This window comes from Paraburkholderia sp. UYCP14C (genome assembly GCF_004197395.1).
GTDB lineage: Bacteria > Pseudomonadota > Gammaproteobacteria > Burkholderiales > Burkholderiaceae > Paraburkholderia.
Map to the genome: position 1 here is coordinate 1 of NZ_SELS01000001.1, position 57,671 is coordinate 57,671.

The 57,671-nt window shown below is 65.6% G+C and carries 49 protein-coding genes (1 of these 49 running past the window's edge); 19 read left to right on the forward strand and 30 right to left on the reverse strand.

Features of this window, described 5'->3' with window-relative positions:
- The 4 genes from EVC45_RS00005 to acnA all read left to right on the forward strand — a co-directional run.
- A partial coding sequence (locus EVC45_RS00005) for a citrate/2-methylcitrate synthase (RefSeq protein ID WP_306770723.1) occupies positions 1–630 on the forward strand: 630 nt, incomplete at its 5' end.
- 102 nt (positions 631–732) lie between these two features.
- Entirely contained in the window at positions 733–1,239 is a 507-nt protein-coding gene (locus EVC45_RS00010; protein WP_129955996.1) for a hypothetical protein, read from the forward strand.
- A gap of 23 nt (positions 1,240–1,262) precedes the next feature.
- Entirely contained in the window at positions 1,263–2,714 is a 1,452-nt protein-coding gene (locus EVC45_RS00015; protein ID WP_129955997.1) for a bifunctional 2-methylcitrate dehydratase/aconitate hydratase, read from the forward strand.
- Positions 2,715–2,756: 42 nt separating this feature from the next.
- Positions 2,757–5,471, forward strand: coding sequence for an aconitate hydratase AcnA (gene acnA / locus EVC45_RS00020; RefSeq protein WP_129955998.1), 2,715 nt, complete (start codon positions 2,757–2,759; stop codon positions 5,469–5,471).
- Positions 5,472–5,613: 142 nt separating this feature from the next.
- On the opposite strand, the gene EVC45_RS00025 is transcribed toward acnA, so the two are convergent.
- Together EVC45_RS00025 and EVC45_RS00030 are read right to left on the reverse strand one after the other, a co-directional pair.
- Positions 5,614–9,408: a DUF748 domain-containing protein gene (locus EVC45_RS00025; RefSeq protein WP_129955999.1), complete on the reverse strand. Its 3,795-nt coding sequence runs from the start codon at positions 9,406–9,408 to the stop codon at positions 5,614–5,616.
- A gap of 213 nt (positions 9,409–9,621) precedes the next feature.
- Positions 9,622–11,040, reverse strand: coding sequence for a DUF1254 domain-containing protein (locus EVC45_RS00030; RefSeq protein ID WP_168991370.1), 1,419 nt, complete (start codon positions 11,038–11,040; stop codon positions 9,622–9,624).
- 342 nt (positions 11,041–11,382) lie between these two features.
- Between EVC45_RS00030 and EVC45_RS00035 the strand changes: the two genes are divergently transcribed.
- The 3 genes from EVC45_RS00035 (at position 11,383) to EVC45_RS00045 (ending at position 16,911) form a co-directional block, all read left to right on the forward strand.
- Complete coding sequence (locus tag EVC45_RS00035) at positions 11,383–12,030, forward strand: FMN-binding negative transcriptional regulator (protein WP_129956001.1); 648 nt, start codon at positions 11,383–11,385, stop codon at positions 12,028–12,030.
- A 91-nt stretch (positions 12,031–12,121) separates the two neighbouring features.
- A complete protein-coding gene (locus tag EVC45_RS00040) occupies positions 12,122–14,746 on the forward strand; it encodes a heavy metal translocating P-type ATPase (protein WP_129956002.1) in 2,625 nt (874 codons plus the stop codon).
- Between the two features lie 191 nt (positions 14,747–14,937).
- The gene (locus tag EVC45_RS00045) at positions 14,938–16,911 is read left to right on the forward strand and encodes a methyl-accepting chemotaxis protein (protein WP_129956003.1); all 1,974 of its coding nucleotides are present in this window, start codon (positions 14,938–14,940) and stop codon (positions 16,909–16,911) included.
- A gap of 44 nt (positions 16,912–16,955) precedes the next feature.
- Here EVC45_RS00045 and EVC45_RS00050 read toward each other — a convergent pair whose 3' ends face one another.
- Complete coding sequence (locus EVC45_RS00050) at positions 16,956–17,609, reverse strand: glutathione S-transferase family protein (protein ID WP_129956004.1); 654 nt, start codon at positions 17,607–17,609, stop codon at positions 16,956–16,958.
- 238 nt (positions 17,610–17,847) lie between these two features.
- On the opposite strand from EVC45_RS00050, the gene EVC45_RS00055 reads away from it, so the two are divergent.
- A complete protein-coding gene (locus EVC45_RS00055) occupies positions 17,848–19,293 on the forward strand; it encodes a polyhydroxyalkanoate depolymerase (protein WP_129956005.1) in 1,446 nt (481 codons plus the stop codon).
- Between the two features lie 90 nt (positions 19,294–19,383).
- Here EVC45_RS00055 and EVC45_RS00060 read toward each other — a convergent pair whose 3' ends face one another.
- From EVC45_RS00060 to EVC45_RS00080, 6 genes are all read right to left on the reverse strand, one after another.
- Positions 19,384–19,818 (reverse strand): cupin domain-containing protein, encoded by a 435-nt coding sequence (locus tag EVC45_RS00060; RefSeq protein WP_129956006.1) that lies wholly within the window; start codon positions 19,816–19,818, stop codon positions 19,384–19,386.
- 119 nt (positions 19,819–19,937) lie between these two features.
- On the reverse strand, positions 19,938–20,549 hold the full coding sequence (locus EVC45_RS00065; protein ID WP_129956007.1) for a flavin reductase family protein: 612 nt from the start codon (positions 20,547–20,549) through the stop codon (positions 19,938–19,940).
- A gap of 121 nt (positions 20,550–20,670) precedes the next feature.
- A complete protein-coding gene (locus tag EVC45_RS00070) occupies positions 20,671–21,597 on the reverse strand; it encodes a 3-hydroxyacyl-CoA dehydrogenase family protein (protein WP_373682969.1) in 927 nt (308 codons plus the stop codon).
- A gap of 162 nt (positions 21,598–21,759) precedes the next feature.
- Positions 21,760–22,071 (reverse strand): hypothetical protein, encoded by a 312-nt coding sequence (locus EVC45_RS00075; protein ID WP_129956008.1) that lies wholly within the window; start codon positions 22,069–22,071, stop codon positions 21,760–21,762.
- A gap of 492 nt (positions 22,072–22,563) precedes the next feature.
- Entirely contained in the window at positions 22,564–22,722 is a 159-nt protein-coding gene (locus EVC45_RS45430) for a hypothetical protein (RefSeq protein WP_168991371.1), read from the reverse strand.
- A 162-nt stretch (positions 22,723–22,884) separates the two neighbouring features.
- On the reverse strand, positions 22,885–24,270 hold the full coding sequence (locus EVC45_RS00080; RefSeq protein WP_129956009.1) for a hypothetical protein: 1,386 nt from the start codon (positions 24,268–24,270) through the stop codon (positions 22,885–22,887).
- Between the two features lie 441 nt (positions 24,271–24,711).
- Here EVC45_RS00080 and EVC45_RS00085 point away from each other — a divergent pair, with 441 nt between their 5' ends.
- Positions 24,712–25,839 (forward strand): AGE family epimerase/isomerase, encoded by a 1,128-nt coding sequence (locus tag EVC45_RS00085; protein WP_129956010.1) that lies wholly within the window; start codon positions 24,712–24,714, stop codon positions 25,837–25,839.
- A 309-nt stretch (positions 25,840–26,148) separates the two neighbouring features.
- The gene (locus tag EVC45_RS00090) at positions 26,149–26,352 is read left to right on the forward strand and encodes a cold-shock protein (RefSeq protein ID WP_085488605.1); all 204 of its coding nucleotides are present in this window, start codon (positions 26,149–26,151) and stop codon (positions 26,350–26,352) included.
- Positions 26,353–26,484: 132 nt separating this feature from the next.
- On the opposite strand, the gene EVC45_RS00095 is transcribed toward EVC45_RS00090, so the two are convergent.
- Positions 26,485–28,107, reverse strand: a complete 1,623-nt coding sequence (locus tag EVC45_RS00095) for a methyl-accepting chemotaxis protein (protein WP_129956011.1) — start codon at positions 28,105–28,107, stop codon at positions 26,485–26,487.
- A gap of 106 nt (positions 28,108–28,213) precedes the next feature.
- A complete protein-coding gene (locus EVC45_RS45435; protein WP_168991372.1) occupies positions 28,214–28,354 on the reverse strand; it encodes a hypothetical protein in 141 nt (46 codons plus the stop codon).
- Positions 28,355–28,390: 36 nt separating this feature from the next.
- On the opposite strand from EVC45_RS45435, the gene EVC45_RS00100 reads away from it, so the two are divergent.
- On the forward strand, positions 28,391–28,825 hold the full coding sequence (locus EVC45_RS00100) for a PaaI family thioesterase (RefSeq protein ID WP_129956012.1): 435 nt from the start codon (positions 28,391–28,393) through the stop codon (positions 28,823–28,825).
- A gap of 90 nt (positions 28,826–28,915) precedes the next feature.
- Here EVC45_RS00100 and EVC45_RS00105 read toward each other — a convergent pair whose 3' ends face one another.
- From EVC45_RS00105 to EVC45_RS00120, 4 genes are read right to left on the reverse strand one after another with little or no spacing between them, the layout of a single operon-like run.
- Positions 28,916–29,764 (reverse strand): ureidoglycolate lyase, encoded by an 849-nt coding sequence (locus EVC45_RS00105; RefSeq protein ID WP_129956013.1) that lies wholly within the window; start codon positions 29,762–29,764, stop codon positions 28,916–28,918.
- Positions 29,765–29,816: 52 nt separating this feature from the next.
- Complete coding sequence (locus EVC45_RS00110; RefSeq protein WP_129956014.1) at positions 29,817–30,560, reverse strand: SDR family oxidoreductase; 744 nt, start codon at positions 30,558–30,560, stop codon at positions 29,817–29,819.
- A 33-nt stretch (positions 30,561–30,593) separates the two neighbouring features.
- A complete protein-coding gene (locus EVC45_RS00115) occupies positions 30,594–31,424 on the reverse strand; it encodes an amidohydrolase (RefSeq protein WP_129956015.1) in 831 nt (276 codons plus the stop codon).
- Between the two features lie 7 nt (positions 31,425–31,431).
- Positions 31,432–32,472, reverse strand: coding sequence for an aldo/keto reductase (locus EVC45_RS00120; protein WP_129956016.1), 1,041 nt, complete (start codon positions 32,470–32,472; stop codon positions 31,432–31,434).
- On the opposite strand from EVC45_RS00120, the gene EVC45_RS00125 reads away from it, so the two are divergent.
- The 3 genes from EVC45_RS00125 to EVC45_RS00135 all read left to right on the forward strand — a co-directional run bounded on the left by EVC45_RS00125 (position 32,471) and on the right by EVC45_RS00135 (position 34,294).
- Positions 32,471–32,662 (forward strand): hypothetical protein, encoded by a 192-nt coding sequence (locus EVC45_RS00125; protein ID WP_129956017.1) that lies wholly within the window; start codon positions 32,471–32,473, stop codon positions 32,660–32,662. The genes EVC45_RS00120 and EVC45_RS00125 overlap by 2 nt on opposite strands.
- 159 nt (positions 32,663–32,821) lie before the next feature.
- The gene (locus tag EVC45_RS00130; protein ID WP_129956316.1) at positions 32,822–33,607 is read left to right on the forward strand and encodes an IclR family transcriptional regulator; all 786 of its coding nucleotides are present in this window, start codon (positions 32,822–32,824) and stop codon (positions 33,605–33,607) included.
- Between the two features lie 141 nt (positions 33,608–33,748).
- On the forward strand, positions 33,749–34,294 hold the full coding sequence (locus EVC45_RS00135; RefSeq protein ID WP_129956018.1) for a hypothetical protein: 546 nt from the start codon (positions 33,749–33,751) through the stop codon (positions 34,292–34,294).
- A 42-nt stretch (positions 34,295–34,336) separates the two neighbouring features.
- On the opposite strand, the gene EVC45_RS00140 is transcribed toward EVC45_RS00135, so the two are convergent.
- Positions 34,337–36,862, reverse strand: coding sequence for a GNAT family N-acetyltransferase (locus EVC45_RS00140; RefSeq protein WP_129956019.1), 2,526 nt, complete (start codon positions 36,860–36,862; stop codon positions 34,337–34,339).
- A 229-nt stretch (positions 36,863–37,091) separates the two neighbouring features.
- On the opposite strand from EVC45_RS00140, the gene EVC45_RS00145 reads away from it, so the two are divergent.
- Positions 37,092–37,961 carry a LysR family transcriptional regulator gene (locus tag EVC45_RS00145; RefSeq protein ID WP_129956020.1) on the forward strand — a complete coding sequence of 290 codons (870 nt, stop codon included), beginning with the start codon at positions 37,092–37,094 and terminating at the stop codon, positions 37,959–37,961.
- 84 nt (positions 37,962–38,045) lie between these two features.
- Here EVC45_RS00145 and EVC45_RS00150 read toward each other — a convergent pair whose 3' ends face one another.
- The 11 genes from EVC45_RS00150 to EVC45_RS00200 all read right to left on the reverse strand — a co-directional run bounded on the left by EVC45_RS00150 (position 38,046) and on the right by EVC45_RS00200 (position 49,509).
- On the reverse strand, positions 38,046–39,647 hold the full coding sequence (locus EVC45_RS00150; RefSeq protein ID WP_129956021.1) for a peptide chain release factor 3: 1,602 nt from the start codon (positions 39,645–39,647) through the stop codon (positions 38,046–38,048).
- A gap of 351 nt (positions 39,648–39,998) precedes the next feature.
- Positions 39,999–41,378, reverse strand: coding sequence for an MFS transporter (locus EVC45_RS00155; RefSeq protein ID WP_129956022.1), 1,380 nt, complete (start codon positions 41,376–41,378; stop codon positions 39,999–40,001).
- Between the two features lie 139 nt (positions 41,379–41,517).
- Positions 41,518–42,963, reverse strand: coding sequence for an NAD-dependent succinate-semialdehyde dehydrogenase (locus EVC45_RS00160; protein ID WP_129956023.1), 1,446 nt, complete (start codon positions 42,961–42,963; stop codon positions 41,518–41,520).
- Positions 42,960–43,997 (reverse strand): aldo/keto reductase, encoded by a 1,038-nt coding sequence (locus EVC45_RS00165; RefSeq protein WP_129956024.1) that lies wholly within the window; start codon positions 43,995–43,997, stop codon positions 42,960–42,962. The genes EVC45_RS00160 and EVC45_RS00165 overlap by 4 nt, the downstream gene beginning before the upstream one ends.
- Positions 43,998–44,022: 25 nt before the next feature.
- Positions 44,023–44,547 carry a formaldehyde-activating enzyme gene (gene fae, locus EVC45_RS00170; RefSeq protein ID WP_129956025.1) on the reverse strand — a complete coding sequence of 175 codons (525 nt, stop codon included), beginning with the start codon at positions 44,545–44,547 and terminating at the stop codon, positions 44,023–44,025.
- Positions 44,548–45,146: 599 nt separating this feature from the next.
- Entirely contained in the window at positions 45,147–45,446 is a 300-nt protein-coding gene (locus EVC45_RS00175; protein WP_129956026.1) for an H-NS family nucleoid-associated regulatory protein, read from the reverse strand.
- A gap of 124 nt (positions 45,447–45,570) precedes the next feature.
- Positions 45,571–46,770: a serine hydrolase gene (locus EVC45_RS00180; protein ID WP_129956027.1), complete on the reverse strand. Its 1,200-nt coding sequence runs from the start codon at positions 46,768–46,770 to the stop codon at positions 45,571–45,573.
- Between the two features lie 158 nt (positions 46,771–46,928).
- The gene (locus EVC45_RS00185; protein ID WP_129956028.1) at positions 46,929–47,132 is read right to left on the reverse strand and encodes a hypothetical protein; all 204 of its coding nucleotides are present in this window, start codon (positions 47,130–47,132) and stop codon (positions 46,929–46,931) included.
- 15 nt (positions 47,133–47,147) lie between these two features.
- A complete protein-coding gene (locus EVC45_RS00190) occupies positions 47,148–47,330 on the reverse strand; it encodes a hypothetical protein (RefSeq protein ID WP_129956029.1) in 183 nt (60 codons plus the stop codon).
- A gap of 345 nt (positions 47,331–47,675) precedes the next feature.
- Complete coding sequence (locus EVC45_RS00195; protein WP_129956030.1) at positions 47,676–47,942, reverse strand: hypothetical protein; 267 nt, start codon at positions 47,940–47,942, stop codon at positions 47,676–47,678.
- A 103-nt stretch (positions 47,943–48,045) separates the two neighbouring features.
- Positions 48,046–49,509, reverse strand: a complete 1,464-nt coding sequence (locus EVC45_RS00200; protein ID WP_129956031.1) for a sigma-54-dependent Fis family transcriptional regulator — start codon at positions 49,507–49,509, stop codon at positions 48,046–48,048.
- A 326-nt stretch (positions 49,510–49,835) separates the two neighbouring features.
- Between EVC45_RS00200 and EVC45_RS00205 the strand changes: the two genes are divergently transcribed.
- From EVC45_RS00205 to EVC45_RS00220, 4 genes are all read left to right on the forward strand, one after another.
- Positions 49,836–51,236, forward strand: a complete 1,401-nt coding sequence (locus tag EVC45_RS00205; protein ID WP_129956032.1) for a GntP family permease — start codon at positions 49,836–49,838, stop codon at positions 51,234–51,236.
- Positions 51,237–51,878: 642 nt separating this feature from the next.
- Positions 51,879–52,130, forward strand: coding sequence for a hypothetical protein (locus tag EVC45_RS00210; RefSeq protein WP_008921056.1), 252 nt, complete (start codon positions 51,879–51,881; stop codon positions 52,128–52,130).
- A 408-nt stretch (positions 52,131–52,538) separates the two neighbouring features.
- A complete protein-coding gene (locus tag EVC45_RS00215; protein WP_129956033.1) occupies positions 52,539–53,531 on the forward strand; it encodes a DedA family protein/thiosulfate sulfurtransferase GlpE in 993 nt (330 codons plus the stop codon).
- 120 nt (positions 53,532–53,651) lie between these two features.
- Entirely contained in the window at positions 53,652–55,397 is a 1,746-nt protein-coding gene (locus EVC45_RS00220; protein ID WP_129956034.1) for an FAD-dependent oxidoreductase, read from the forward strand.
- A gap of 44 nt (positions 55,398–55,441) precedes the next feature.
- Here EVC45_RS00220 and EVC45_RS00225 read toward each other — a convergent pair whose 3' ends face one another.
- The 3 genes from EVC45_RS00225 to EVC45_RS00235 form a co-directional block, all read right to left on the reverse strand.
- On the reverse strand, positions 55,442–56,041 hold the full coding sequence (locus tag EVC45_RS00225; RefSeq protein WP_129956035.1) for a LysE family translocator: 600 nt from the start codon (positions 56,039–56,041) through the stop codon (positions 55,442–55,444).
- Between the two features lie 67 nt (positions 56,042–56,108).
- Positions 56,109–56,366 (reverse strand): hypothetical protein, encoded by a 258-nt coding sequence (locus tag EVC45_RS00230; RefSeq protein ID WP_018424067.1) that lies wholly within the window; start codon positions 56,364–56,366, stop codon positions 56,109–56,111.
- Between the two features lie 96 nt (positions 56,367–56,462).
- On the reverse strand, positions 56,463–57,671 hold the 3' portion of the coding sequence (locus EVC45_RS00235; RefSeq protein WP_129956036.1) for a hypothetical protein. It continues 972 nt past the right edge of the window; only the last 1,209 of its 2,181 coding nucleotides appear in the window; the start codon falls outside the window, past its right edge; it ends in the stop codon at positions 56,463–56,465.

Consider the following 57,671-nt stretch of genomic DNA (forward strand, 5'->3'; position numbering starts at 1 on the left):
GAGCCGTCGAAGGCGTGGGTCGACGCGATGCACGTGTCGCTGAACCTGTACGCGGAGCACGAGTTCAACGCGTCGACGTTCGCGGGCCGCGTGATCGCGGGCACGGGCTCGGACATCTACTCGGCAATCACCGGCGCGATCGGCGCGCTGCGCGGCCCGAAGCACGGCGGCGCCAACGAAGTCGCGTTCGAAATCCAGTCGCGCTACGAAACACCTGACGAAGCGGAAGCCGACATCCGCCGCCGCGTCGAGAACAAGGAAGTCGTGATCGGCTTCGGCCACCCGGTGTACACGATCTCGGACCCGCGCAACAAGGTCATCAAGGAAGTCGCGAAGAACCTGTCGAACAAGGCGGGCAACATGAAGCTGTTCTCGATCGCCGAGCGGCTCGAATCGGTGATGTGGGACGCGAAGAAGATGTTCGCGAACCTCGACTGGTTCAGCGCGGTGTCGTACCACATGATGGGCGTGCCGACCGCGATGTTCACACCGCTGTTCGTGATCTCGCGCACGGCAGGATGGAGCGCGCACATCATCGAGCAGCGCGTCGACAACAAGATCATTCGTCCGAGTGCGAACTACACCGGACCCGAGAATTTAAAGTACGTGCCGCTAAATAGGAGAAAATAGCGGTCGCTGTGCGCTCCACAGCGCGTGCAGTTCAACCAGCGCGGCCGCCGGACCGGTCGTCCGCGCACTGTTTAACGGATTTTAGATAGAAAGGTTTTCTCCATGAAAAAGCTGATGATCGCCGCCATGATTGGCGCCCTGTCCACGACGATGCTGACCGTCGCGACTGACGCCGCTGCTGCGGACACGGCCACTACTACAACGACGAAGAAGGCCGTCGCCAAGCGCCCGGAGCCGCGCCGCCTGATCAAGCGCAAGGCAAATCCGGCGAAGGAAGCGAAGGTCGATCCGATCCCGGACGGCGCTGAAAAGTGGTCGTGCAAGGACGGCCTTGCTTTCGAAATGAAAGGCGACATGAAGCGTGACCAGGTCGTCACGGTTCACTGGGCGAACAAGAACTACAACCTGCCGCGCGAGACGACCACCACGGGCGCCGACCGCTTCCACGATGCAGCCACCGGTATGGACCTCGTCGTGATCCCGACCAAGGCCATGCTGTTCCAGGACAAGGACAGCTCGCGTCTGGCCGACGAGTGCAAGACGGTCGCCATGGAACAGGGCTCGCCGGCTGCAACGCAATCGAACGCGATCAACAAGACCGGCAACTGATTTTCGCCGCCAGGGAAGCTCCCGTGTCCGCCCCGATCTCCAACGTACGACCCGCCCCGGACGCCGTCCTGGTCGATATCGTCGACTACGTGCTGGATTACCGGATCGACAGCGCGCTCGCGCTGGAAACGGCGCGTCATTGCCTGATCGACACGCTCGGTTGCGGACTCGAGGCGCTTACCTACCCTGCCTGCACCAAGCTGATGGGACCGATCGTGGCAGGCACGATCGTCCCCAACGGCGCGAAGGTGCCGGGCACGTCGTTCCAGCTGGACCCGGTTCAGGCCGCCTTCAACATCGGCGCGATGATCCGCTGGCTCGATTTCAACGATACGTGGCTCGCTGCCGAATGGGGCCATCCGTCCGACAACCTCGGCGGCATTCTCGCGACGGCCGACTGGCTCTCGCGCACCGCCATCGCGGCCGGCAAAGCGCCGCTGACGATGAAAGACGTCCTGATCGCGATGATCAAGGCGCACGAAATTCAAGGCTGCATCGCGCTCGAGAACTCGTTCAACAAGGTCGGGCTCGATCATGTGCTGCTCGTCAAGCTCGCGTCGACCGCGGTGGTCGGCCAGCTGATCGGCCTCACGCGCGACGAGCTGATCAACGCGGTATCGCAGGCGCTCGTCGATGGGCAGGCGCTGCGCACGTACCGCCATGCGCCGAACACCGGTTCGCGCAAATCGTGGGCCGCCGGCGACGCGACCTCGCGCGCCGTGCGCCTCGCGCTGATATCGAAAACCGGCGAGATGGGCTATCCGTCGGTGCTCAGCGCGAAAACGTGGGGCTTCTACGACGTGCTGTTCAACGGCAACGCGTTCAGGTTCCAGCGTCCGTACGGCTCGTACGTGATGGAAAACGTGCTGTTCAAGATCTCGTTTCCGGCCGAGTTCCACGCGCAAACCGCCGCGGAAGCCGCGCTCGCGCTGCATGCGCAGCTCGCAGCTCAAGGCCGGCGCGTCGAAGACATTCGCCGCATCACGATTCGCACGCACGGAGCGGCGATTCGCATCATCGATAAAAAGGGCCCGCTGAACAATCCGGCCGATCGCGATCATTGCATCCAGTACATGATCGCGGTGCCGCTGATATTCGGCCGACTGACCGCTGCCGACTACGAAGATTCAGTGGCGCAGGACGCGCGTATCGATGCGTTGCGCGCGACAATGGAATGCGTCGAAGACCCGCAGTTCACGAAGGATTATCACGACCCGGACAAGCGTTCGATCGCCAATGCGCTGACGATCGAATTCAACGACGGGTCGAAGTTCGGTGAAGTCGTAGTCGAATACCCGCTCGGTCATAAGCGCCGTCGTGAAGACGGAATTCCGTTGCTGGTCGAGAAGTTCAAGACCAACCTCGCGCGGCGCTTTCCGGTCAGGCAACAACTGGCGATTCTCGACGTATCCCTCGACCAGGCCAAGCTCGAAGCGACGCCGGTCAATGAATACGTCGATCTCTACGTCATCTAGGTTGAGTACTGTAGTTCCGCGATCCAATCCAAGGAAAACACCATGGCCCACAACCTCCACAAAACGCTCAAGGAATTCGACAGCGGTTCCGGCAAAGGCAAGTTCTACTCGCTGCCGCAACTCGGCAAGGCTCTGAACCTCAAGATCGACCGCCTGCCGGTCTCGATCCGTATCGTGCTGGAATCGGTGCTGCGCAACTACGACGGCAAGAAGATCGCCGAAGAACACGTCACGCAACTGGCGAACTGGAAGCCGACCGCGGCTCGCGTCGACGAAATCCCGTTCGTCGTGTCGCGCGTCGTGCTGCAGGACTTCACCGGCGTGCCGCTGCTCGCCGACATCGCCGCCATGCGCGGCGTCGCGAAGGCCGTCGGCAAGAACCCGAAATCGATCGAGCCGCTGGTGCCGGTCGATCTCGTCGTCGACCACTCGGTGCAGATCGACCACTTCCGCGAGAAGAACGCGCTCGACCTGAACATGAAGCTGGAATTCCAGCGCAACAACGAGCGCTACCAGTTCATGAAGTGGGGCATGCAGGCGTTCGATACGTTCAAGGTCGTGCCGCCGGGCGTCGGCATCGTTCACCAGGTGAACCTCGAGTACCTCGCGCGCGGCGTGCACAAGAAGGCCGACGGCGCGGACACCGTGTACTACCCGGACTCGCTGGTCGGCACGGACAGCCACACGACGATGATCAACGGCATCGGCGTGGTCGGCTGGGGCGTGGGCGGTATCGAAGCGGAAGCAGGCATGCTCGGCCAACCGGTGTACTTCCTGACGCCGGACGTGGTCGGTGTGCATCTGAAGGGCAAGCTGATCGAAGGCGTGACCGCCACCGACCTCGTGCTGACGATCACCGAACTGCTGCGCAAGGAGAAGGTCGTCGGCAAGTTCGTCGAGTTCTTCGGCGAAGGCACGCGCTCGCTGTCGGTGCCGGACCGCGCGACGATCGGCAACATGGCGCCGGAGTACGGCGCGACGATGGGCTTCTTCCCGGTCGACGAAAAGACCATCGACTTCTTCCACGGCACGGGCCGCACGGACGCGGAAATCTCGGCGTTCGAAAACTACTTCAAGGCGCAGGAGCTGTTCGGCATTCCGGCCGACGGCGACATCGACTACACGAAGGTCGTCACGCTGGATCTCGCCACGGTCGCGCCGTCGCTGGCTGGCCCGAAGCGTCCGCAGGACCGCATCGAGATCGGCCACGTGAAGTCGACCTTCACCGACCTGTTCTCGAAGCCGGTCGCTGAAAACGGCTTCGCCAAGAAGGCCGCCGATCTCGACGCGCAATACACGACGAGCAACGGCGTCGACGTGAAGAACGGCGACGTGCTGATCGCCGCGATCACGTCGTGCACGAACACGTCGAACCCGAGCGTGCTGCTGGCCGCCGGTCTGCTTGCGAAGAAGGCCGTCGAAGCTGGCCTGACGGTCGCGCCGCACATCAAGACCTCGCTGGCTCCGGGATCGCGGATCGTCACCGAGTACCTGACCAAGACCGACCTGCTCAAGTACCTCGACAAGCTCGGCTTCACGCTGGCCGCTTACGGCTGCACGACCTGTATCGGCAACGCGGGCGATCTGACGCCGGAACTGAACGACGCGATCACGAAGAACGACATCGTCGCGGCGGCGGTGCTGTCGGGCAACCGCAACTTCGAAGCGCGTATCCACCCGAACATCCGCGCGAACTTCCTCGCGTCGCCGCCGCTCGTGGTCGCGTACGCGATCGCCGGCAACATCACGCGCGACCTGATGACCGAGCCGGTCGGCAAGGGCACGGGCGGCAAGGACATCTACCTCGGCGACATCTGGCCGACCAGCGAAGAAGTCAACGCGCTGCTGAAGTACGCGATGGATGCCGACGCGTTCCGCAAGAACTACTCACAGCTCACGAAGAAGGGCGACCTGTGGAGCAAGATCGAGGGCGAAGAAGGTCAGGTCTACGACTGGCCGAAGTCGACCTATATCGCCGAGCCGCCGTTCTTCGGCAAGGACTTCTCGATGACGCCGGCGTCCAGCATCGCGCCGGTCAAGGGCGCGCGCGCACTGGGCATCTTCGGTGACTCGGTCACGACCGACCACATCAGCCCGGCAGGCTCGATCAAGGAAGACTCGCCGGCAGGCCGCTGGCTGAAGGAAAACGGCGTGCAGAAGGCCGACTTCAACAGCTACGGCTCGCGCCGCGGCAACCACGACGTGATGATGCGCGGCACCTTCGCGAACGTCCGGATCAAGAACCTGATGATCCCGGCGAAGGCGGACGGCACGCGCGTTGAAGGCGGCCTGACGATTCACCAGCCGAGCGGCGAACAGCTGTCGATCTACGACGCGGCGATGAAGTACATCGGCGCCGACACGCCGACCGTCGTGTTCGCGGGTGAAGAGTACGGCACGGGCTCGTCGCGCGACTGGGCGGCCAAGGGTACGCAACTGCTGGGCGTGAAGGCTGTGGTCGCACGCAGCTTCGAGCGGATCCACCGTTCGAACCTCGTCGGCATGGGTGTTTTGCCGCTGCAGTTCAAGGGCTCGGATAGCGTGCAGTCGCTCGGCATCACCGGCGAAGAAACGTACGACATCGAAGGCCTCGGCGACGACTTCAAGCCGCAACAGGAAGTCACGCTCGTGATCCACGGCAAGGACGGCGACAAGCGCGTTCCGGTGCTGCTGCGTATCGACACGCCGATCGAAGTCGACTACTACAAGCACGGCGGGATTCTGCCGTTCGTGCTGCGCTCGCTGCTGGCTGCTTAAGTTCAGCGGCGACGCAAACAGCCTCGCTGTTTTGCAGGGGCTGCGTCCTGTGGAGGGCGCAGCCGACTTTGAAGCCCGACCTCAGGTCGGGCTTTTTTTTGGGCTCACTGGACGTCACGGCTGGCGCGCCGCGTTTTCGCCATTACTTCAAGCCGAAATCGACCCGCGTCGTCGCGCCCTTGTCCTTGATGTCGTCGGCATTCATCTTCGGCGCGACGATGAACACGCGGCTGCTGTCGATCTTGCCTTCCAGGTACTGTTGCACGCTCTGCGCGCGCTGCTGCGCGAGCTGCCGCAGGCTTGCGTCGTCGATCGGCGCATTGGCCGCGAGCGCGCCCTTCATGTCGTCGTCGGGCAGCGTCTTCGTCATGCCGATGAAGTTGCGCGGCTTCTTGAAGTCGGAGGACTTGTAGGCCTTGGTCAGATACTTGTCGTAGTCCTGCGGATCGACCGTGACAGTCGACGGATCGACGCTCTCGCCATTCCCCACCATGTCCTTGATCTTCTGCCGCTTGACCATCCGATCGACGTACAGCGTGCGCAGCGCCGGCTCGTCCACCTTCGGATCGACGCGGCCGATCAGGTCGATGCGGATCGACGGCTTGTCGGTGAGCGCCTTCACGATGGTGTCGAGTTTTTCCTTGTCGGCGTCGGTGAGCGTGGCCGAGCCGGCCGCGAATTCGACGTAACCGAGGTCCTCGCCATTGCCGCCGAACGCGTGCGCGATCAGCGTGAACGGCGCGGTCACCGCCTTCTCGAGCAGATTGAGCACCGCATGCCAGATCAGCCCGCCGATGCTGAACTCGGGGTTCGACAGCGAGCCCGACACCGGCAGGTTCACGTCGATCTCGCCACGCGAGTTCTTCAGCAGCGAGATCGCGAAACGCACGGGCAGCTTGGTCGCGGTGTCGTTGTCGATGTGGTCGCCGAACGTCAGCTGATCGATGAACAGGTGGTTGTTGGCGTTCAGCTGATCGTTCGCGAGCTGGTAATGCAGATCGACATTGAGCTTGCCCTTCGTGATCGGATAGCCCGCGTATTTCGCCGAATACGGCGTCAGGTTAGTCAGCTCGATATCGTGCGCGGTCGCGGTCAGATCGAGCGCCGGTTTCGCGATCAGCGGATTGACGGTGCCGCGGATCGTCAGCGGACCGTTGGCCGCGAGCCTCGCGGCGACGTCGACCGGTGCGGAGGTGGTCGACTCCGTACCGAACGCGCCGATCGTGCCCTGAATGTCGACGAGGTTCGCCGTGTAGTTCGGCTTGATGAAGTTGTCGGTGTAGGTCACGCGACCCTGTTGCAACACCAGTTGCCCGAAGTGCAGCTTGACCGGGCTTTGCGGCGGCGTCGCGGCCGTTGCGGGGGCGGCGGGTGTCGCCGCCGCCTTGCCCGGCGCGGCGGCCGATGCCTTGTCCGGCGCGGCGACCGGTGCCGACGCCGCGACCGCTTCCGACACCGCCTCGGGCGTCAGCGGAATCGGGTGCGAACCGCTCTTGTCGCGCGTCAGCGACTGCGATGTACCGCCCTCGTGCGCGACCACATCCTTCAGGTTCAGCTTGCCTTGCGCGTCGAGCAGCACGCGCCCATAGAACTTCGAGAACGTCACGCGGCCCGCATCGACCACGGTGCCGTGCTCGTCGTAGTCGGCCTTCAGGTTCGACAGGGCGAGCGAGCCCCAGCCCGCGAACGGGTCGGACGTCGCCTTATCGAGCATGCGCACGTCGACGAGCGCCATGTCGCCGTGATAGTTCGCCTTCAGCGACTTCGCCTGGGAAACCGCGAGATTGCCGTTCGCGTTCAGCAGTGCGCTCGCGAGCGATGCATTCAGCTTGCTGCTGAAGTACGGCTCGAACGCAGCCGCATCGAGCCGGTTCGCGTCGATCTTGATGTCCAGCTTCAGCGGCGTCGCGGTCACGTCGCCTTTCACGGCAAGCGTGCCCTTTTTGTTCAGCGTTGCTTGCAGGTCGACCGGCAGCGCACGGCTCAGGTCGTCGCTGATCTGCTGCACCTTCAGCTGCACCGGCGTAAAGCTCAGTTTGACCGGTTGCGGCGTGGTGTTGTCGGTGAAATTGGCGGTTGCGTCTTTGAGCGTCAATTCGCCGATCTTGTAGCGCCACGCGGGCCCCTCGGCCTGCGCCTTTTTCGCCGCGTGAATCGCCGTGCGCTCGGTCGCCTGTTGATGCGCCCCCGCGAGCGCATTCAGATTGATGCTGCCGTCCTTCAGGCGCTGCGCGTCGACCGCGAGGCCGGTTGCGTCGACGCTCGTCACGTCGGCCGTGCGCGCCGCGACGTCGACCTGCTTGACCACCACGTTGCCCTGCGCGAGCGAGATCACCGGCGTCTTGTCGCCGCGCGCGGCGAGCTTCACCGCCTGCATGTCCAGCTTCGTGTCCGCGACCGTCAGCGCCATCGGCGACTTCGACCAGTTCGCGTCGATATTCGTCGTCGCGGACAACGCGCCGTCGAGCACCTGCGCGGACGTCGCGGTGTCCAGATACGGCTGCAACGGCGGCAGTTTCAGCGACTTCAGATCGAGCTTCGCGCTCGCGGTCTTTGCCGCGAGGCCGACGGTGCCGTCGGCGGCGAGCGAACCGCCGCTGTCCTTCAGGTTCGTGTTCAGCGTGTAGTGCGCGGGCGCCGACGCGAGCGTCGAGAAATCGGTCAGCGTGACCGCGAGGTTTTGCAGTCCGGCTTCGACCGGACGTGACGCGGCTTCGTCGTGGACGTTCACCGTGCCGTCGTTGAGCGTGAAACGTTTGATCGCAACGTCGAACGGCGGGGCCGCTTTTTCGGCGGCGGCGGTTTTGGCATTCGCGTTCGCGGCTTCCGGGGTTTCCGGGGTTCCCTTTGCCGCCGTTTTTTCCGGCGCCGACGCGAACATACGCTCGACGCTCAATACACCGTCCTTGTCGCGCGCGAGACTCGCGCTCGGCGCGTCGATGCGGATGTCGTCGAAGTGATAAACGTTCTTCAACGGCTCGAGCGATGCCGCCGCCACGTGCACTGCGCGCGCCGCGAAAAACGGCGCCTTGCCCTGATCCTGTACGTCGACGTCGTTCAGGTCGACGGTGCCGGCCACGCGCAGCGACGGCGTGTCGTTCGACACTTCGAAGTTCAGCTTCAGGTCGGTGGACAGCTTGCCCGACTGCACGATCACCGGCAGCTTCGACGGCGCGTAAGACACCAGCTTCGGCACGTCGAGATCGTCGAAGCGCAGCGACACCTCCGACTCGCGCGACGCCGCGAAGGGCTTGGTCTTGCCGTCGATCGCAAGCTGACTGTCACCGTCGATGCGCGCGCGCAGCAGCGGCTCGACGAAGATATCGGTCTTCGATGGCAGCGTCGCGATGAACGGAATGCCGAGCTTCCATTGATCGATCACGTGGCTCGTGCCGAGCAGGCGGTCGTCGAATCTGATCTGGCCGTTTTCGACGCGGATGTTGGAAACAGAGAACTGCGTCGGCTTGCTGTTCGGTTTGGCCGGCTGATTCGCGAACTTCTCGATCAGGTCGCTGAAATTGAAGTGCTGCGCATCGAGGCGAACGATATGAAAGCGCGGCGAATCGACCTGCACTTCGTCGACGATCGGCGCGCCGCGAAACAGCGAGCTCCATGACGGCTTCACGATGAGCCGCGAAATATCGATGAAGTCGCCCGCGCCGCCGCGCTCGCCGATATGCACGTTGTCGGCCTCGAAACGCAGCGTGTACGGGTTGAGCGCGATGCGGCCGATCGACGCCGGCCGGTCGAGCTGCTTGCTCAGTTGCTGGCTCGCGATGTGGCGAATCAGAGGCGGCGCCGCGAAAAAGCCGAGCAGGCCGAACACGACGACGAAGATCAGCAGGCCTATGAGAATCCGTCGCGTGCGGTGCGACTGCGCGACTCCGCGCACGGTCTGTATGGACGAGGCTAACGATGCTTTATTGAGGCTTGCCATGCTCGGTCTGGATGAATGCGGCGGCAAGCCCGCCGCGAAAAACAGTGATCCCGCAAGCGGCAGTATAAATCTTCAATCAATCGTTAGACAGGAATGTCAGCCCCCCCTTTACGATTCGTGCTGCTGACCGATTCGCTTTCCAGCGATGCAAATTCTAGCGAGCGTTAGATAACGAAACCGGACGGCGCGCGGTTTGCCCGCGCGCCGTTCACGTCATTGGCGCACGACCGGCGGCGGCTGCCAGCTGCCGTCGGTGGCTTGCGGCTTCGGCGCATACATGCGAAGCACCAGTTGCATGTCCGCGCGCGGTGCGGGCAGCCAGTTGCCGGTCCGGCTGCGCGTCGACGACACGATCACGTCGAGCGAACCATCGCGATTGCGGCGCGCGCCATTGCGATCGCCGACCGCGAGCCGCGACGGTGCGCTCTCGCTCAGCGCGCCATCCTTCGTGTATGCGGTGATCGTCCAGAAGCCGCGCACCGGCGGCAACTGGTTCGCCGCGAAGTGAATCACGTAGCGATTCGCGCCGTTCAGCGTGTTGCCGTCGCTGTCCTGCGTGACGAATGCGCGTACTTCGTCTTCCTTGGTACCGATGCCCAACTGCGTGCTCGCCGCATACGCGCGCAGCCCATAGTCGGGACCGTAGTTGCCGACGGCGTCGCCGAACCAGCTCCAGCCGTTCGCGCTGAGCAGATTCGACGGCGGCGCCGCGACGCGATCGCGACCATCGGCGAGACCGGCCGCCAGCGCATCGGATGACTTCGGCAGCTTCACGGGATCGCCCGGCGTGACGCCGAGGTCGGCGAGAAATTTGAGTGCATGCGGATCGGCCGGTGTCGGCGGACTGTCGGGCAACGCGTCGGCCAGACGGTTGAAGAAGCCGCTCGCGTCGAGCGCGGCGACCTGCTGCGCCGGCGTGCCGCTCGGCGCTGCGACGCCGCTTGCGTAACCGCGCGGCGGCACCGCCTGTTCCGCGTCGCCGACGAACACGCTCAGCGGCTCCAGGCGGATCGCGTGCTGCAGCTTGCGCACCGCGTTCAGATCGCGCGCGCCGTTCGACTGGATGCGCACGCTGACCCATGCGTTGCGGGTCGGCACTTCGACGCGCTTCGCGCCCTTCGGCAGCTCGCCCTTCCAGCCCGGTGCGACGAATGCGATCGTCTGCGCGCGCAGGCCCTTCGCGGCGCCCGTGCCCGCGCCGAACTGCGGCCCCGTCGACCACGCGACGTTGGTCCACATGTCGAGCACGCGCGCATCGACGTAACGGCCGTGCGAATCGGGTAGCGCCAGGATCACCGGCTCGGCGGCAAGGTCGAGCCAGCCGGTCGAGTCGAGCGTGTCGAGGCTCGGCTGCGGCGGGTTGGCCGCGCCGATCGGCGGCAGCGCCTGCGCGTGACGCAGCGTGTTGAAAGGCGCCTGGCCCGGCTCGGTGCCGACCGCCGCGTCGCGCGCGGCGCTCATCAGCACGAGCGGATAGCCGAACACGTACGAGTCGGCGACTTCGTCCTTGATCCAGCCGGTGCTTTGTTGCGTCGCTATGGGGGTCGACGCACAGCTGGCCAGCAGTGCGAGACCCGCGAGCGATGCGCAGGTTCGTTGAAGCAAAAACAACTCGCGGAGATTTTTTATCATTCGTTCAGAGTGCGGAGCTTGCGGTCCTATGGGAGATGCCGGTGTGCAGCGCCAGGTGCATGCGCGGTTCTCCCGAAACACTGCGCAGCCAGTCCGCGGATTGCGATTCCGACAACATCGCGTTGTATCGTATCCTTGCTAGCCAGGCAAGCACAAAGCAGGGAATTGCGCCTGTCGGCGCGCAGGCGGCTCACCGATGGAACAATCGGCTCGTCGCCCCATTATGTCCCCGCGCCAACGGCTCGCGCGAGCGCACCATGCTTTTTCGATTCAAGGATTCGTCGATTCACCTGCTTTCCGATTCCCCCCACTCTTTCGTCGTCCTGCATTCGGAGCGTTTCAATGTACATGCCCGCCCATTTCGAAGAGAACCGTCCAGAGGTTCTTCACCGCCTGATCGCCGAGCATTCGTTCGGCGCGCTGATTACGCACGGTCCCAACGGGCTCGATGCGAATCATCTGCCGTTCGAGGCGCAAGCGGACGCGGCGGATTCGTCACGTCTGGTGTTGCGCGCGCACGTCGCGCGGGCGAACCCGGTCTGGCAGGAAGTCTCGACCCGTCCTGAAGCGCTGGTGATCTTCCAGGGGCCGACCGCCTATATTTCGCCAAGCTGGTACCCGAGCAAACACGAAATGCACAAGCAGGTGCCGACCTACAACTATATGGTCGTGCATGCACATGGCAGGATTGTGGTGCATGACGATGAATCGTTCGTGCGCGGCCTCGTCGCGCGACTCACGCGCAAGATGGAAGCCGGCGAGCCGGTGCCGTGGAAGATGGGCGACGCGCCGGCCGACTACATCGCGCAGATGCTCGGCGCGATCGTCGGCATCGAGATCGAGGTGACGCGGCTCATCGGCAAATGGAAGCTCGGCCAGAACAAGGGGGCCGAAGACCGGCGCGGCGCGGCGCAAACGCTGCTCGCGCGCGACGGCGATCAACAGAAGGCGGTGGGTCAGGCGATGCTGGATGCGCCGCCGGCGTTTTGACGGCGGCCGCATGATCCGGCCTTGACCTTCCCATCATTGGAAGGTCGATACTGGATTGATGACGCGGCCCAATGCCGCTACGAGCCTTGCCATGACCGACCTTGCCAACCCGCAGCGCCCCGCCGACGCTGCTGCCTCCTCGCCACTTACGCGCGTCGTCGAACTCGACATTGGCGGGATGACGTGCGCGTCGTGCGCGAGCCGCGTCGAAAAGGCGCTGACCAAACTGCCGGGGGTGGCGCGCGCGTCGGTGAATCTGGCGACCGAGCGCGCCCGCGTGGAAAGCGACGCGACGCTCGGCCCGCAGCAACTGGCCGATGCCGTGCGCAAAGCCGGCTACGAAGCAACGCCGGTTGCAACTGCCGAGATTGCCGCGCAAACCGCGGCACCCGCCGCCACGCCGCCAACCACCGAACTGGAGATCGGCGGCATGACCTGCGCGGGCTGCGCGTTGCGCGTCGAAAAAGCGCTCGCAAAGGTGCCCGGCGTCGAGCGCGCGTCGGTCAATCTGGCGACCGAAACCGCCACCGTATACCCGCAAAGCTCCGCATCCGCCGATCCCGGCGCGCTGATCGCCGCCGTCAGGAAAGCCGGCTATGAAGCGACGCTGAGCGCGCCGCCCGCTCCAGCCGCTCCAGCCGAAGCGACGGCAGCCAACGCCGCGACCGCCGACGTCGACGACACCGTCGCCACGCCGCCCGCCCCCGCCGTCGACCGCAAGCAGATTCAAACCCGCCGCGACCTCGCGAGCGTCGTCGCATCCGCGCTGTTGACGCTGCCGCTCGTCGCACCGATGTTCGGCGAATGGTTCGGCCTCCACGCGATGCTGCCGGCGTGGCCGCAGTTCGTGCTCGCGTCGATCGTGCAGTTCGTGTTCGGCGCGCGCTTCTATCGCGCCGCCTGGCGCGCGGTGCGCGCTGGCGCGGGCAACATGGACCTGTTGGTCGCGCTAGGCACCTCGGCCGCGTACGGCATCAGCGTCTACGAACTCGCGACGCATCCGGGCGACACGATGCATCTGTACTTCGAGGCATCGGCGGTCGTGATCACGTTGGTGCGCTTCGGCAAATGGCTCGAAGCGCGCGCGAAGCGCCAGACCACCGACGCGATCCGCGCGCTCAACGCGCTGCGCCCCGAGCGCGCGCGGATCCGCGACAGCGCTGGCGAACGCGAGGTGCCGCTCGCGCAGGTGCGCGTCGGCACCGTCGTGGTCGTGCGGCCGGGCGAGCGCGTGCCGGTCGACGGCGCGGTGCTCGAAGGCCGCACGCATATCGACGAAGCGCTGATCACGGGCGAAAGCCTGCCGGTGCCGAAGCAAACCGGCGACGCCGTCACGGCCGGCTCGATCAACGGCGAAGGCGCGCTCGTGGTGACGACCACCGCGATCGGCGCCGAAACGACGCTCGCGCGCATCATCCGGCTCGTCGAAAGCGCGCAAGCCGAGAAGGCGCCGATCCAGCGCCTCGTCGACCGCGTCAGCGAAGTCTTCGTGCCGGCCATTCTCGCGCTCGCCGCGCTGACGCTGATCGGCTGGCTCATCGCCGGCGCGGGCGCGGAAACCGCGATCCTGAACGCGGTCGCGGTGCTGGTGATCGCCTGCCCGTGCGCGCTCGGACTCGCGACGCCCGCCGCGATCATGGCCGGCACCGGCGTCGCCGCGCGCCACGGGGTGCTGATCAAGGATGCCGAAGCGCTGGAAATCGCGCATCGCGTGTCGATCGTCGCGTTCGACAAAACCGGCACGCTGACGCTCGGCCAGCCCTCGGTCACGGCGTTCGAGCCGGTCGGCGGCGTGAGCCGCGACGAAGCGCTCGCGCTCGCGGCGGCGGTGCAACGGCATAGCGAACATCCGCTGGCGCGGGCGGTGGTGCGCGCGCACGAGGCTCAGCTCGGGCAAATGCGCGGCGCCGACAAGGGCGGCCCACACGCCAGCGCCGCTCGCGCAGTCGCCGGCCGGGGCGTCGAAGCCGACGTCGACGGCCGCACCCTCGCCCTCGGCAGCACACGTTGGCTGCGCGAGCTCGGCATTGCCCTGCCGCCCGCGCTCGCCGACAGCGCCAACCAACTCGAATCGGCGGGCAACACGGTGTCGTGGCTGATGTCGCGTGCGCCGCATGCCCCCGAAGCGCTCGCGCTGATCGGCTTCGGCGACACGGTGAAGCCGACCGCGCGCGCGGCCGTCGCGCGGCTCGCGCGGATGGGCATCCGCAGCGTGCTCGTGACCGGCGACAACCACGGCAGCGCGGCGAGCGTCGCGCGGGCGCTCGGCATCGACGAATTCCACGCCGAAGTGCTGCCCGACGACAAGGCCCGCGTAATCCGCGACCTGAAGATGCGCCACGCCGGCATCGTCGCGATGGCGGGCGACGGCATCAACGACGCGCCGGCGCTCGCCGCCGCCGACATCGGCATCGCGATGGCGACCGGCACCGACGTCGCCATGCACGCCGCCGGCATCACGCTGATGCGCGGCGACCCGGCGCTCGTCGCCGATGCGATCGACATCTCGCGCAGAACCTGGCGCAAGATCCAGCAGAACCTGTTCTGGGCCTTCGTGTACAACCTGATCGGCATTCCGCTGGCCGCGTTCGGCCTGCTCAATCCCATGCTCGCGGGCGCGGCGATGGCGTTTTCGAGCGTCAGTGTGGTCACCAATGCACTGCTGCTGAGGACGTGGCGAAGCGCGCCCGGAAGAACCGTTGATCCGGAGCGCTGAGCCGCGCAACAATACTTTCCCGCATTTCGCGTCGTCCTTCCGTTGGGGGCCCATTGTGGCCCCCTTCGGTTTATTACGAACTGCTTTCTCTCATCCTAAAGCCCCTCGCCTCCCGCGCCGTAAACCAGTAAATCGATGCCGTTCGCGGCCACGCCCGACGCGCATCGCCCGTCCCCTTTTCACGCCTGCCCATGAACTCTCTCTTCTCGCGCCGCGCCAGCGTCGGCGCACGGCTTGCCGTGCTCTCGTGCGTGCTGGTCGCGGTGATTTTCAGCACCTTCGCGTGGGCGCTCGCCCGTGTCGCCGGCGACCAGGTGCGCGACCAGGTGCTCGCGCGCATCGCCGAAAAAGACCGCTCGATCGCCGCGATGATCGCGTTGTTCGACAAGGCGCTGTCGGCCGAGGTCGATCGGTCGATGGCGCTATTCGCGAGCTTCCTGCCCACCGACTTCTCGCTCGACGACACGCAGAAAGTCGACATCGGCGGCACCGCCACACCGACTTTCAAAGCCGGCGACAAGGTGCTGAACCTCGACTTCACGATTCCCGACCAGTTCCTCGAACGCAGCGGCGCGGTCGCGACCGTTTTTGCGCGCAGCGGCGACGATTTCGTGCGCGTGACCACGTCGCTGAAGAAGCAGGACGGCACCCGCGCGGTCGGCACGCTGCTCGACCGCAAGGGGCCGGCGTATGCGCCATTGCTCGCGAACCGCTCGTACACCGGCCTCGCCGCGCTGTTCGGCAAGCGCATGATCACGCAGTACCGGCCGATCGCCGACGCGAGCGGTCGCGTGATCGGTGCGCTGTTCGTCGGCGTCGACGTGGACAAGGAGATCCAGTCGGTCCAGGACGGCATCCGCTCGCTGAAGATCGGCGCGAGCGGCTACTACTTCGTGCTCGACGCGTCGAGCGGCGCGGAGCGCGGCAAGCTGCTCGTGCATCCGGCCGCCGCGGGCCAGAAAGCCGACGACGCGGACGCGCCGTATCAGCGCATGCTCGACATGAAGCAGGGTGAGTTCGACTACCGCTCGGCCGACGCGACGCTCAACGAGGGCGACGCGCGCGACAAGTTCGTGTCGTTCGTGACGGTGCCGGAGTGGCAGTGGCTCGTCGGCGGCGTCGCGCCGCGCGACGAAGTGATGGCCGACGTCGTGCGCACTCGCAACGAATTCCTGCTGCTCGGCTTAGCGCTGGTCGGTCTGTTCGCGATCGTGTTCCTCGTCGCGGTGCGGCGACTCGTCAGCCGTCCGCTCGACGAAGCCGCGCGCGCGTCCGAGCGTCTCGCCGCGGGCGATCTGAGCGTGCGCGTCGCGCGGCACGGACGCGCGCGCGCCGACGAGATCGGCCGCCTGATGCAGGCGATCGACGGCATCGGCGAAGGCCTCGCGCGCATCGTCGCGCAGGTACGCAACGCGTCGGCCGACATGTCGGCGGGCACCGAGAAAATCGCCGCCGGCAGCGGCAACATCGCGCTGCGCATCGCGACCCAGGCGAGCAGCCTCGAGGAAACCGCCGCGAGCATGGAGCAGATCACGTCGACCGTGCAGCAGAACGCCGATCACGCGACCGAGGCCAACACACTCGTCACGCACGCCGCCGACGCCGCGCTCGAAGGCGGCCGCGCGGTCGAGCGCGTGGTGTCGACGATGGGCGAGATCGGCCGCTCGTCGCAGAAGATCGCCGAGATCACGACGGTGATCGAGGGCATCGCCTTCCAGACCAACATCCTGGCGTTGAACGCAGCCGTCGAAGCGGCGCGCGCGGGCGAGCACGGCAAGGGCTTCGCGGTCGTCGCGTCGGAAGTGCGCGCGCTCGCGCAGCGCAGCGCGGCGGCGGTGAAGGAGATCGAGGGGGTGATCGCGGCGTCGAGCGCGAACGTCGACAGCGGCTTTCGCATCGCCGAAGAGGCGAGCGCGACAATGCAGGGCATCGTCACTCAGGTCGGTCAGGTCCGCGCGATCATGAGCGAGATCAACGTCGCGTCGCGCGAGCAGTCGGGCGGCATCGAGCAGGTCAACCTGGCGGTCACGCAGATCGGCGAGGCGACGCAGCAGAATGCGACGATCGTCGGCGCTGCGGAGGCCGCGGCGGCCGAGTTGCGCGAGCAGGCTGCGCGGCTCGCGCAACTGGTCAGCGTGTTCAAGCTCGAAGGCGAGCGCGGCTAACGGATCTGCTCGATGTGGACGGCGACGGACGACGCCCGCCGCGCTCAGAACTCGACGTCCAGTTCGTCGATTTCCTCCACCTCCTGACGCGCGAGCGCGATCCACTCGCGCATTTCGGGCAGCGCCATGATGCGCTGTCCGTATTCGACGATATCCGGATCGAGTTGCACGTCATAGGTCACGAAACGCGTGACCACCGGCGCGTACATCGCGTCCGCCGCGGTCCGCTCGCCGAACAGGAACGGGCCGCCATATTCGTTCAGACATTCACGCCAGATCGTCACGATCCGCTCGATATCCGATTGCGCGCGCGCCCACACCTTGAAGCCCGGGAAATGCGCCTTCAGGTTCATCGGCAACGCCGAGCGCAACGACGCGAACCCCGAATGCATCTCGCCGCAGATGGAGCGGCAATGCGCGCGGGCGCGGATCTCGTGCGGCAACAGCGCGGCCTGCGGCTTCAGCTCGTTCAGATATTCGGCGATCGCCAGCGTGTCCCAGACCTTCACGTCGTCGTGCACGAGGCACGGCACCAGAATGGACGGCGACAGTAACAGTAGTTCGGCGCGCGTGGCGGGGTCGTCGATCGGCACCACGATCTCTTCGAACGGCAAGCCGCTGAACTTCGTCAGCAGCCAGCCGCGCAGCGACCACGAAGAATAATTCCTGCTGCTAATCGTAAGCGTAGTATTCCCCATACGGGTCTCCTCCAGATCGGGCATCACGGCGCGCCTGGCCGGCCCATGCACGCCACCGTGCGTGCGCGCACCAAAGCGCGGCAAGACCGGCCCATTTCGCCTTCGCATGCAAGGGATATGCCGATGCGCCAGCACATGCGGCGACGTGAGGCGACATGCGGGGCAACGGGTGCAAGCGCCTGGCGCATCACTTGCTTTTATTCGGGCTCCTTTGTTTGTGGTGCATTCGTGTGAAAGTATGAATCTGTTCGCCTATCCCGCCTATCAGGCCTGTGCCGACATGTTGCTACCAATGCGGCACGGCGCGGCGCTGGCGAACCACTCGCTCGATACGTGGTCCGCGTTCGCGCAGACATCGCACGGACGCTCGCTGCGCGCAGCCTGCGAACTGCTGGTGCTCGGCGGGCTTACGCCGAAGCGGCCGCCGTTCGGCATCGACAGCGTCGTCGCGGAAGGCGAGCCGGTCGCGGTGGTCGAGGAAGTCGTCGCGCGCACGCCGTTCTGCTCGCTGCTGCACTTTCGTAAGGACGCCGTGCTGTCGACGCCGCAGCCGCGCGTGCTGATGATCGCGCCCATGTCCGGCCACTTCGCCACGCTGCTGCGCGCAACCGTGCGCACGATGCTGACCGAGCACGACGTCTATATCACCGACTGGCATAACCCGCGCGACGTGCCGCTCAGCGATGGCCGCTTCGGCTTCGACGAATTCGTGCGACACGTGATCGACTTCACCGCGGAGATCGGTTCCGGCACGCATCTGCTCGCGGTCTGCCAGCCGACCGTGGCGGCGCTCGCCGCCGTCGCGCTGATGGCCGCCGACGATCATCCCGCGCAGCCGGCCAGCATGACGCTGATGGCCGGCCCCATCGACACGCGCATCAATCCGACGCGCGTCAACGAACTGGCCAAAAGCCGGCCGATCGAGTGGTTCGAGCGCAACCTGATCAGCGCGGTGCCGTTCGGCTTCGCCGGCGCGCAGCGTCGCGTGTATCCGGGCTTCATGCAACTGACCGCGTTCATGGCGATGAATCCGGGCCGCCACGCCGACTCGTTCGAAACGATGTACTACGAGCGCGGCAAGGGCGATCCGCAGAAGGCCGACACGATTCGCACCTTCTATGAAGAATACTTCGCGACGATGGATCTGACCGCCGACTTCTACCTGGAAACGGTCGACACGGTCTTTCAGCAGCATGCGCTGCCGTTACGCGCGCTCGAAGTCGAAGGGCGTCTGGTGGAGCCGTCGAAGATTCGGCGCACCGCATTGCTGACCGTGGAAGGCGAAAAGGACGATATCTGCGCGGTCGGTCAGACGCTCGCCGCCCAGGACATGTGCGATCGTCTGCGGCCGTATCTGAAGACGCATCATGTGCAAACGGGCGTCGGCCACTACGGCGTGTTCAGCGGGCGTCGCTGGGAGCAGCACATTTATCCGCGCGTGCGGGCGGTGATTTACGACAACGAACCACGCGCGGTGCTCGTCAATTCGCGCGCGCGTCCGATCCAGCCGGTGCCGGCGGCGACCGCGGCCGAAGTCACGGCGGCCGCGCCGGTCGCGGCCGCGGTCGTCGGGGTGGAAGTGGATGCACCCGTGGGTGGGACCGGGGGCACCAACGGCAGCAGCGACCCGGCGGCGCAAACGCCCGCTGAGTCCACACGTAGACAGCCGCCCGCGACATCCTGAGCAATGTCCGCGCGACTCACTCCGTCTCGACGCGCGGGCCGCGACAGATATCGCCTCCCTATGAGTTTTTGGCGAGCCGCGGGGCCTTCTTCAAACCGTCGCGTCACGCCACGGCGTCGGAGCGGGCACCTCGCATGGCGGCTCGGCGTCGATCGATCTGAAATCGGCCGGCGACACGATCTCCAGATACTCCATGTCTTCCGAATAGTCGAACAGATAGTGGACGATGCCCGGCGCCTGATGCACGCAATCGCCGGCCGCGACGAGCGTCTCCTTGTCGCCGTACATGAAGCGCGCCCAGCCCTTCAGCATGATCACGATGTGGAAATCGGCCTCATGACGGTGCCAGCCGGTGCCTTGCTCTGGTGCGTGATTCGCCTTGACGAGTTGCGCAAGCACCTTGCCGCCGGTCGCCTCGGCGATCCCCAGATCGCGGTAAAGGAAAAAGTCGCGCAAGCCCTGATCCACGTACGACGTGTCCTGCGGACGGATATGGCTGAATTGCGTGGCGAATGCGGTGGACATGATCGCGCTCCAGGAAGGTGAGCCGGCATCGATACCGGCGCGGTGGAGCGCCGGTTGCAAGCATCAAGCAGGCCAGTGGAGCCAATCGGTGAAGGGAGTGCGTGGAGTGCGTGGCAGGCTCAGGCCGTTGGCCGGATCATCTGGAACATCTCGCCGATCTGCGCGTAGTCGGCGCGATAACCCGCGCGCATGATCGGCTGCGCGGCGTGCGTGTCGAACAGGCCGTCCTTCAGATACGCGTCGTCGATGTGCACGCCGACCACCTGGCCGAGCGACAGATAGTTGTCCATCGGCTTGCCGTCGACGTCATGCAGACGCACGATCTGCAGCAGCTTGCATTCGAGCGCGGCCGGCGATTCGGCCACGTGCGGCACCGCGACGTTGCGACCCGGCGCGGGCGTGAGGCCGGCCAGGGCGAACTCGTCGACGTGGGGCGCAACCGGCGCCGACGAGCGGTTCATCTGCTCGGCGAGCGGCCGGGTGGCGAGGTTCCACACGAACTCGCCGGTCGCCTCGATGTTGGCGAGGCTGTCCTTGCGGCCCTCGCTGCTAAAACCGATGATCGCCGGAAAGGTCGCGAACGCGCCGAAAAAGCTGTACGGCGCGAGATTGAGCGTGCCTTCGGCATCGCGCGACGAAATCCAGCCGATCAGCCGCGGCGCGACGATCGCCTTGAAAGGATCGTGCGGCAGGCCGTGACCGACGGCGGGATCGTAGAAGTAGTGGGACATGACGTGGCTCGGGGTTGACTTGGGGTTGACTTGGGGTTGTCTCGGGTTCGCTTGTGACCCGTGTGACGGATAGCGCAACAAGCGGCCGGGAAGCAGGCACGGAGGGGCTACTTATACCGCACTATCCGCGCCCGATCACGCGCTTGCGGCCTTCCTTGACGCGCGCGACGCGCGCTTCGTCCCAGTCATGAAAACCCGCGCCGCTGCGCTCGCCGACACGCCCCGCGTCGACCTGCGCGCGCAGCAGATCGATCACGCCCTCGTCCTTGGCGAGATGCGGCATCAGATGCGACGCGATGTCGACGAAGGTGTCGAGTCCGCCCATGTCCGCGCCCTCGAACGGTCCGACGATGCCCCAACGGCGTCCCAGCGAAGCCTTCATCACACGATCGACGACCTCTGGCGTGGCCGCCCCCGAACGCACGATGTGCAACGCCTCGCGCAGCACCGCGAACTGCAGCCGATTGCCGACGAAGCCCGGAATCGCCTTCGCGAGCACGACCGGCTCCATGCCGATTGCGCTCATCAGCCCGGCGGTTTGCTGTACGACTTCGGGCGCGGTCTCGGTGCCCGGCACGACTTCGACGAGCGGAATCATGTGCGGCGGGTTCCAGAAATGCGCGATCACGAAGCGCTCTTTCGCGCGCAGCGGCGTGGCGAGCTGGTCGGGCGGAAAGCCGCTGGTATTGCTCGCGAGGATCGCATCGTCGGCGAGCAGGCCGGTCAGTGTCGCGTAAAGGCGATGCTTGAGATCGAGCACCTCGGGAATCGCCTCGATCACGAAGCGCGCGTCTGCGACTGCGTCGAGTTGCGCATGCGTTTCGAGGCGCGCGAGCGCCGCCTGTTTGGCAGCATCATCGATACGGCCCGCGTCGACCAGCTCGTCGAGCACGGCTTGCGCTTTCGGCGCGACGCTCGCGAGCCGCGCCGGATCGACGTCGTGAACGATGGTCCGGTATCCATGCAACGCGGCCTGCGTCGCGATGCCGACACCCATCAGTCCGGTGCCCACCACCCCTATCGTGATGTCCCGCAGTGTCTTGTCCACACGCGCTCCCGCTGCCGTCAATGAAAGCCCTGAAGCATAGCGCAGCACGCGCAACACCACGGTCGGACTCTTAAGCCCAGATGCGACGAAGCCGGCCTTCCCCTGGAGGGAAGACCGGCTTCGTGGACTCACGCGGCGTGTTGCGGCGCCGTCAGGCGCGCATTAGTAGCGCGGGGGCGGGCGGTGATCGTCGCGACCGTCGCCGTGGTGGTGCGGATCATAGTCACGCGGATGATGGCGCATCCACTCGTCGTGCTCCCAGTAGCGGTGGCCGTCCCAGTAACGCTCGCCGTGCCAGCCGATATTGATCGACACGCCGACCGGCGTCATGTGCGGTTGACCGTACACGACCGGACCCGGGCCGTGCTCGACGATCACGCGCTCTTGCGCGGATGCGCTACCGGCCGCGATGAGTGCGCCGCCCGCGAGCAGCGTTGCGATAAGCGTGCGCGATGCCTTGCCGATGTTTTTCATGATGACCTCCCGTCAAAGTTTTATTCCAGGCCAGCGTCCGTGTTTGTTCGGGTCGGGCGATTCGCTTCATTCGCTTCGCTCGTGAGCCGAACCAGACGCCGTACGCTTGAGACCCACTTTAGCGGCCCGAATCGCATGAAGACGTGAGCACTTGTAAGGGCTCATTTCATAGATGGGGACGGATGATAGCCGCGCGATTTCGCTTTCGAGCTTCGTTCAACAAGGCTTACGAAGCGACGCTCCGGTTCGACTCGCTGAATCAGCGCGAAAGCTGGTTACATTCATTTCGGGCCCGAAATATTTCGGAAGGAGTCGGGCGGGTGCTCGGTCTAGTGGTAATACAGCCCGTTTCGCCGCAATGGTGCGCCGCGATAGCCGCGCCAAAAAACAAAAAGCCACGATTCGCATTCCGCGAATAGTGGCTCAATGAACAGCGCACCCGAGGTGCGCGCCCCGGCGCGTTGTGGCGCGCCCTGGACGGTGCGGCTGGAGTTAGTCGCTCAGCTTGATGCCGAACAGCGTCGACTGCGCGCGGCGCACACGCTCCGCTTCACGCGCACGCGCTGCGTACGAGTAGTCCGAATCCAGCGGCAGGTGGGGCGACGCAAAGAGGTCGCTGACCTTTTGGAACAGTGCAAAGATGTAGCTCATGGCGACTCCCGGTTAGTGACTGCATTGCTAGGGTTTTCCCTTAGCCATGATTCTAGGGTTTTCCCTAGGAAAAAGCTAGTGCAATGCAGCAATTTTTCGGTGTGGCGCCTTGTCGCATTCTCTTGGGACCGTCGCACGTTGTATCGCGACAACGTCCCCGATTTAGCGATTGGGCGGCCGGCCACTGTGCGGAGTGCGAGCGTGTCTCGCATGCGCCGGCGTCGCGCCGGTCTGTAGGGGCGCCGTGGGGAGCGTCGCTTGGGTCGTCGCGGCGGGCACCGACGCAGCGTTCGCCGTCGCGGCCATCGCCGTATGCGCGTCGAGCAGGCTCACCATCGCCGCCTGCTGGTTCTGCATCATCTGTTCGATCCGCTGTTGCTGGGCCGTCGTCTCCCGCGTGAGGCGCATCAGCAGCAGCGTCTGCGCGATGCCGATCGCGACGGTCACCAGCAGCGCACCGACCACGATCGACAGCATCCATTTCACCCGCCGCGAATGATCGGTCGCGGCGCGGCGTTGATCGGCGATCACGCCGTAGAGCGCATCGACGGTATCGGCGAACGCCGTGGCGCGCGCACGGTCGAGTTCCGGCTCCGAGCGCAGCGCAGCGGCGGCCCCGTCGGTGCGGCGCGCGTCACGCCACGAAGCGGCGAATCCGGCGGGATTGTCTGCAGATGCGGGGCGGGGTGTCGTCAAGGGCGCGGTGGTGGCGGGCTTGTCGTCCTGTTTTGCGGTCACAGCCTCCGGCGACGCGGACGGCGTACGCGTCGCGGACTCACTGGCGGACTGGGTCGCGCTACTGCCGTCGGTCAAAGCGGAAGTTGCAGGCGAAGCCGGAGTTGCAGGCGAAGCCGGAGTTACCGCCGCGGCCGCATCGCGCGATGCCGTCGCGGCTTTCGCGAAGGTCGCGGCGAAACGCTGCTGCGGCTTGCCCGCGCCCACCGTCGCCGCCGACTCCGCTTCGGCCGCCTGGCGCAATGCGGTCACGCTGCGCGCGACAGTCGCGGCGGCCATCGCCGAGCTGAGCGGCGCGGACGGCTCACGCGACATCGCCATGGGCTTGTCGTCGGGATTTGCTTCGGCGTTCGGCGCCGCATGGTCGGGAGCGTCGTTCGCGGGCGTGCTTGCGGGCGCATCCGTAGCCGCCAGCACCGGCTCGACGTCAAACCCGCTCAACTGCTCGTTCACCGGCATTGGCGCATCCAGCTTCGCTGCACGCGGTGCGCGGCGCGCAGTCTTGTCGAGCGCCACGGGTTCGTCGAATGCGCCGACCGCTTGCAACACCACGTCCGGCAATTCGAAGCCGTGCAGCGTGCCTTGGCGGAAGTCGATGTTCATCGCCTCGAGCGTCGCACGGGTCGGATCGTCGGGGAACAGGTCGAGGGTGCTGTCGTCGCGCGCGACGCCGCTCAGTTGCGCGAGGCGTTGCGCCGAGCGCGCTGCGCGCGCCAGCTTGTTTTCGGTTTCGGTAGAGACGGCGCCCTGGCGCTGCTTCTTCGAAGCGACGCGCCGGGGCCTGGACTGCGGGGATGCTGCGGAATCTGCCATAGAGGAAAAAGCGGTCGTCGCCGGGAACGGGGCGCCGGATGCCGCTCGTCATTGCCATTGGAATATTTAGAGCCAGCATTGTCGCATGGCGCTCCGCCCGCGCCGAAGCCATTCCCCGACGATTTGCGCGCTTTCGAGCCCCTTGCGTCTTTCACGACCTCGCATCGCCTTATTTGAAATCAGCGGCAGCGGTGGTTTAACGTGCGCGGCTGGAGTAGCACATTCCACGCGGCGCTTGCACCTGGCGCCTCTGATGCGCGTGCCACCCCTCGTAACCGTCGAGAATTTCAGCTGCTTGACCCAAGGTGTCAGCGCGAGGCGTTTGCTTTATGCTAGCCCGCACACCACAGCGGTCTCGGCGAGCGTGATCATGAACCGCCGCCCTGAGCGCTGCCTCGATACAGATACATCGCGCACGTTGCGCACCCGAACCAACCGACCATGCCAAGCACGACCCTTCCCCCTGCTTCGACGACCACCGTCGCGACCGCGCTACGCGAGCACTTCGCGAGCGTGGTGTTGCCGATGTGGCGGGGGCCCGGCTTCAACCACGCGTTGCAGCTGCCCTACGAAGCGCTCGACGCCACCGGAGGCGAGACGCTGCCCCCGCAACGCTACCGGGCGATGGCGTGCGCGCGGCAGTTGTTCACGTTCGCGCAAGCGGGCGACATGGAACACGCGCGCGTGCTGTTCGAGTCGCTGACGCACACCTTTCGGGACGCCGAGCACGGCGGATGGTTCTACAGCGTCGACGCGCTCGGTGCGCCGCTCGACACGACCAAGGACCTCTACACGCACGCGTTCGTCGTGTTCGCGTGCGCGGAATATGCGCGGCGCTCAGACAACCACGACGCGCTGAAACTCGTGCACAGCACGACCGCGCTGATTCAGTCGAACTTCGCGGCCGACGGCGATCTGTTCAACGCCGCGCTCAACGTCGACTTTTCGAAGGTCATCGGCGCGCCGCTGCAAAATCCGCTGATGCACCTGACCGAAGCGTGGCTCGCCGCCTGCGAAGCAACCCGCGACAACGTCTTCGGCGCCGCGTTGCGCCGGCTCGCTGGCGCGGTCGCGCGACACTTCGTGCATGCGCCGAGCGGCTGCATCGCCGAATTGCCGATCGGCGCGAGCGACAACCGTCTGGAGCCGGGACATCAGTTCGAGTGGTACTGGCTGGTCAGGCAGGCGGGCGCGCTGTTCGACGGCACGGGGCTCGCCGAAGCGCTGGCGCGCGCCTTCGCCTTCGCGCAGCGGCATGGCGTGGACCCGGACAACGGCGGCGTATGCGCATCGCTCGACGAGGCCGGCAATGTCAGCGACTCGACCCAGCGGATCTGGGCGCAGACGGAATACCTTCGCGCACTTGCCTGTCACGACGATCCGGCCGTGCGTGCGGCGCTGCCGCAACAGATCGCGCGTTTTCATCGATGCTTTTTGCATGAACACGGCTGGTTCGAATGCAAGACGTCGAGCGGGGACATCGCGCGCGCCGACATGCCGTCAACCACGCCTTATCATCTGGCCACCGCCTATGCTGCGTTGCCCGTGGACGCCGGATCGAGAGCATGAACTTGGCCGAATTTGGACAGCGATAGATGACGTTGACCGCCTGATCATCTCAATAAAGAGCAGCGCGCATGGACGAATATCCGTCGCCGCTTGGCGAGAGGAATTTAATACCGTTGGTAAACCCTGGCGGCAAAAAAGTTCTCGTCTGACCTTCTCAAAGCGCGAAAAAACATCAAAACCGGGGAATACCCGGATGCAGGTTGATTGGCGTCTGTCATAAAGACGTGATACAACTCTCCCCTCGCGCTCGCCGTTGCATTGGAGCAATTGCGGTCGCGATGCAATGCACAACATTTATTTGGATTAAAAATGGCAACAGGTACTGTTAAGTGGTTTAACGATGCAAAGGGCTTCGGCTTCATCACCCCGGACGACGGCGGCGAAGACCTGTTCGCACACTTCTCGGAAATCCAGTCTTCGGGCTTCAAGTCCCTGCAGGAAAACCAGAAAGTGTCGTTCGAAGTCAAGCAAGGCCCGAAGGGCAAGCAGGCAGCGAACATCCAGTCGATCTAAGTACCGCAGGTACTTTGAGACAGACTTGGACGTCACGATAGGCGCCTCCACAGGCCCCTGCGTCTAATGCAAAATGGCTCGCTTTATGCGGGCCATTTTCTATTTTCTGCATCGTTTTTAAGCGTCAGCGCCTTAAAGCGCATGCATTCCGGTTAATGCCAATTCCGCGTTGGCTGCGAACACTGCCCCGTGCTGTTGCGTGCGCAACACACTTTCAGAAATTTCGAACACGGAAACCGCCTGCTTCAACTGCTCGGTCTGCTGATGCAGCGAAGCGGCCGCCGCCGCGGCCTGCTCCACGAGCGCCGCGTTCTGCTGGGTCATCTCGTCCATCTGCACGACCGCCTGGTTCACCTGCTCGATGCCGGTGCTCTGCTCGAGCGACGACGCGCTGATTTCGGCCATCATCTGCGTGACGCGCGAGATCGACGCCGACACATGGCTCATCGCTTCACCGGCACGCTCGACGAGCGTCGAGCCGTCCTGAATCTCCGCGACCGACTCGCTGATCAGCGTCTTGATCTCCTTCGCCGACTGCGCGCTGCGTTGCGCGAGCCCGCGAACTTCGCCGGCCACGACCGCGAAGCCGCGGCCCTGCTCGCCCGCGCGCGCCGCCTCGACGGCTGCATTCAGCGCGAGGATGTTGGTCTGGAAAGCGATGCCGTCGATCACGGAGATGATCTCGGCGATCTTGTCCGAGCTCTGCGCGATGCCGCGCATCTTGTCGACCACCTGGTTGACGACTTCGCTGCCGCGCGACGTCGCGTCGAGCGCGGTCCCGGCGAGCGCGTTGGCTTCGCGCGCATGGTCGGCGTTCTGACGCACGGTCGCCGTGAGTTCTTCCATGCTCGACGCCGTTTCCTCGAGCGATGCCGCCTGGTTTTCGGTGCGCGCCGACAGATCGGCGTTGCCGGTCGCGATTTCGTTGGCGCCAAGATGGATCGAGTCGGCGGATTCGCGCACGCTCTTGACGGTGCGGGCGACGCTCGCCTGCATCGTCGCGAGGCCCGAGAACAGACGGCCGATTTCGTTGCTGCCGCGCGCGGCGATCGGCTGATCGAGACGGCCTTGCGCGATGCGTTCGAAATGGCGGCCCGCTTCCTCGAGCGGTGCCACGACGCCGCGGCGCAACGCCGTATAGACGGCCAGCGTGCCGGCGACCAGCACCAGCAGAATCACCACGCTGACGATGCGAAACGCCGCCACGCGCGCATCGATCGAATCGAGCGACGCGCGGCTCGCGGCGTCGCCGAACTGCACGAAGTTGTGCACTTCCGTCAGATAGGCATCCTGAAACGACTGCGTAGGCTGATCGAGGAAGGCCTGGATATTGTTCGAGTCGAGATACTGCACGAGCTCCGCGAGCGCGCCGTGCAGCGTCTTGTAACGGTCGGCGAGCGCGGTGGCGCGCGCGCTGTTTTCGTCGCTGGTCTTCTGCGCGCTCATGAAGGCCGCGAAAGACTGATCGGCGGCAACGAGCTGTTCGCGAGCGTGCTGCACGATGTCCGTGGGCTCGGTGCCGCCGCGCACCATGCGCGTGCCGGCGCGCGACAGGTTGATGCGCGCGTCCATCAGGCGCTGCGTCGTCTGGTTGACCGAGTCGACCTGCTTCAGCGCGATGTTCGACAGATCGCCGACGTCGTCGTGCGTGCGGGTCAGCGACCAGAACCCCAACCCTACCGTGACGAGCTGAAAGACGCAGAACGCGGCCAAAACACATAGCAGGCCGGATGCGACCTTGATCTTGCTGAACATCGTGGACACCTGGGAACAAAGGATGACGGGGGTTACACCAGGGTTAACGGCAGGCCGTTTGACGGCTTGAGACCAATTCCCGCAAAAAGCGCTCTACGTGCAGGTTTCATCGGCGATCGTCGCGATTGAGGTTGTTTTGCGCAACAATGCGGCGCTCGTCGCGAGGAATCACCTTGCGCAGCGCAGCGGCACTTCCTAGAGTGGGTAGGGACCGCGTGGCGCGCGCCGCGCGGATGCTCTGTTGCATCGATGCACTCCACCGACCCTGCACGAAGGAACCACGATGACCGACCTACTCGACCGGGCGCGCGGCGCACTGCACGCCCAGCCGTTCAGCATGCTGCTAGGCGCGGAGCTGATGCACGCCGGCAGCGACGAGCTCACCCTGTGTCTGCCGATTCGCGACGAACTGCGGCAGCAGCATGGCTTCGTGCATGGCGGCGTCATCAGCTATCTCGCCGACAATGCGTTGACGTTCGCGGGCGCGCTGTCGCTCGGCCCGCGAGTCGTGACCGGTGAGTACAAGATCAACTATCTGCGCCCGGCGATGAAGGGCACGCTGATCGCGCGCGCGAACGTCGTCTATGCGGGCAGGCATCAGGCGACCTGCCAGTGCAGCGTGTTCGTGATGGAAGGCAATCGCGAGAAGCTGGTGGCGGTCGCGCAGGGGACCGTGAACAGGATTGGGGAGAATGGGGAGCAGGAAGGGGGAAATTAAGGCCGCGTAGCATGAAAAAAGCCGCTCCTGCGTAACAGGAACGGCTTTGCATTGCATCTCACAGCGACATCGCGGGAAGAGAAAGCGCGCTTACTCCGCCGCGTAAGTCTTCTGCGTCTGCTCGCCCAGTCCGTCGATACCCAGACGCACCGTCTGCCCCGGCTTCAGAAACACCGGGTTCGGCTTCACGCCCATGCCGACGCCCGGCGGCGTGCCGGTCGAGATCACGTCGCCCGGCTGCAGGCTCATGCACTGCGACACATACGACACCACCTTCGCGACGCTGAAGATCATCGTCTTCGTGCTGCCGTTCTGGTAGCGATGACCGTCCACTTCGAGCCACAGGTTCAGGTTTTGCGGATCGGCGACTTCATCGCGCGTGACGACCCACGGGCCGATCGGGCCGAACGTGTCGAAGCCCTTGCCCTTGTCCCACGTGCCGCCGCGCTCGATCTGCCATTCGCGCTCCGACACGTCGTTGATGACGCAGTAGCCGGCCACGTGCTCCAGCGCGTTCGCTTCGTCCACGTACTTCGCCGCCTTGCCGATCACGACGCCGAGTTCCACTTCCCAATCCGTCTTCCTGGAGCCGCGCGGGATTTCGATGTCGTCGTTCGGGCCGCTGATCGCGCTCGTCCATTTGTTGAAGATGACCGGTTCGGCCGGCACCGGCAGATTCGATTCCGCCGCGTGATCCGCATAGTTCAGGCCGATGCAGATGAACTTGCCGATCTTGCCGACGCACGGTCCGATGCGGGAATTGCCTTCGACGACCGGCAGCGTGGCAGGATCCACCGCGCGCAGTTTCGCGAGGCTTTCATCGCCGAGCACAGCGCCGTCGATATCGCCGACCACCTTCGACAGATCGCGAATCTTGCCTTGCGCGTCGAGCAGGCCCGGCTTTTCCTGGCCTTTCGGCCCATAACGAAGCAGTTTCATCGTTGCACTTCCCTTTACGTTCAGTAGTGTTCGGTTCGTCAATCAATCAGAATCAGTTCGACCATCCGCCGTCGATCACATGGAGTTGGCCCGTCGTGAACGACGACTCGTCGGACGCGAGATACAGCGCGAGCGCGGCGATCTCTTCCGGCTTGCCGATGCGGCCCATCGGCTGACGCGCGACGAACGCGGCCTGCACCGCATCGAGCGTCGCGCCCTGCGCCTGTGCCTGCGCGGCGATTCGCTGTTCGAGCGACGGCGAGGACACCGTGCCCGGGCAAATCGCGTTACAGCGTACACCACGCGTGACGAAATCCGCAGCGACGGACTTCGTCAGCCCGACCACCGCGGCCTTCGACGCGCCGTACGCGAAGCGGTTCGGCACGCCCTTCACGCTCGACGCCGCCGACGACATGTTGATGATCGAGCCGCCGCCCTTCTCCAGCATGGCCGGCAAGAACGCGCGAATCATACGGTACATGGCCTTCGCGTTGAGGTCGAACGCGAACTCCCAATCCTCCTCGCTGCATTCGAGAATACTGCCCGCGTGCACGTAGCCCGCGCAGTTGAACAGCACGTCGATCGTGCCGACTTCCGCGGCGAGCGCCTTGATCGCCGCGCCGTCCAGCACATCGAGCTTGCGCGCCTCGACCGGCTTGCCGGCGAGTCCGTCGATGCGGATATCGGTGGCGATCACGCGAGCGCCTTCGCGCGCGAACAGTTCGGCGGTGGCGAGACCGATGCCTTGTCCCGCCGCGGTGATCAGGGCCGTTTTGCCGGCCAGTCTTTGTGTCATCTACGACTCCAGTTGAATGGGCTGCTAACGAAATCAAAGCCGGTAAAACGCCGCGGCGTTCTCGCCGAACACGGCGTCGCGCTCGGCGTCGCTCAACGACGCGAGCAGCGTGGTCGCCACCGAATGCCACAGCAGGTAGTCGCCGTTCAGTTCGAGCACCGGCCAGTCGCTGCCCCACATCAGCCGCGCGGGGCCGAACGTGTTCAGCAGATGCTCGACGTAGGGCCGCAGCGTCTCTTCGGTCCAGCCGGGCGACGCCTCGGTCGCGAGACCCGACAGCTTGCAGTGCACGTGCGGGAACGCGGCGAGCCGCGTGATCGCGTCGCGCCACACCTGGTAGCCCGCCTGGCCATAGCGGATCGGCGGCTTCGCGCCATGATCGACGACGATGCGCAGCGCCGGAAAACGCTGCGCGAAGATCTCGGCGTATTGCACGTGACGCGCGTAGATCAGCGCGTCGAACGCGAGGTCGTGCGCGATCAGCGCGTCGATCGCCGGCACGAGGTCGGGGTTCGCGATCCAGCCGTCGTCGGGCAAGTCCTGCAGCATCGGCCGCACGCCCTTGAACTTCGGCTCGCGCGCGAGCGCCTCGATCAGAGCGGGCGCGTTCGGCAACAGCAGCGGCACCCAGCCGACCACGCCCGCGATCGACGGCTCCTCCCGTGCGATGTCGAGCAGGTAGCGGGTTTCGTCGAGCGTCGGCGCGGCCTGCACGACCACGGTCCGCTCGATGCCGGCCTGTTCGCGCAACGGCTTCAGATCGCCTGGCCCGAACGGTCGGTAGAGGATTTTCAGCTCCGGCGTCAGCCACTCGTAGTCGCCCCGCGCGGGGTCCCAGTAGTGCTGGTGAGCGTCGATCTGCATGGTCGGATCAGTCCACGGGCACGGGCGCGCGGGGATCGAGCAGGGCCGCCTCGCGCAATGCGGACCACAAGGCCGCGGGGATCGGCTGCTCGAACGACGCGACGTTCTCGCGCAATTCGTCGGCACTGCGCGCGCCGGTCAGCACGGTGGCGACCGCCGGATGCGCATACGGAAACTGCAACGCGGCGGCGGCGAGCGGCACGTGATGCGCGCGGCACACCGCCTCCAGCCGCGCGACGCGCTCGATCACCTCGGCCGGCGCGGCGCCGTAATTGAACTTCAGATCGCCTTGGACGCCGCGCGCCAGAATGCCCGAATTGAACGCGCCGCCGAGCAGAATGCTGACGCCGCGCGCCTCGCAGGCGGGCAGCAGGTCGTCGAGGGTGGTCTGCTCGAGCAGCGTATAACGCCCCGCGAGCAACGCGCAATCGATATCGCACTCGGCCATTGCGTCGAGGATCACCGCGCCTTCGTTGACGCCGAGTCCGATCGCCTTGATCGCGCCCGTCGAGCGCAGCCGTTCCAGCGCACGAAAGCCGCCGCCTTCGGTCAATTGCCGCCAGTAGTGCGGATGCTGGTCGCCATGCGTGACGCGGCCGATGTCGTGCACGAGCAGCATGTCGATATCGATGATGCCGAGGCGCTGCTGGCTGTCCTCGAACGAACGCAGGATGCCGTCGTGCGTGTAGTCGTAGATCGCTTCGAACGGCAGCGGATTCTGCCAGCCTTCGCGGTCGTCGAATGGCGACGTGCGCGGCACGAAGCGGCGGCCGACCTTGGTCGACAGCACATACTCGCCGCGCGGATAGCGGCGCAGCGCGGCGCCGAGCCGATGCTCGGCCTTGGTGTTGCCGTAGTGCGGCGCGGTGTCGAAGTAGCGCACGCCCGCGTCCCAGGCGGCGGCGATGGTCGCATGGGCCTCCTCGTCGGACAGGTCGCGATACAGGCCGCCGAGCGGCGCCGTGCCGAGCCCCAGTCCGCTCACCTGCAACGAGCCGCGGCCGATACGGCGCCGCTGCCCGATCTTCGATCCGATCGATGCCGACATGAGCGTGTCTCCTGTCGACCAGCGTCAGCGCGCGAGCGCCGGCTCTGGTCGCATGCAATTTATTGCCATCGGCCAGAGTGAGCGCTGCGGCACCCAATCTGGATTCGTCCCCATGTTTTTACCATGCGACGGGCTCGACGCGCCGCCGAAAGGACGCGCGCTGCCGATGCGTGCATTAATTTACCAATAAACGTATTATTCATATTCGAATTTTTGCAAGTCAAGAAAACTGCGCGCAACGGATGCCCGGGGTTTTCCCTGGACAATGGGCAATCAGTTCGCGAAATGCTACGCACTCGCCCGCGCGCGCCAGATAATAAGAACTCCAGACAATACCCCGCCCCTCATGATGGACGCCGAAGACAAAGACGACGACCGCTACCGCGCCCCCGCGCTGGACAAAGGCCTCGACATTCTCGAACTGCTGTCCGAGCAGAAGGAAGGACTCACGCGCGCCGAGATCACGCGGCAGCTTGGCCGCAACGCGAGCGAGATGTACCGGATGCTCGAACGCCTCGTCGCGCGCCAATACGTGGTGCGCTCGGCGGCCGGCGACCGCTACTCGCTGAGCCTGAAGCTGTTCGCGCTCGCGCACCGTCATCCACCGATGAACCGGCTGATCGCCGAAGCGCTGCCGCTGATGCAGCGTTTCGCCGACGCGGCCGAGCAGTCGTGCCACCTCGTCGTGTACGACCGCGGCAACCTGCTGGTGATCGCCCAGGTCGACGGTCCGGGCTCGTGGGGCATGTCGGTGCGGCTCGGCTCGCGGGTCGGTCTGATCGACACCGGTTCGGGGCGCGTGATGCTCGCGTTCCAGAGCGTCGAGCAGCGTCAGCAGATGCTCGCCGAGCATACGAAGGTAAAAGGCGAAGTCACGCTCGATCGCGACGCGCTGGAGCAGGCTTGCGAGCGCATCCGCGCGGCGGGCTTCTGGCAGAAGGACAGCCAGCAGACCTTCGGCGTCACCGACGTGACGTTCCCGATCCTCGCGCCGTCGGGACAGGCGATCGCGGTGCTCACCTGCCCGTATCTGCGGCGGATCGACGAATACGTCGCGCCGACGCTCGAAGCAGCCACCACGCTTCTGCGCGACACGGTGCAGGCGCTGTCGATGTTCCGCGAGCAGGCCGCGTAATGGGCAAGCTGTGGGGCAAGTTGCGCGGCAACGCGGGCGGTGACGGCTCGCGCCGCGGCGCGCACGCGCACATGGTTTAGAATGGCGGCCCTTCCAAAATAACGCCGCATGACGGGCTCATGCGCGCGCATCGATTGAGCAATGGCCAAACTTCTGACCGATTCCGAATTCCAGCGTTTTTCCGAACTCCAGCAGAAGCAGTCGAGCTTCACGATCACCGCCGAAGAAGCCGACGAACTGCGCGACATCGTCGCTCACGCGCAGAAGCGCCGCGATGACCGCGCCGCCGCGATGCAAAGCATCGAGACCTTCATCCAGCAGTTCGACATCACGCCCGACGAGCTGTTTTCGCCCGAGCAGATCGGCGAAGCGGCGCGCACCTACGGCCTGATTCCGGCCGCGCGCAAGGAGCGCGTGCTGCCGCCGTCGCTGACGTTCAACGGCAAGCCGTATCAATGGACCACCCGTCCGCTGCCTGACGAAATTCGCGTGCCGCTGTTCGACGCGTTCAAGGGCGGCGAGTCGGTGAAATCGTTCATTTCGACGCAGAAGGACGCGATCCGCTGCGCCGCGACGATCGCGCGGCTCGAACGCGAAACCGGCGCCGTGTATGCGCAGGAGTGGCTCGACGAGTTGTCGGTCACGCGCGCGCAAGTCGACGAGGCGACGCAGAAGCTGGCGGCGTGAGGTCATGAAGCCGTGTGTTGAGCGGCCCGCGACGTAAGCCGCTCAACGCGGCGGCGGGTTCTGCGCGGGGGACTTCGGTTCCGCCCCCGCCGTTTCGTCGAGCGCCATCCGGAAGCCCACCACGCCGGGATCGTCGGTCCGCGTGATCGTGAAGCCGCTGGCCTTCGCGAGCGCGATCATCGCGGCGTTCTCGCGCAACGCTTCACCGACCAGCCAGTGCGTATCGCGCGCCCGCGCGTACGCAATGATCCGCTGCATCAGCAACTGGCCGAGGCGCCGCCCCTTCTGGTCCGAGCGCACCGCCACCGCGAACTCGGCCGTCTCGTTGTCGGGATCGGCCACCGCGCGCACCACACCGAGCGTCTGCGCGACGCCGTCCTGGTTGTCGACCGTCGCGATCAGCGCCATTTCACGGTCGTAGTCGATCTGGGTCATGCGCGCGAGTTGCGAGTGCTCGAAGCTTCCGACCGCGCCAAAAAAACGCAGCCGCAAATCTTCCGGCGTCATCGCATTCACGAACTCGCGATGCGCGTTTTCGTCTTCCGGGCGAATTGGCCGCACCGTCACGCGCAGACCCTGCCAGTCGAGCGTTTCCTCGAAGCGACGCGGATACGGCACGATCGCGAGACGGCTGCGCTGCGCGCCGAGCCGCAACACGGGATCGACCACCATCACGCGGTCCCGGTAGACCCTGAGTTTCAGCGACAGGCCAACGATCTCGCGCACGTCGCAAACCGCTTGCGACAGCGCTGTCAGCGCCGCGAGCGTCGGCTCCGGCGCGACCAGCCTCGCGTAGTGCGAGCGCGTGACGATGTCGCGCGCGAGCATCGGATTGAGCGGCGGCAGGCCGTAGACGTGCAAGCCGCTGGAAACGCCATCGACCGGCGGCGCGGTGAAGCGGAACACGGGGCCGAAGTTGTCGTCGTCGTGCAGTTCGACGGCGACGTCGACGATGGGTTTGGCCGCGTCGTCGGCCTCGGCGCACGGTGTGTCGGCGGCGGGCGCATCGGCGCCTGGTGCGTCGCCGCCCGGCGCATCGGCGCCCGACACATAGGCGTCCTGCGCATCGGCCCCCGACGCATCGGCGCCCGCTCCTCCCACACCCTCCACCCGCAACCCGAACCGCGCCAGAAACCGCTCCGCCGCCGTCCCGACGAGTTCGCTTTCGCCCGCCGCCAACGCTTCGCGCGCCTGCGCCTGGGCGGCGTCGATACACTCTGGAATCTGCGCAGGCAATCCTTCCGGTGTTTGCATCAGCAACTCGCGGCCCAGCCGGTACTCGACCAGACGCGCGAACGCGCGCGCAAGCCGCTGCGGCGTCGTGTGCACCGGGATGCCCTGCGCGTGCAGCGCGTCGCGCCTGGCCGCATCGACGCCACCGAAGAAGCACGCGAGCAGCCCGCGATACGCGAAGCGCTGATGCTCGATCAGCACCTGCGCGACATCGTCGACCGGCGCGCCATGCGTCGACGCGTGCACCACGAACGCGGTACCCGTCTCGCGATACTCGCCGAGCAGCTTCAGCGCGGTGCCGAAGTGCTCAGGACGCGCACCGTCGCCAAGCAGCAGCGGATTGCCGCCGACCGCGAGCGGCAGCGCCTCTCGCAGCGCGTCCGACGCCGCGGCCGGCCACCGCGCGAGCAGCCCGCCCGCGGCGCAGAACGCGTCGCGAGCGAGGGTCGCGAGGCCACGGTCGCTGGTGATCAGCGTCGCGGTGCCGCCGGCCGCCACGCGGCCGACGCCGAGCGTTTCGATTTCGTCGAGCAGATCGTCGAGCGCGTCGACGCGCACCAGGCCCGCGCGCCGGAACGCCGCCGTATAGAGGCCATCGGCGGGATCGTCGCGGCCGGAGCGCAGCGCAAGCACCGGCTTGTTGCGCGCCGCCGCGCGTGCGGCAGACATGAACTTGCGCGCGGCCCGCACACTGTCGAGTTCGAGCAGGATGGCGCGGGTGTTGGCGTCGCTCGCGAGGTAATCGAGCACGTCGCCGGCATCGACGTCGGCCTCCTCTCCGAGTGCCACCGCGTGCGAGAAGCCGAGCCCGCGCGCCTGCGCCCAGCCGAGCACCGCGTTGGTCAGCGCGTTCGACTGCGACACCCACGCCACGCCGCCCGCCTTGACCGTGCACGACGGCGCGCCCAGATGCGCGCCGAGCGCCGGCGACACCACGCCGAGACTGCCCGGTCCGACGATGCGCAGCAGATGCGGCCGCGCCGCCGACAGCGCATGCCGCATTGCGAGCCGGTCTTCGTCGCTGCGCACCTCGCCGACGATGATCACGGCGCGCGTGCCCATGCCGCCGAGTTTGTGGATCAACGAGGGCCACGTCGCGGGCGGCGTGCAGAACACCGCGACGGTGGGCGCCTGCGGCAGATCGCCGACATCGGGGATCACCTTGTGGACGCCGAGCGTCGCGTGCTTCGGATTGACCGGCCACAGCGGACCGTCGAAGCCGCCTTCGAGCACGCGCGCCCAAACCATCGCGCCGGTGCTGCCCGGCCGCTCGGACGCGCCGATCACGGCGACGGATTTCGGGCGAAACAAGGCGTCGAGGTTGCGAACGGTCACGGTCGCTCCATGCGGTTGGACAGGAATGGGAGCCGGCTGCGCGGCGAGGCGGGTGGTTTCGTCAGCATAGGCGAAGTCGCGCGCGGGTGCGGGGGTTGTTGCGACTACCATTCGCTGCGTGCGGAAGCGGGCCGGGGTAAGCGTGCGGTGGACGCCATCGCGATTGCCGGCGCGCCGGCGTCTTGCGACAATCGTCGGACAGAACGACATTAGAGACAGAAGGTGATTTATGCGGCGCTTGCCCTCGCTGATCGCGTTGCGCTTTTTTGAAGAGACGGCGCGGCATATGAGCTTCAACCGGGCAGCCACCGCGCTGTGCGTCACGCAAGGCGCGGTGAGCCGGCAGATCAAACTGCTCGAGGAATCGCTCGGCGCGAAGCTGTTCGAGCGCGATCACAAGGGGATTCGCCTGACGCCGGCCGGCGTGCAGTTCCTGCCGTGTCTGACACAGGCGTTCGATACGATCGAGCACGGCTTTCGCGAGATCAGCGTGGCGAAGGGCCGGCGCCGTCTCGTAGTTGCTGTGCCGCCGACCTTCGCCACGCAGTGGTTCTCGCCACGGCTCGGCTCGCTGGCGATCGAATTGCCCGACGTCGAGCTGTCGATCCGGACCGAGCCGAGCGCCGACTGCCACTGCCAGATCCGCTTTGCACGCCACGCGCTGCCCGACTCGCATTCCGAACTGCTGATGACGGAGCGGCACGTGCTGGTCGGCGCGCCGTCGCTGCTCGCGCGGCCGCTCGATGCGCTGCTCGATTCTCTGCCCGCGCTGCACGTGCTGCACAACGACGCTCGCCTCGAACTCTGGCCGAACTGGCTCGCTAAAGCCGGACTGCCCGCGCGTTACTCGGAAAACGGCATCGAATTCTCGACGCTCGAACAGGCGATTCGCGCCGCGAGCAAAGGCGCGGGTCTGGCGATCGTCGATCGCAACATGATCGTCGATGAACTCGCGAACGGCACGCTTGCGCAGTTTTCCGACGTCGAGGTGACGGGGCCGTTCGGTTACTGGCTCGACATCGCGCAGGCGCACGCGGGGTTCGAGTATGTGCAGGCGTTCGGAAGCTGGTTGCGCGACGAGGTGTTGAAAATCCAGTGATGGCTGCGCTTGCCGCGCAGCGCACAAAAGAAAAAGCCGCGTAGAACGCGGCTCTTTACCTGCGAAACCCGCGGACTTGCGGGCTTACATCGCCTTCCGGAACGGCGCCCCCGAGTGCTCGCGCAACTCGTTGAACACGATCTTCGGCCACGCCTTCTGCGCGACTTCGATCTCCGACACGTGCGAGGCCAGATAGGTCGGCGCATCGGACGCATCGAGCGCGATCCGCGCCGAGTACGAATCGGTGAAGCGGCGCAGTTCGGCCGCATCGTCGCAGGTCACCCAGCGCGACAGGCGGTAGCGCGCCGGCGCCATGCGAACGTCGACCTTGTACTCGGTCGACAGACGATGCGACACCACTTCGAACTGCAGCTGCCCGACCGCGCCGAGAATCATCAGACCGCCCGCTTCGGGACGGAACACCTGGATCGCGCCTTCCTCACCGAGCTGTTTCAGCGCTTCGCCGAGCTGCTTCGCGCGCATCGGATCGACCACTTCGACGGTCTGGAAAATTTCCGGCGCGAAGAACGGCAGGCCGACGAACTGCAGCTGCTCGCCTTCGGTCAGCGTGTCGCCGAGACTCAGCGTGCCATGGTTCGGAATACCGATGATGTCGCCCGGATACGCCTCGCTCACCGTCTCGCGACGCTGCGACAGGAACGTGACCACGTTGTTCGCGCGGAACGTCTTGTTCGAGCGCGTGACCTTCACCGCCATGCCGCGCTCGAAACGTCCCGAGCACACGCGGATGAACGCGACGCGGTCGCGGTGCGCGAGGTCCATGTTCGCCTGCACCTTGAACACGACGCCGGTGAACTTCGGCTCTTCCGGCTGCACCGGGCGCTGCACGGTCATGCGCATCGACGGCGGCGGCGCGAGGTCGACCAGCGCGTCGAGAATTTCCTTCACGCCGAAGTTGTTGATCGCCGAGCCGAATAGCACCGGCGACTGCTGGCCGGCGAGGAACTGGTCGCGGTCGAACTCGTGCGTCGCGCCGCTGATCAGGTCGATTTCTTCCTTCGCCCGCACCCACGCGTGGCCGAAACGGCGCTCGCCTTCCTCGTTGCTGAGTGCCTGCAGCGTTTCGACCGCGCCGCCGGCCGTGTCCTGACCGGCACGGAATACGCGCACCTGATCGCGCTGGACGTCGTAGACGCCCTGGAAATCCTTGCCCATGCCGATCGGCCACGTGAACGGCACCGCCGCTACGCCAAGGTGCTGCTCGATTTCGTCGAGCAGGTCGAGCGGCTCGCGCACTTCGCGGTCGAGCTTGTTGATGAACGTGACGATCGGCGTCTTGCGGCTGCGGCAGACTTCGAGCAGCTTCAGCGTCTGCGCTTCGACGCCGTTCGCGCCGTCGATCACCATCACGGCTGCGTCGACCGCGGTCAGCACACGGTAGGTATCTTCGGAGAAGTCCTCGTGGCCCGGCGTGTCGAGCAGGTTGATCACGCATTCGCCGTACTCGAACTGCATCACCGAGCTCGCGACCGAAATGCCGCGCTGCTTTTCGATTTCCATCCAGTCGGACGTCGCGTAGCGGTTGCTCTTGCGGCCCTTCACGGTACCGGCGATCTGGATCGCGCCCGAGAACAGCAACAGCTTTTCGGTGAGCGTGGTTTTACCCGCGTCCGGGTGGGAAATGACCGCGAACGTGCGGCGGCGTTTGAGTTCGGAGACTGACATCGGGTCTGGCGGTCACGGAAAGGGGTTCGGGCGGTTCCCGGCGACCCTGGGCGGCCGGTATGCCGCGCGTGGCGCGGCGGCGTCGAGCTGCGGGAGTCGGGCGCGAGCCGGAATCGGCCGGCGCTCGCGCCGCGTTTCGAAAACGGGTGGCGAACGGGTCACGACCCAACGTTCGACGATGCGGGAATCGCTGGCGCAAAAACGGCGCAAGGTGCGAATGATACACGCCTAGCGCGACGGCCGGGGGAAAGGGGTTCGGCGCCAGACGGTAGCGGTCTCCGCGCGGGCCGGGGGGAGCGGCCGCGCGATCGGGGCCGCGCGGCCGCGTGGAGGGGGAGAAAGCGGCCGGGGCTATACCCCGCTCGCCTGATTCAACGTCAGATGGCGAGTTTCGGGCGCCCACGCGATCGACACGATCATGCCGAGCAGCAGCACCGCCGCGAGCACCATCATCGTGATGTGAAACCCGAGGTGAACGATGCCGAGCGGCAGCAGGAACGTGCCGACCGCCGAGCCGAGCCGGCTGCACGCGATCGCGAGCCCGACGCCGCACGCACGCACCTCGGTCGGGAAACACTCCGGCGGAAACACGCCGACCAGATTCGAGAACGCCGACATCGTCAGCGTGAAGACCGCGAACGCGACGATCATGCCGACGCTCGCCGACGCCGGCAGCAGACTCAGCACGATCAGCGACACACACGTCACCGCGAACGAGCCGATCAGGAACACGCGCCGCGGCAGCTTGATCGTGAGCCAGATGCCGATCAGCGCGCCGAGCACCAGAAAGCCATTGAGCAGGAAGTCCGCGCCCGAGTTCTCGCTCAGGTGGATCGCCTTCAGGATAGTCGGCAGGAACGTATAGATCGCGAAGTACGGAATCACGAGGCACACGAAGAACGCGCAGTTGAAGATCGTGCGGCGAATCAGGTCCGGTTTGAACAGGCGCATGAAGCCGCCGTGCGCCGCCGCGTGGCCGTCGCCGCCAAGGTCGAGCGTGACGTTCGCGCCGAAGTGCTTCGTGACGATCGCGCGCGCTTCCGCGATGCGGCCTTTGCCGTGCAGCCAGCGCGGCGACTCCGGCGTGCCCATGCGCAGGACCAGCACGCACAGCGCCGGCACGCCCGCCGACGCCAGCAGCCAGCGCCACGCATCGGGCGACGCGTCGGCGTAATGCATACCAAGCACGTTCGCGATCACGTAGCCGACCGTCCATACCACGCTGAACGAGCCGAGCAGCGTGCCGCGATGCTTGCGCGGCGAGAATTCGGCAAGGATCGCGTGCCCGACCGCGAAATCGCCGCCCATGCCGAAGCCGATCAGCATTCGCAGCAGACACAGCTCCGCAGGCGAGCGCACATAAAACTGCGCAAACGCGGCCGCCGTGATGATCAGAAAGCTCAGCAGAAAAATCTTCTGACGTCCCAAACGATCCGACAGCCAGCCGAACACGAGGCTGCCGATAAAGATACCCAGCAGCGCGGAGCTGCCGACCATGCCCATCCAGAACGCGTCGAGCGGCATCTGCCGGTTCATCGATGCGAGCGCGTAGCCGATCGTGCCGAGCGCGAATCCCTCCGTGAAGTGCGCGCCGAACGTCAGGCCGGCGATCTTCACATGGAACGCGTTCAGCGGAACGTCGTCGAGAGATATGGGTCGCTGCGCGGCGGGTGTCGCCGGCAGATGATGGCCGAGGCCGAGAGCGGCCACCTGTAGGTCCTGATTGCTCACGCTGTCTCCTGTCGATCCGTGGCGCAACCGGCGTTCCCGGCCGCGTCCTCGTGGCTCGCGGCGGCTTCCGTCCGCGGCCCGTTATGCACATTCGCATCAGCCGCCGCCATGTGTAATCAGCCGCGGCACATCATGAAGCTCAACGCCCGAGCCCGCCCATCATCATGTATTTCAGCTCCATGTATTCGTCGAGGCCATACTTCGAGCCTTCGCGTCCAAGCCCCGATTGCTTGACACCGCCGAACGGCGCGACCTCGGTCGACAGGATCCCTTCGTTGATGCCGACCATGCCGCTCTCCAGCGCTTCGCCGACGCGCCAGGCGCGCGCGAGATCACGCGTGTAAAAGTACGCTGAGAGGCCGAAGGGCGTGTCGTTGGCCGCGTCGATCGCTTCCTGTTCGCTGCTGAACCGGAAGCACGCGGCGACCGGGCCGAAAGTTTCCTCGCTCGCGATCAGCATCGAACTCGACGCATCCGCGAGCACGGTCGGCTCGTAAAACGTGCCGCCGAGCGCATGCGGCTTGCCGCCGGTCAGCACTCGCGCGCCCTTGTGCAACGCATCGGCGACGTGCGCTTCGACCTTCCTGAAAGCCGCGTGATTGATGAGCGGCCCCTGCTCGACCTCATCGCGCAGCGCATTGCCGACGCGCAGCTTGCGCACCGCCTGAGTCAGCGCCGAAGTGAACGCATCGTAGACGCCGTCCTGCACGTAGAAGCGGTTCACGCACACGCAGGTCTGCCCGGTGTTGCGAAACTTCGACGCCAGCGCGCCCTGCACCGCCGCGTCGATATCGGCGTCGTCGAACACGATGAACGGTGCGTTGCCGCCGAGTTCGAGCGACAGCTTCTTGAGCGTATCGGCCGATTGCCGGGCGAGCAGTTTGCCGACGCGCGTCGAGCCCGTGAACGAGAGCTTGCGCACCACCTGCGATTCCGTGAGCGCGCCGCCGATCGCAACCGCGTCGCCCGACACGATGTTGAACACGCCCGCCGGAATGCCCGCGCGCTCGGCGAGCACCGCGAGCGCGAACGCGGACAGCGGCGTCTCTTCCGACGGCTTCAGCACCATCGTGCAGCCGGCCGCAAGTGCGGGGCCGGCCTTGCGCGTGATCATCGCGAGCGGGAAATTCCACGGCGTGATTGCCGCGACCACGCCGACCGGCTCGCGCGTCACGACGATCTTCGCGTTCGGGTTGGGGCTCGGAATCACGTCGCCGTACGCGCGCTTCGCTTCTTCCGCGAACCACTCGAAAAAACTCGCCGCGTAGCCGACTTCGCCGCGCGCTTCGGCAAGCGGCTTGCCTTGCTCGAGCGTCAACAGTTCGGCGAGTGCTTCGCGATGGTCGAGCATCAGTTCGCCCCAACGCTTGACACGCGCGCCGCGCTCCTTCGCGCTCAGCGCGCGCCAGGCCGGGAACGCGCGCGATGCGGCGGCGACCGCCTGCGCGGCTTCGGCCGCGCCGCCTTTCGCGACGTCGGCGATCACGTCGCCGGTGGCGGGGTTGAGTACCGCGTAGGTATTGCCGCCCGCTGCGTCATACCATTCGCCGCCGATGTAATGCCCGGTACGCAAAAATTCGTTCATGCGGCTTTCTCCAGTGTGTCGGCGAACGTGCCTTGCGCGGGCCGCGGCTCGCGCGCGATCCGTCGTCCGGCGGTGTAGTCGTTGATCAGATCGCAGGGCGTGTAGTTGCGCTCTAGTTCGAACAGCTCGTCGTCGGTGAGCGTCATGCCGAGCGCGGCGCGCGCGCTGTCGAACTGCGCGGGCGTGTCCGCGCCGACCAGCATGCTCGCGACGCCGCGATGATTGAGCACCCACGCCTGCGCGATCTGCGCGGCCGACACGCCGCGCCGCGCCGCCACCCGTGCGACCGACGCCGCGATCTCGCGCGAGGCGCGATCGCCGTACATCTGCGCGGTGAAGAAATCGGTCTGGTTACGCGTCGAATTCGGCTCGCAGGTGAGAAGCCCGCGCGCGAGCGGACTGAACACCGATACGCCGATGCCCTGATCCGCGCAGTACGGAATCATTTCGCGCTCTTCCTCGCGATACGCGAGATTCAACTGCAACTGCATGTTGACGGGCTTGTGCCAGCCGTTGCGCTCGCACACCTGCATGATCTTCGCGAGCTGCCACGTGTACATGGTCGACACGCCGAGATAGCGTGCCTTGCCCGCGCGCACGATATCGTTCATCGCGCCCATCGTTTCCTCGACCGGCGTGTTGACGTCGAAGAAGTGCAGCATATAGATGTCGACGTAGTCCATGCCGAGCCGCGTGAGCGAACCATCGATGCCGTCCATGATGTGCTTGCGCGAATGGCCGCCGGCGTTCTGATACGCGCCCATGTCGTAGCCGACCTTGGTCGTCACGACGATTTCCTCGCGGCGCGCGACGCGCTTCAGGATGCGGCCCACCACCTCCTCGCCGACACCGGTCGAATAGAAGTCGGCGAGGTCGATGAAGTTGACGCCGGCATCGAGCGCATGACGCACGATCGGCTCGCTTTGCGCTTCGTCGAAGATCCACGGCTTCCATTGCGGCGTGCCCATGTTCATCGTGCCGAGGCACAAACGCGAAACCTTCAGGCCGGACTGGCCGAGGGGAATGTATTCCATGCTGGGTGTCTCCGGTTAGTCGCGCTCAGCGCTGATTCGGCGTGTAGAACGGATTCGACACCTCGCGCGCGGCGGCGAACACCTGGTCGCGATGCGGCAGACCCTTCATCGCCGCGAGAATCGCGTTTTTGCACGCGCGGTAGTTGTTCTCGAAGACGGCGTCGAGATCGTCGGTGGCCGGATTGACCCAGTTCGCCGACACCACGACCCAATCGTTCTCCGCTTCGGGCGGCAGCGTGCCGTTCTCCAGCGATTCGGCAACCGCCTTCGCGATGCCGGCCTGCGATGCGCCCCAGGTCGCGTTGCCGTGGAAGTCGCTCGCGATCTGCGCCTTGTTCACGTACAGCGTGAGCGGCTTGGTCGGCACGCCCGGACGCGCGATCACCACGAACGGCGCGTGACCCGCCGAAGGGGTCGCGAGCGCGGTCGCGAATGCCTGCCCCGCCGGCCCGTTGCGCGGGCCGACCAGCACGTTGATGTGCGCGAGATTGACGCCGGGCCCTTCGAAGCCTTCGCCGATAAAGAGAGTTGTGTCCGTCGATACGCTCATGGTCTTTCCGTCGGTTTGAGTGGATGACCGATTGTGGCGCCGGCGTTTCGCGACCCTGTATCGATGAGTTCTGAGCCCGGGTATGAGGCGAACTCAACTCCGGGTTTGCCCCGAGCGGCGGTGCGAGCGTGAGTGCGCCGCGCATCCGTGCGGCGAAAGGTGAGCGTTTTCGGGACTTGCGGCGGCCAGTCGCGATGCGCGGCCAAAGGTGAGGATCGCGAAGCGCATGCGCGCACCTGCTATGGCGCGCGCAGCGCGAACACGATGGGTGGAAAAACGGCGCTCAAGCTTCGCAGCGCTGCGGGCACGCTCCGGCTCGCCGCCTGGAAACGCCCGCCAGCAAAGGCTGGCGCGGGTTTGCAGCGAGCGGTGCACAGCGGCGCGACACGGCCGCGAGCGCTACGCGTGGCGGTGCGCCGCGCGACAAAGCCTGGCTTACCGAAGTATCCCGCGAACTTCGAATGCATCGGCGAATCTGGCTGCACACGTTCAGGTGTCACGCAAAGGTGAGCGTTTTCGGGACCTTCGCAACGGTGCGGAACGAATCAAACTACGCATCACTTCAGAGAACACGGATGCACCGGCATCCACGACGAAGCTCAACCTTCGATCAGAAACCGCTCGCGGTTCTTGCCAACCAGCCAGGCCGGCGAGCGCCCACGGCCGCTCCATGTTTCGCCGGTCTTCGGATTGCGGTACTTGGCGACCGACGTCGTCGACGACTTGCGGCGCGGCTTCGGCGACGCGCTCGTGAAGCCGAGTTCTTCGGCGGTCAGGTCGTATTCGGCAATCTTCTGCCTGATATCCTCGATGGCTTGCGCGACTTCTTTCTCGCGCGCGGCTGCGACTTCCTTGTGGAGCTTTTCGAGCTGCGCAGTCAACTGTTTGTAAGAGGCCATGCCGGCGTTCCCCCTCGGTTGGACGCACTGCGATGAATCGCAATGAATGGTTCGCGCACACTATCAGACGAAAAAATCACAGGATAGTGAATCGCGCGGCCGAGCGCATGCACGGCGGCCGGGCTCAATCGTCGATCGCATCGTAGACGCGGCGTTCGAAGTCGATGGCCATCGGGAAGGGGTCGATCGAGCGGCGCTGGATCAGCATCAGGCCGATCATGTTCTCGACCGGATCGGCGAACCAGCTCGTGCCGTATGCGCCGGGCCAGCCGAACGAGCCTGGCGAGCGATAGCCGAGCGGCAATTGCTGCGCCGGATCGTCGACGATCGACAGGCCGAGGCCGAAGCCCTGCCCCGCCCAGATCACGTGACCGAAGGCGGGCAGGCGGCGCTGGTCGCGGCTCAGGAAATTGCTGCGCATCAGGTCGACCGAGCGATGCGACAGCAGCCGCGTGTCGCCGACGCGGCCGCGCCCGAGCAGCAGTTGCGCGAATTGCAGATAGTCCCCGGCGGTTGAGACCAGCCCGCCGCCGCCGCTCTGAAAGCGCCGCGGATTGGCCCAGCGGCTCGCCGCCGCATGATCCTCGACCACGCGACGCCGCGAACCCGGATCGATGTTGTACGCGGTAGCGAGGCGCCCAAGCTGCGCGTCGGGCACCCAGAACGCGGTGTCGCGCATACCGAGCGGCTCGAAAATGCGCGTGCGGAAAAACTCGCCGAGCGGCATGCCGCTCACGCGTTCGATCAGCACGCCGAGCACGTCGGTCGCCACGCCGTAGTGCCAGCGCGAGCCCGGCTGAAACATCAGCGGCAGTGCGGCGATGCGCGCGAGCCACGCGCTGTTGCCGCCGCTCGCCTCGAAACCGTTGAACGCGGCGGCGTAGGCTTCGGCGAGCGGCCCCGTCGCAGTGAAGTGATACGCGAAGCCCGCGCGATGCGTGAGCAGGTCGAGCACCGTGATCGGCGCGCGGCTCGGATCGGTCTGGTCAAGCGGGCCGGTCGGGTCGCGCAGCACGCGCGGCGCCGCCAGCTCGGGTAGCCATGACGAAATGGGCGCATCGAGCGAGAGGCGGTCTTCCTCGATCAGCATCATGATCGCGGCGCTCGTCACCGGCTTCGTCATCGACGCGATGCGAAACAGCGTGTCGCGCTCCATCGGCAATTGCGCGGCTTCGTCGCGTAGGCCCAGCGGTTCGAAATAGCCGATTTCGCCGCGCCGCCAGACGAGCGATACCACCCCCGCCACCTCGCCCCGCTCCACGTAGCCCTGCATCGCGTTGGTCAACGTCGAAAGCCGGGTCGCGGCAAGTCCTGCTATCTGCATGTTCGTCCTGGGTCGGTGAAAGAAAACGTGCGTGCGCCTCGCGGGCCGCTCGCCCATGTCGCTTTGGCGATTAGACCGAAGATAAAACTTGTCCGGCGAAAACGCACACGACGGATTTCCCGATTGGCGATTCCGATTGACGGACACAGTGACGACATTCAGGCTTTCTGTCGCTTTTCCAGTGCGCAAAGCGCGGCATCGAGGCGTTTGACGCGGGTTGCCTGCGCTGGCACGAGTACCGCACCGGAAACGTGCTCGAGGCGATTGCGCCAGTAAGACAGCGGAATACGGTCTTGTGCGGAAATATGGGAAATTATCTGCTCTAGATGCTCGATGTCTTTTTCGAGTTGCTGATGATTCATTGCTTTCCCCGGATTCTATTGAATTTGTGTTGAAGCAAAAAAATCGAAAGCATGAAGCCGCGTTGGCCCGCGCGACCCGAAGAAATGTCCGCCGGTAGCGGAAAAACCTTCCTGAACCTCTACTGTGTCGGAAAAAACCGGCAGCTTCTTCTCGCCAAGGTTAAATCCCCGACGGTTTGAAAAGAATACTGCTGTCAAACTTCACGTTCCGTTAGCTGCCGCACCGACTTCGTTCGACAGCCTGAAAGGTAAAGATAAATCGTTGTCGGGACGCAAAGGATAATCGGTGCGCGGTGATTCAAGTTGTAAAAATGCAGCGTGTCGGCTTATTTAGCCCAATTCGCATGCCAAACGCTTATCGGACACACATTAGGCGCATGAATTTATGACGGCCATGTGGTAACCGCAATGACACGAGCGTGGTTAAGCGAGCGTATCGGGAATTGCGGGCAAATGACCGGAAACAGGTGAAAGGAGACCGGACGCGGCCAACGGATCGGTCAGCCGGGCGCGCCGGCCTTGCGCCGGCACGTGATCAGGTGCTTACTTCGCGCCCGCGCGGCAGGCGTAGATCAGGCTCGACGTGCCGCCCTCGCTCGACTGGCGCACGACGTCGAACGCGCCGTTGCAACTGGCGGCCGCCTGTTGCGAGCACGAGTCGGAACCGACCGGGCATTGCACGAGCGTGGTCGCGCGGCCATCCGACAGGAACAGCGGCGCGCTGCTGCTGCAACCGCCCAGCGCGACGATCGCGCCGACGGCCAGCATGACGCTCGAGCGGCGAGCGAAGAAGGACAAGCTGCGTTTCATGGAGACCCCGATCACGTCTTGTTTTTCGATCTCGCGATTGTGCCACGCGGCCCTTGCGCTGCGTCAGTTCGCGCGGCGCGGCCGGCCGGGAGGGCGCCGCGCGTCAAACTTCGATGCCGTGCGCGGCGATCTTCTTGTACAGCGTCGCGCGGCCCATGCCGATCTGTTTCGCAGTGTCGATGACGCGGCCGCCGTTCGCGCGCAACGCGTCGCGCAGAAAGCGCTTTTCGAACTCTGCCATCGCGTCGCTCCATGAGGTGGGTTCGGCGGCGGCGACGTCCACGCTGGCGGCCGCGGCAGCCGGGGTCCGCGTCGGCGCAACCGCGCCGCCCTGGCCCGAGCCGATGAATGGCGCAAGCGCGCGCGCATCGATGCGTTCGCTGTCGGACAGCATCACGGCGCGCTCCAATGTGTTGCGCAGCTCGCGCACGTTGCCCGGCCAGTCGTACGCGCACAGCAGCCGCAACGCGTCGTCGTGCAACTCGAAGTGGCTGCCGCCGCGTGCCTGCGCGGCCAGATCTTCGAGCATCGCGTAGGCCAGTGCCTCGATGTCGGACGGCCGCTCGCGCAGCGCGGGCGCGTGGATCGTCAGCACGTTGAGCCGGTAGAACAGGTCCGCGCGAAAACGCCCGGCCGCGACGAGCGCGGGCAGGTCGGCCGAGGTCGCCGCGATGATCCGCACATCCGCGCGCACGACGCGGTTCGAGCCGAGCGGCTCGAACTCCTTGTCCTGCAGTACGCGCAACAGCTTGCCCTGCAATGGCAACGGCATGTCGCCGATCTCGTCGAGAAACAGCGTGCCGCCGTCGGCGAGCTCGAACTTGCCGACCCGCCCCTTGCGATCCGCGCCGGTGTACGCGCCGGGTGCGGCGCCGAAGAACTCGACTTCGAGCAGCGTGTCGGGAATCGCCGCGACGTTGACGCTGACGAGCGGCTTATGGGCGCGCGCCGAGCCGCCGTGAATCGCATGCGCGAGCAGCTCCTTGCCGGTGCCGGTTTCACCGAGCAGCAGCACCGGCGCTTCGAGTTGCGCCGCGCGCCGCGCCTGGCGCTTCACTTCGAGCGATGCCGCGCTGGTGCCGACGAAACTGCCGAACGTATAGCGCGCGCGGCGCGCCTGCGCGAGCGACTGGCGCGTCGCGATCAGCTCCTGCTGCAAGCGCGAGTACTGCGAAAAGAGCGGCGACAGCGCTTTCAGCTCGTCGAACAGCGCGAAGCCGACCGCGCCGATCGTCGCGCCGGCATCGTCCTTCAGCGGCAGCCGCGTGACGACGAGCGGCTCGCGATCCGTCTCCATGATGTCGAGCAGGATCGGCTTGCCGGTATTGACGACCTCGCGCATCAGACTGTTCGGAATCACCGCTTCGCAATCCCGGCCGATCGCCTGCTGCGGGTCCGCAAAGCCGAAGCGCGCCGCATATCGCTTGTTGATCCAGACGACGCGCGCCTGGCCATCTACTATGAAGGTACCTTCGCTGAAGTTTTCGAATGTGCGAAACAGCGAATCCATCGCCCGACGAAGCACGTCGTCATAGGTGGCGGGCAGGCCCGTCCAGTCGGTCATCATGCTGTCGCTGTCTCCGCTTATCGTTTTGACTGCATCAATCTCAATTAGTGGACGAATTTATCTCCAAATTGAGACACCCGACAGGCCTTATGCATCATGACTTACCCTGGTTTCCGGTTATCTTCGCCAGATTGAAGTCCCGTTTCAGAGACGCTTGAGTACAATCCGCCAACGTTGCCCCGGCCGCCGTTGTACGGCCGAGCCAGGCACCACGGCACTTCAGCGGCAAAACGCAATGTGTGGCATGGAACCTGCGTTCCGACCCCGCCGCGCCGTCGCTCGATCAGGACGGCAAATGTGTAGAACAACCAGGCTATGGAGACTCAATGACCTTTCTCATCGTTATCGCCGCGCTGGCGTTTCTGATGTTCGCCGCGTATCGCGGCTACAGCGTGATCCTGTTCGCGCCGATCGCGGCGCTCGCCGCCGTCCTGCTCACCGAGCCCGCCGCCGTCGCGCCGGTCTTCACGAGCATCTTCATGGACAAGATGGTCGGCTTCGTGAAACTGTACTTCCCGGTGTTTCTGCTCGGCGCCGTATTCGGCAAGGTGATCGAGCTGTCGGGCTTCTCGGAATCGATCGTCGCCGCGGCGATCCGCTATATCGGTCGCTCGCGCGCAAACGCGGTGATCGTCGCGGTGTGCGCGCTGCTCACCTACGGCGGGGTGTCGCTGTTCGTCGTCGTGTTCGCGGTCTACCCGTTCGCGGCCGAGCTGTATCGCCAGAGCAACATTCCGAAGCGGCTGATGCCCGGCGCGATCGCGCTCGGCGCGTTCTCGTTCACGATGGACTCGCTGCCCGGCACGCCGCAGATCCAGAACATCATCCCGACGACGTTCTTCAAGACCACCTCGTGGGCCGCGCCGACGCTCGGCGTGCTCGGCTCGGTGTTCATCATCGTGGTCGGTCTGTCGTATCTGGAATGGCGCCGCCGCGCCGCGATGGCGACCGGCGAGGGTTACGGCACCGAACTCGTCAATGAGCCGGAGCGCGTCGAATCGAAGCAGTTGCCGCATCCGCTGCTGGCAATCGCTCCGCTCTTCGTGGTCGGCGTCTCGAACTTCCTGCTGACGCGCTGGATTCCGACCTGGTACGGCCCGACCTTCACGGTCACGCCGGACATCCTGCCGGGGCTGCACGCGCCGGTCGAAACGAGCGTCAAGGCTCTCGTGGGCATTTGGGCCGTGCTGGGCGCGCTGCTGCTCGGCATCGTGGTGGTCGTCGTGACGGCGTTCGGTCGCGTCAGCCAGCGCTTCGCGGTCGGCACCAAGGCGGCGGTGGCGGGCGCGCTGCTGGCGTCGCTCAATACCGCGTCGGAATATGGCTTCGGCGGTGTGATCGCGGCGCTGCCGGGCTTTCTGGTCGTCAGCAATGCGCTGAAGAGCATTCCGAATCCGCTCGTCAACGCCGCGGTGTCGGTCAGCACGCTCGCGGGCATCACGGGTTCGGCATCGGGCGGTATGAGCATTGCGCTCGCCGCGATGTCTGATACGTTCATCAAGGGTGCGCAGGCCGCGAATATTCCGCTCGAGGTGCTGCATCGCGTGGTCGCGATGGCGAGCGGCGGCATGGATACGCTGCCGCACAACGGCGCGGTGATTACGCTGCTCGCCGTGACGGGTCTCACGCATCGGCAGTCGTATCGCGACATCTTCGCGGTCACGGTGATCAAGACGCTCGCGGTGTTCTTCGTGATCGCGGTGTACTACGCGACCGGCCTCGTGTGAACGCCGAATCGGAAAACTGTACTTTTATCTGATAGATCCGCATTACTCCCACCTCGACAGCCCGCCAACGAAGCACGAGGATGTAGTTGTCAGCGCCCAATCGTTGCAAGGGCAGGCTGACCCGAGTAACAACGGCGTTTAACGGCCCGTCCCTATCCGGACGGGCTATTTTTTTGCGCGCGCGATGCGTGCGCGAAAGGTGAGGGAATCCGGGAGCCTGCAAAGCCAACGACGGCGTACGTGGCGACGGCGGCCGCCGCGGACGTCCCCATTTGCGCGAGCGGATTGCCCTATCCCCGCGCAGCGAGCCCGTGGCATGCACATCGATGGAGCGGTGACTCGCGCGGCCGCGCGGCGCATGGGCCGCCGACCGCTTCCTAGCCCGCGCCCGCGTCACCCGCATGACAAAACCCGAACGCACTTCGCGCCGCCGTGGGGCATGAAAAATGCGTCCGTCGCGGCGAGGAGTCGCGTTAAACTGGTCGCACGCTCCGCAACCGCGCATGCGCCAGCGGCGGCGTCACACTCGACTAAAACCCGGGCGAGACGGAGGCAGACGCAACACGGCTCGACGACGCGGCAGACGGCACGCCGTCCGCCCCGTACAATGGTTCCATCACCAACGCAACAAGGACAACTTCGATGCGCATCACCGGGTCCTCCGGGTCAATGGCCCTGCTCACCGAATACGACGACGCAACGGCGCGCGAACTTCGCTCGCTGCGCCTCGAATCGACCGAAGACGGCAAAGGCATCCTGCTGATCGAGGTCGATGAGCGCAAGCCGGGCATACATCGCGAAGTGCGCTACGAAATTACGCCCGCGGAGCTGATCGCCGCGATCCGCGCGCATGGCGCCGAGTTGCCGGGCGAGCAGCACAATCACCGTCAGTGAACCAGGCGCGCGGCGGCCGTGATCGTCGCGTGACTCGTCAGCCTCTCGCGCCCGCTGCGTCGCACTTCGACGCGTCAGCGCGAGATTATTCGCATTGGGCGCGCCTGCGCGCGTCGCCCCGCTCCCGTTTGTTCCGCTCACGCCGCTAATCCCCACATTTCTACGGGTTTTTGCAAGCGCTTGCGCGCGCCTTGCCGTGTACGCTTGCGCGTCCTTCAGCACGTTGTCACAAGCGGTTGCCACCCTTGTATTTCGGGCAATGCCACCACATATGGCGACTTGTTCGCAGGCGGACGACGAGCCAATTTTCGGGCCGGTTGCACGTCTCGAAAATACGTCCATAATCCTTGCATTCCCCTTTGCATTCCTTACCACGCTGCGCCCGCAAGGGCCGCGGATGTTAAACCGATGCTACATGACCTCGTCGAGCAATACGGACCGGCGCTCGTCTTCCTCAACGTGCTGGCCGCCGCGCTAGGGCTGCCGGTACCGGCCATGCCGTCGCTCGTGCTGTTCGGCGCGATGGCCGCGATGCACCCCGGCTCGGTCGGCACACAGTTGTTGCCGGTCCTCGTGCTGTCCATCTTCGCAACGCTGATCGGCGACAGCGCCTGGTACCTCGCGGGCCGCATCTACGGCGGCAACACGCTGAAGACGATCTGCCGGCTGTCGCTGTCGCGTGACACCTGCGTGAAAAAGACCGAGCGCTTCTTCGGCCGCTGGGGCGTGCGCGTGCTCGCGGTCGCCAAGTTCGTGCCGGGGCTGTCGATCGTGTCGATCCCGATGGCCGGTGCGATGGGCACGCGCTATCGCACCTTCCTCAGCTATGACGGTGTCGGCGCCGCGCTGTGGTCCGGCACCGGGCTCATCATCGGCGCGCTGTTCGCGCGGCAGATCGACATGCTGTTCGCGATCGCCGGTCGGCTCGGGCGCACGGCGGCGCTCGTCGTCGTCGCGTTGCTGGTGCTGTACGCGCTGTACCGGTGGATCCGGCGTCGCCAGTTGATCGCGAAGCTCGCGTCCGCGCGCATCGAGGTCGACGAACTCGCGACGCTGTACGCGGCCGGCGAGGCGCCGGTCGTGTTCGACATTCGTTCAGAGGAGAAGCGCAAGCTCGATCCGTTCGTGATTCCAGGCGCACAATTCGCGGACGAACGGCAACTCGACGACATCGTCGCCACCTACCCGCACGATCAGAAGCTGGTGATCTACTGCTCGTGCCCGAATGAGATTTCCGCAGCATGGATGGCCAAGCAGCTCAACGAAGCCGGCTTCTCCGACGTGCTGCCGCTGCGTGGCGGCATGGAAGCCTGGCGCGACTCGGGCAAGACGGTCGATTCGCTGCCCGAGACGTCGCGGCCGGAAGTCGCGGTCGACGACATCGCGCCCAAAGCCGTCTAGCTGGAATGAGCGGCGGCATCGTCCGCCTCTGAAGCGCGCGGCACGGCTCGCCCCGGCGTGCGAGCGCGCATCGCGTTGCCTCCCGTTCAATCGTGCAATGAACATCGAAGGAGCGGTTCAATGCTTTCGACTCAGGACGTTCCGACTCAAGAGGTTTCGACTCAAGAGGTGCCAGGACAGCAGGGAGTCGTCGCCGACGCGCCGTACTCGTCGCTGTCGACGCGCTTGCACCAGATGTTTCCCGAGCTCACTTGCGCGGAGATCGATCGGCTGCGCCGCTTCGGCGAGACCGGTCGCTGGAAGTCCGGCGAGCTGCTGTTCGAAACCGGGCACCGCGGCCCCGGCATGTTCGTGGTGCTCGAAGGACGCGTGAAGGTCTATCAGCGTGACGGCATCGGCCGCGAGCACGTAATCAGCGAGCGCGGCGCCGGGCATTTCCTGGCCGAAGTCGGGCAGCTGTCGGGCAAGCCCTCGCTCGTGAACGGCGTTGCAATCGGCGCCGTCGAAGCGCTGCTGATTCCGCCCGACCGCTTGCGCGCGCTGATCGTCGCCGAAGCCGAACTCGGCGAGCGCATCATGCGCGCGCTGATTCTGCGGCGCGTGTCGCTGATCGAAAAGGGCGCGGGCGGGCCCATTCTGATCGGCAGTAGCAATGACGCGCGGCTCGTGATGCTTCAAGGCTTCCTGTCGCGCAACGGCCATCCGCATTCGGTGATCGATGAACGCGACGAAGACGCACTGCGTCTGATCGAGCAGTTCGCCGCGCAGCGCGAGGACCTGCCGCTCGTGATCTGCCCGGACGGCTCGGTGCTGCGTCATCCGAGCATGCCGGAACTTGCCACTCGCTTAGGGCTGCTGCCCGATCTCGACGACACGTACGTGTACGACGTCGCGATCGTCGGCGCGGGGCCGGCGGGACTTGCCGCCGCGGTGTACGCGGCCTCCGAAGGACTTTCGGCAATCGTGCTCGACAGCCGCGCGCCGGGCGGCCAGGCGGGCGCGAGCTCGCGCATCGAAAACTATCTCGGCTTTCCGACCGGCATCTCGGGCCAGGCGCTCGCCGGCCGCGCCTTCGTGCAGGCGCAGAAGTTCGGCGCGCACGTCGCGATTCCGGTCAGCGTGCAGGCGCTGCATTGCGGGCAGTCGCCGTATCGGCTCGAAACGAAATGCGGCGGCCACATCAGCGCGCGGGCGATCGTGATCGCGAGCGGCGCCGTGTACCGGCGCCCGAACCTCGAAGGACTCGAGCGCTTCGACGGACGCGGCGTCTACTACTGGGCGTCGCCGGTCGAGGCGAAGCTATGCAAGCGCCAGGAGGTGGTGCTGGTGGGTGGCGGCAATTCGGCGGGCCAGGCGATCGTCTATCTGGCGACGCACGCGGCCAAGGTTCACGTGCTGATCCGCCGCAGCGGTTTCGAGGCGACGATGTCGCGCTATCTGATCGACCGCATCCGCTCGCTGCCGAACGTGTTCGTGCATACGAATTCGGAAGTCGGCCGCCTCGAAGGCGATGAGGACGGGCTCGTGTCGGTCGCGTTGAAGAAGCCGCTACCCGATGGTGTCGATCACTTCGACACGCGGCATCTGTTTCTCTTCACCGGTGCGGACCCGAACACCGAATGGCTGCGCACCTGCGGTGTGCAACTCGACGCGAAAGGCTTCGTGCTGACCGGCATCAGTGCGGACGGCTCGGCCACCGCGTGCGATCTCGGAACGACGGTCGAAGGCGTCTATGCGATCGGCGACGCGCGCGCAGGGTCGACGAAACGCGTCGCCGCGGCGGTCGGCGAAGGCGCGGCCGTGGTCGCGCAGATTCACCAGTTGCTGGCGCAGACGAGCGGGGAAGCGGTGGCGCTCGGGGCGTGAGCGTCGGTGCGATCTTCAACGCATCGTCTTTTGCGCATCCGTCTTCAGTGCAACGCGGCCCACGCGAGCGACACCGAAAACACCCCGAGCACGATCGACGCGCCGCGCTGCACCGTCACCGGTTCGAGCCAACCGAGCCGGCCGCGGCCGAGCGCCGCGCCGAACGAGATCCACGCGAGCGCGATCGGCGCGGCGAGGCACGCGAACATCCCCATCGCGAGCAGATAAGCGGGCAGATGCATGAATGCGGCGGCCGGAAAGATCGTACCGCCGAACAGCAGCCCTTTCGGATTGAGCAAGGTCGCGACGAACAGCGTGCGCGCGTTGCCGGCGCGTTGCGTCGAGCCGGGCAGCGCAACCGCCGCGCGCCACATGTCGAGCGCAAGCCACGCGATATACGCGCTCGCGGCCACGCGCAGGAGCGACGGCAGCCACGGCCACGCTTGCGCCGCGTGCGCGAAGAAGCGTCCCCACGCGGAGATCGACACCAGATAGCCCGCCAGTTCGGCGGCGATCAGCGGCAGTGCGCGGTGCAGACCGTCGCGCAAACCTGCCGCGGCGAGTAGCGTGTTGGTGGGGCCGGGCGTCACCAGTACCACCACGATGCCGGTGGCCAGCAACGCGATCTCGGTCGCAGAGAGCATAAAAAAAGCGCACGGTGAATTACACGGTGCGCTTTTGTATCACAGACGGCACGATGGCTGCGCCGAATCAGCGGTCCAGCTTCGCGCGCAACTCGCGCGCGGCCTCCAGCAGTCCTTCGTAACCCGAACGCGCGTGCTCCGGCAGATCGGGATCGCCGACCAGCGCGCCGAGCGTTTCGATCAGACTGTACACAATGCCTTTCGCCGCGCCCGACGCAATGCCGCCTGACGACACCTGCTGATCGACGTGACTGAGCGCGGCGTCGAGCTGCTCGATCTCGGGACGATCGTCGGAGGGCGGCTTGGGAGAAACGTCTTGCGTCATGATCGAACATCGCTCCTTTTAAGTGCATCGGTAAAGGTTGTTATATACCGATCGTGCGCCGCCGTCTATTCGTGTTCGGCGCGACGACGATCCACGTCAAGGTGTCCAGCGATACATCAGCAGCTTCGCGCGCGCGTCGTCTTCGACCAGCACCACATACTCGCCGTTATCGCGCCGCACCGCGCTGATGCCGAGATACACGTCGACCCAGCCGCTCGTGCCGCCGACGCTCGCGCCCGGTGTCATGTAACCGACCGCCGTGCCGTTGCGCGCGTCATAGACGTCGACGCGATCGGTGTATAGCTCGGCGACGAAGATATAGTTGCCCGCCACCGCGACGCCGACCGTGGTGGTCTGCGGATCGCTCTGCGTGTTCCACGGCAGCGCGATCGTGTACGTCGGCGTCGGGTTGCCGCTGCTCCAGTTGTCGTAGCGGGCCAGCACCGGACCCGCTTCCTTCCAGTGCGTCGAGTCCCACGGAATCGCGCTCGTGAAACCGGATAGATACATCGTGTCGGTCGCCGCGACGTAGACGAGCCGCGCGAGCCGCGTAAACGGCGCGGGCATAGCGAACATCTTCGCGCTCGCGTACGTGTAGATCGGATTGCCGGCCGAGTCGAGTCCTTGCAGCGGCATCTCGCGCACGCCGCTCAAGGGCGTGGCGAGCCACACGTTGCCGGGGTCGTCGACCCACCAGAAGCCGTCGCCGACCGTGCTGCCGGTCGACGGATTGCCGCTGATCTCGCTCGCGTCGACGGCGCCGTTGCCATTGCTGTCGCGCCACAGCCATTCGCCGTAAGTCGGTTGCGCGGCGGGCCATGTGCCGGGCAGCGGATTCTGCGCGAGCATTCCCGACGGAATCGCGATCTCGCCGTGCGCCGTATCGAAGCGATAGACGTTCAGATAGTGCGCGCCCGGATCGAGCGTATAGAGAAAGCGCTTGCCGTCGAATCTGCGCACCATCGGTTCGCCGCGCACGCCGCGCGGCTCGTGAAACGCGGGGTCGTCGGGGTAATCGAAGCGATCGAGCGTGAACGCCGCATACGACCATTCATGACCGACCGGCTGTCTGTAATCGAGCGTGAAGCGCTTCGAGCCTGTGTAGATCGAAGCGGGCGTGGCGGGATCGAATGCGCCGCTATCGACGAAGGTCAGACCGTAGAGCCGCCAGTTGAGCACACGCGTGCCGTACACGTAGCTCTCCAGCACCGCGCCTTGGCCGACCGATGCCGAGCCCGGCGCGCGCGGCCCCTCGCCGTTCTGCGCGACATACAGATTGCCGGCCGCATCGACGCCGATGCCGGT

What these genes read in the sequence shown, in the direction of transcription:
- EVC45_RS00010 (WP_129955996.1), top strand. Translation starts at nt 733, where the DNA reads ATGAAAAAGCTGATGATCGCCGCCATGATTGGCGCCCTGTCCACGACG.
- acnA (WP_129955998.1), top strand. Translation starts at nt 2,757, where the DNA reads ATGGCCCACAACCTCCACAAAACGCTCAAGGAATTCGACAGCGGTTCC.
- EVC45_RS00025 (WP_129955999.1), bottom strand. Translation starts at nt 9,408, where the DNA reads ATGGCAAGCCTCAATAAAGCATCGTTAGCCTCGTCCATACAGACCGTG.
- EVC45_RS00030 (WP_168991370.1), bottom strand. Translation starts at nt 11,040, where the DNA reads ATGATAAAAAATCTCCGCGAGTTGTTTTTGCTTCAACGAACCTGCGCA.
- EVC45_RS00035 (WP_129956001.1), top strand. Translation starts at nt 11,383, where the DNA reads ATGTACATGCCCGCCCATTTCGAAGAGAACCGTCCAGAGGTTCTTCAC.
- EVC45_RS00040 (WP_129956002.1), top strand. Translation starts at nt 12,122, where the DNA reads ATGACCGACCTTGCCAACCCGCAGCGCCCCGCCGACGCTGCTGCCTCC.
- EVC45_RS00045 (WP_129956003.1), top strand. Translation starts at nt 14,938, where the DNA reads ATGAACTCTCTCTTCTCGCGCCGCGCCAGCGTCGGCGCACGGCTTGCC.
- EVC45_RS00050 (WP_129956004.1), bottom strand. Translation starts at nt 17,609, where the DNA reads ATGGGGAATACTACGCTTACGATTAGCAGCAGGAATTATTCTTCGTGG.
- EVC45_RS00055 (WP_129956005.1), top strand. Translation starts at nt 17,848, where the DNA reads ATGAATCTGTTCGCCTATCCCGCCTATCAGGCCTGTGCCGACATGTTG.
- EVC45_RS00060 (WP_129956006.1), bottom strand. Translation starts at nt 19,818, where the DNA reads ATGTCCACCGCATTCGCCACGCAATTCAGCCATATCCGTCCGCAGGAC.
- EVC45_RS00065 (WP_129956007.1), bottom strand. Translation starts at nt 20,549, where the DNA reads ATGTCCCACTACTTCTACGATCCCGCCGTCGGTCACGGCCTGCCGCAC.
- EVC45_RS00075 (WP_129956008.1), bottom strand. Translation starts at nt 22,071, where the DNA reads ATGAAAAACATCGGCAAGGCATCGCGCACGCTTATCGCAACGCTGCTC.
- EVC45_RS45430 (WP_168991371.1), bottom strand. Translation starts at nt 22,722, where the DNA reads ATGAGCTACATCTTTGCACTGTTCCAAAAGGTCAGCGACCTCTTTGCG.
- EVC45_RS00080 (WP_129956009.1), bottom strand. Translation starts at nt 24,270, where the DNA reads ATGGCAGATTCCGCAGCATCCCCGCAGTCCAGGCCCCGGCGCGTCGCT.
- EVC45_RS00085 (WP_129956010.1), top strand. Translation starts at nt 24,712, where the DNA reads ATGCCAAGCACGACCCTTCCCCCTGCTTCGACGACCACCGTCGCGACC.
- EVC45_RS00090 (WP_085488605.1), top strand. Translation starts at nt 26,149, where the DNA reads ATGGCAACAGGTACTGTTAAGTGGTTTAACGATGCAAAGGGCTTCGGC.
- EVC45_RS00095 (WP_129956011.1), bottom strand. Translation starts at nt 28,107, where the DNA reads ATGTTCAGCAAGATCAAGGTCGCATCCGGCCTGCTATGTGTTTTGGCC.
- EVC45_RS45435 (WP_168991372.1), bottom strand. Translation starts at nt 28,354, where the DNA reads ATGCAACAGAGCATCCGCGCGGCGCGCGCCACGCGGTCCCTACCCACT.
- EVC45_RS00100 (WP_129956012.1), top strand. Translation starts at nt 28,391, where the DNA reads ATGACCGACCTACTCGACCGGGCGCGCGGCGCACTGCACGCCCAGCCG.
- EVC45_RS00105 (WP_129956013.1), bottom strand. Translation starts at nt 29,764, where the DNA reads ATGAAACTGCTTCGTTATGGGCCGAAAGGCCAGGAAAAGCCGGGCCTG.
- EVC45_RS00110 (WP_129956014.1), bottom strand. Translation starts at nt 30,560, where the DNA reads ATGACACAAAGACTGGCCGGCAAAACGGCCCTGATCACCGCGGCGGGA.
- EVC45_RS00115 (WP_129956015.1), bottom strand. Translation starts at nt 31,424, where the DNA reads ATGCAGATCGACGCTCACCAGCACTACTGGGACCCCGCGCGGGGCGAC.
- EVC45_RS00125 (WP_129956017.1), top strand. Translation starts at nt 32,471, where the DNA reads ATGAGCGTGTCTCCTGTCGACCAGCGTCAGCGCGCGAGCGCCGGCTCT.
- EVC45_RS00120 (WP_129956016.1), bottom strand. Translation starts at nt 32,472, where the DNA reads ATGTCGGCATCGATCGGATCGAAGATCGGGCAGCGGCGCCGTATCGGC.
- EVC45_RS00130 (WP_129956316.1), top strand. Translation starts at nt 32,822, where the DNA reads ATGGACGCCGAAGACAAAGACGACGACCGCTACCGCGCCCCCGCGCTG.
- EVC45_RS00135 (WP_129956018.1), top strand. Translation starts at nt 33,749, where the DNA reads ATGGCCAAACTTCTGACCGATTCCGAATTCCAGCGTTTTTCCGAACTC.
- EVC45_RS00145 (WP_129956020.1), top strand. Translation starts at nt 37,092, where the DNA reads ATGCGGCGCTTGCCCTCGCTGATCGCGTTGCGCTTTTTTGAAGAGACG.
- EVC45_RS00150 (WP_129956021.1), bottom strand. Translation starts at nt 39,647, where the DNA reads ATGTCAGTCTCCGAACTCAAACGCCGCCGCACGTTCGCGGTCATTTCC.
- EVC45_RS00160 (WP_129956023.1), bottom strand. Translation starts at nt 42,963, where the DNA reads ATGAACGAATTTTTGCGTACCGGGCATTACATCGGCGGCGAATGGTAT.
- EVC45_RS00165 (WP_129956024.1), bottom strand. Translation starts at nt 43,997, where the DNA reads ATGGAATACATTCCCCTCGGCCAGTCCGGCCTGAAGGTTTCGCGTTTG.
- fae (WP_129956025.1), bottom strand. Translation starts at nt 44,547, where the DNA reads ATGAGCGTATCGACGGACACAACTCTCTTTATCGGCGAAGGCTTCGAA.
- EVC45_RS00175 (WP_129956026.1), bottom strand. Translation starts at nt 45,446, where the DNA reads ATGGCCTCTTACAAACAGTTGACTGCGCAGCTCGAAAAGCTCCACAAG.
- EVC45_RS00180 (WP_129956027.1), bottom strand. Translation starts at nt 46,770, where the DNA reads ATGCAGATAGCAGGACTTGCCGCGACCCGGCTTTCGACGTTGACCAAC.
- EVC45_RS00185 (WP_129956028.1), bottom strand. Translation starts at nt 47,132, where the DNA reads ATGAATCATCAGCAACTCGAAAAAGACATCGAGCATCTAGAGCAGATA.
- EVC45_RS00195 (WP_129956030.1), bottom strand. Translation starts at nt 47,942, where the DNA reads ATGAAACGCAGCTTGTCCTTCTTCGCTCGCCGCTCGAGCGTCATGCTG.
- EVC45_RS00200 (WP_129956031.1), bottom strand. Translation starts at nt 49,509, where the DNA reads ATGATGACCGACTGGACGGGCCTGCCCGCCACCTATGACGACGTGCTT.
- EVC45_RS00205 (WP_129956032.1), top strand. Translation starts at nt 49,836, where the DNA reads ATGACCTTTCTCATCGTTATCGCCGCGCTGGCGTTTCTGATGTTCGCC.
- EVC45_RS00210 (WP_008921056.1), top strand. Translation starts at nt 51,879, where the DNA reads ATGCGCATCACCGGGTCCTCCGGGTCAATGGCCCTGCTCACCGAATAC.
- EVC45_RS00215 (WP_129956033.1), top strand. Translation starts at nt 52,539, where the DNA reads ATGCTACATGACCTCGTCGAGCAATACGGACCGGCGCTCGTCTTCCTC.
- EVC45_RS00220 (WP_129956034.1), top strand. Translation starts at nt 53,652, where the DNA reads ATGCTTTCGACTCAGGACGTTCCGACTCAAGAGGTTTCGACTCAAGAG.
- EVC45_RS00225 (WP_129956035.1), bottom strand. Translation starts at nt 56,041, where the DNA reads ATGCTCTCTGCGACCGAGATCGCGTTGCTGGCCACCGGCATCGTGGTG.
- EVC45_RS00230 (WP_018424067.1), bottom strand. Translation starts at nt 56,366, where the DNA reads ATGACGCAAGACGTTTCTCCCAAGCCGCCCTCCGACGATCGTCCCGAG.